This is a genomic window from Uliginosibacterium sp. TH139 (assembly GCF_002855595.1).
Taxonomy (GTDB): domain Bacteria; phylum Pseudomonadota; class Gammaproteobacteria; order Burkholderiales; family Rhodocyclaceae; genus Uliginosibacterium; species Uliginosibacterium aquaticum.
This window is the reverse complement of sequence record NZ_PKRR01000011.1, coordinates 1-57,671: the sequence shown is the minus strand read 5'-3', so window position 1 is coordinate 57,671 and position 57,671 is coordinate 1. Positions and strand designations below refer to the sequence as shown.

General features: G+C 61.3%; 49 protein-coding genes and 2 other RNA genes (1 of these 51 running past the window's edge). 9 read left to right on the top strand and 42 right to left on the bottom strand.

Annotation, left to right across the window (positions count from 1 at the left end):
- The 12 genes from murC to rnpB form a co-directional block, all read right to left on the bottom strand.
- On the bottom strand, positions 1 to 321 hold the 5' end (the start) of the coding sequence (gene murC / locus C0V76_RS18270) for a UDP-N-acetylmuramate--L-alanine ligase (RefSeq protein WP_101944340.1). It extends 1,074 nt beyond the left edge of the window; 321 of the gene's 1,395 nt are visible here — the first part of the coding sequence; the start codon lies at positions 319 to 321; its stop codon lies beyond the left edge, outside the window.
- A 226-nt stretch (positions 322 to 547) separates the two neighbouring features.
- Positions 548 to 1,609 (bottom strand): undecaprenyldiphospho-muramoylpentapeptide beta-N-acetylglucosaminyltransferase, encoded by a 1,062-nt coding sequence (murG, locus tag C0V76_RS18265; RefSeq protein WP_101944339.1) that lies wholly within the window; start codon positions 1,607 to 1,609, stop codon positions 548 to 550.
- Positions 1,610 to 1,614: 5 nt separating this feature from the next.
- On the bottom strand, positions 1,615 to 2,883 hold the full coding sequence (gene ftsW, locus C0V76_RS18260) for a putative lipid II flippase FtsW (RefSeq protein ID WP_101944338.1): 1,269 nt from the start codon (positions 2,881 to 2,883) through the stop codon (positions 1,615 to 1,617).
- Between the two features lie 5 nt (positions 2,884 to 2,888).
- Positions 2,889 to 4,274, bottom strand: a complete 1,386-nt coding sequence (gene murD / locus C0V76_RS18255) for a UDP-N-acetylmuramoyl-L-alanine--D-glutamate ligase (RefSeq protein WP_101944337.1) — start codon at positions 4,272 to 4,274, stop codon at positions 2,889 to 2,891.
- A gap of 1 nt (position 4,275) precedes the next feature.
- Entirely contained in the window at positions 4,276 to 5,364 is a 1,089-nt protein-coding gene (gene mraY, locus C0V76_RS18250; RefSeq protein WP_101944336.1) for a phospho-N-acetylmuramoyl-pentapeptide-transferase, read from the bottom strand.
- A 6-nt stretch (positions 5,365 to 5,370) separates the two neighbouring features.
- A complete protein-coding gene (murF, locus tag C0V76_RS18245; RefSeq protein ID WP_101944335.1) occupies positions 5,371 to 6,738 on the bottom strand; it encodes a UDP-N-acetylmuramoyl-tripeptide--D-alanyl-D-alanine ligase in 1,368 nt (455 codons plus the stop codon).
- The gene (locus C0V76_RS18240; RefSeq protein ID WP_101944334.1) at positions 6,735 to 8,237 is read right to left on the bottom strand and encodes a UDP-N-acetylmuramoyl-L-alanyl-D-glutamate--2,6-diaminopimelate ligase; all 1,503 of its coding nucleotides are present in this window, start codon (positions 8,235 to 8,237) and stop codon (positions 6,735 to 6,737) included. Before C0V76_RS18240 ends, murF begins: the two co-directional genes overlap by 4 nt.
- Entirely contained in the window at positions 8,234 to 9,976 is a 1,743-nt protein-coding gene (locus C0V76_RS18235) for a penicillin-binding protein 2 (protein WP_101944333.1), read from the bottom strand. Before C0V76_RS18235 ends, C0V76_RS18240 begins: the two co-directional genes overlap by 4 nt.
- Positions 9,973 to 10,251: a cell division protein FtsL gene (ftsL, locus tag C0V76_RS18230; protein WP_101944332.1), complete on the bottom strand. Its 279-nt coding sequence runs from the start codon at positions 10,249 to 10,251 to the stop codon at positions 9,973 to 9,975. The genes C0V76_RS18235 and ftsL overlap by 4 nt, the downstream gene beginning before the upstream one ends.
- Positions 10,248 to 11,198 carry a 16S rRNA (cytosine(1402)-N(4))-methyltransferase RsmH gene (rsmH, locus tag C0V76_RS18225; RefSeq protein ID WP_101944331.1) on the bottom strand — a complete coding sequence of 317 codons (951 nt, stop codon included), beginning with the start codon at positions 11,196 to 11,198 and terminating at the stop codon, positions 10,248 to 10,250. The genes ftsL and rsmH overlap by 4 nt, the downstream gene beginning before the upstream one ends.
- Positions 11,195 to 11,647 (bottom strand): division/cell wall cluster transcriptional repressor MraZ, encoded by a 453-nt coding sequence (gene mraZ / locus C0V76_RS18220; protein ID WP_101944330.1) that lies wholly within the window; start codon positions 11,645 to 11,647, stop codon positions 11,195 to 11,197. Before mraZ ends, rsmH begins: the two co-directional genes overlap by 4 nt.
- A gap of 307 nt (positions 11,648 to 11,954) precedes the next feature.
- Positions 11,955 to 12,371, bottom strand: an RNA gene (rnpB, locus tag C0V76_RS18215) — RNase P RNA component class A.
- A 115-nt stretch (positions 12,372 to 12,486) separates the two neighbouring features.
- On the opposite strand from rnpB, the gene C0V76_RS18210 reads away from it, so the two are divergent.
- On the top strand, positions 12,487 to 13,707 hold the full coding sequence (locus C0V76_RS18210; protein WP_101944329.1) for an HD-GYP domain-containing protein: 1,221 nt from the start codon (positions 12,487 to 12,489) through the stop codon (positions 13,705 to 13,707).
- Positions 13,708 to 13,710: 3 nt separating this feature from the next.
- Here C0V76_RS18210 and C0V76_RS18205 read toward each other — a convergent pair whose 3' ends face one another.
- The 5 genes from C0V76_RS18205 to C0V76_RS18185 all read right to left on the bottom strand — a co-directional run bounded on the left by C0V76_RS18205 (position 13,711) and on the right by C0V76_RS18185 (position 19,685).
- Positions 13,711 to 14,217: a YgjV family protein gene (locus C0V76_RS18205; protein ID WP_101944328.1), complete on the bottom strand. Its 507-nt coding sequence runs from the start codon at positions 14,215 to 14,217 to the stop codon at positions 13,711 to 13,713.
- Between the two features lie 237 nt (positions 14,218 to 14,454).
- Positions 14,455 to 14,874, bottom strand: coding sequence for a hypothetical protein (locus C0V76_RS18200; RefSeq protein WP_101944327.1), 420 nt, complete (start codon positions 14,872 to 14,874; stop codon positions 14,455 to 14,457).
- A gap of 10 nt (positions 14,875 to 14,884) precedes the next feature.
- Entirely contained in the window at positions 14,885 to 15,919 is a 1,035-nt protein-coding gene (gene pyrC, locus C0V76_RS18195) for a dihydroorotase (RefSeq protein ID WP_101944326.1), read from the bottom strand.
- Between the two features lie 114 nt (positions 15,920 to 16,033).
- Positions 16,034 to 17,971 carry an Ig-like domain-containing protein gene (locus C0V76_RS18190; protein ID WP_254048300.1) on the bottom strand — a complete coding sequence of 646 codons (1,938 nt, stop codon included), beginning with the start codon at positions 17,969 to 17,971 and terminating at the stop codon, positions 16,034 to 16,036.
- A gap of 253 nt (positions 17,972 to 18,224) precedes the next feature.
- Complete coding sequence (locus tag C0V76_RS18185) at positions 18,225 to 19,685, bottom strand: NAD-dependent succinate-semialdehyde dehydrogenase (protein WP_101944325.1); 1,461 nt, start codon at positions 19,683 to 19,685, stop codon at positions 18,225 to 18,227.
- Positions 19,686 to 19,913: 228 nt separating this feature from the next.
- Between C0V76_RS18185 and C0V76_RS18180 the strand changes: the two genes are divergently transcribed.
- Entirely contained in the window at positions 19,914 to 21,827 is a 1,914-nt protein-coding gene (locus tag C0V76_RS18180) for a GGDEF domain-containing protein (RefSeq protein WP_101944324.1), read from the top strand.
- Between the two features lie 194 nt (positions 21,828 to 22,021).
- Positions 22,022 to 23,281: an OFA family MFS transporter gene (locus C0V76_RS18175; protein ID WP_101944323.1), complete on the top strand. Its 1,260-nt coding sequence runs from the start codon at positions 22,022 to 22,024 to the stop codon at positions 23,279 to 23,281.
- A 72-nt stretch (positions 23,282 to 23,353) separates the two neighbouring features.
- On the opposite strand, the gene C0V76_RS18170 is transcribed toward C0V76_RS18175, so the two are convergent.
- The 17 genes from C0V76_RS18170 to petA all read right to left on the bottom strand — a co-directional run bounded on the left by C0V76_RS18170 (position 23,354) and on the right by petA (position 44,811).
- The gene (locus C0V76_RS18170; protein ID WP_101944322.1) at positions 23,354 to 24,391 is read right to left on the bottom strand and encodes a chemotaxis response regulator protein-glutamate methylesterase; all 1,038 of its coding nucleotides are present in this window, start codon (positions 24,389 to 24,391) and stop codon (positions 23,354 to 23,356) included.
- 20 nt (positions 24,392 to 24,411) lie between these two features.
- Positions 24,412 to 25,005, bottom strand: coding sequence for a chemoreceptor glutamine deamidase CheD (cheD, locus tag C0V76_RS18165; RefSeq protein ID WP_101944377.1), 594 nt, complete (start codon positions 25,003 to 25,005; stop codon positions 24,412 to 24,414).
- The gene (locus C0V76_RS18160) at positions 24,998 to 25,864 is read right to left on the bottom strand and encodes a protein-glutamate O-methyltransferase CheR (protein WP_254048298.1); all 867 of its coding nucleotides are present in this window, start codon (positions 25,862 to 25,864) and stop codon (positions 24,998 to 25,000) included. Before C0V76_RS18160 ends, cheD begins: the two co-directional genes overlap by 8 nt.
- 82 nt (positions 25,865 to 25,946) lie before the next feature.
- The gene (locus C0V76_RS20405) at positions 25,947 to 29,180 is read right to left on the bottom strand and encodes a methyl-accepting chemotaxis protein (RefSeq protein WP_305798477.1); all 3,234 of its coding nucleotides are present in this window, start codon (positions 29,178 to 29,180) and stop codon (positions 25,947 to 25,949) included.
- A gap of 54 nt (positions 29,181 to 29,234) precedes the next feature.
- Positions 29,235 to 29,708, bottom strand: a complete 474-nt coding sequence (locus C0V76_RS18150) for a chemotaxis protein CheW (protein ID WP_101944320.1) — start codon at positions 29,706 to 29,708, stop codon at positions 29,235 to 29,237.
- 19 nt (positions 29,709 to 29,727) lie between these two features.
- A complete protein-coding gene (locus C0V76_RS18145) occupies positions 29,728 to 31,605 on the bottom strand; it encodes a chemotaxis protein CheA (RefSeq protein ID WP_101944319.1) in 1,878 nt (625 codons plus the stop codon).
- A 22-nt stretch (positions 31,606 to 31,627) separates the two neighbouring features.
- Positions 31,628 to 31,993 (bottom strand): response regulator, encoded by a 366-nt coding sequence (locus tag C0V76_RS18140; protein WP_101944318.1) that lies wholly within the window; start codon positions 31,991 to 31,993, stop codon positions 31,628 to 31,630.
- 119 nt (positions 31,994 to 32,112) lie between these two features.
- Positions 32,113 to 33,843 carry a fused response regulator/phosphatase gene (locus C0V76_RS18135; RefSeq protein ID WP_158239282.1) on the bottom strand — a complete coding sequence of 577 codons (1,731 nt, stop codon included), beginning with the start codon at positions 33,841 to 33,843 and terminating at the stop codon, positions 32,113 to 32,115.
- 170 nt (positions 33,844 to 34,013) lie between these two features.
- Entirely contained in the window at positions 34,014 to 35,204 is a 1,191-nt protein-coding gene (locus tag C0V76_RS18130; protein WP_101944316.1) for a methyl-accepting chemotaxis protein, read from the bottom strand.
- A 163-nt stretch (positions 35,205 to 35,367) separates the two neighbouring features.
- Positions 35,368 to 36,096, bottom strand: a complete 729-nt coding sequence (locus C0V76_RS18125) for a DsbC family protein (protein ID WP_101944315.1) — start codon at positions 36,094 to 36,096, stop codon at positions 35,368 to 35,370.
- Positions 36,097 to 36,115: 19 nt separating this feature from the next.
- Positions 36,116 to 37,288 (bottom strand): UbiH/UbiF family hydroxylase, encoded by a 1,173-nt coding sequence (locus C0V76_RS18120; RefSeq protein ID WP_101944314.1) that lies wholly within the window; start codon positions 37,286 to 37,288, stop codon positions 36,116 to 36,118.
- A 63-nt stretch (positions 37,289 to 37,351) separates the two neighbouring features.
- On the bottom strand, positions 37,352 to 40,384 hold the full coding sequence (locus C0V76_RS18115) for an EAL domain-containing protein (RefSeq protein WP_158239281.1): 3,033 nt from the start codon (positions 40,382 to 40,384) through the stop codon (positions 37,352 to 37,354).
- A 236-nt stretch (positions 40,385 to 40,620) separates the two neighbouring features.
- Positions 40,621 to 41,103 carry a ClpXP protease specificity-enhancing factor gene (locus tag C0V76_RS18110; protein ID WP_101944312.1) on the bottom strand — a complete coding sequence of 161 codons (483 nt, stop codon included), beginning with the start codon at positions 41,101 to 41,103 and terminating at the stop codon, positions 40,621 to 40,623.
- Between the two features lie 208 nt (positions 41,104 to 41,311).
- Entirely contained in the window at positions 41,312 to 41,911 is a 600-nt protein-coding gene (locus C0V76_RS18105) for a glutathione S-transferase N-terminal domain-containing protein (RefSeq protein ID WP_101944375.1), read from the bottom strand.
- A 103-nt stretch (positions 41,912 to 42,014) separates the two neighbouring features.
- Positions 42,015 to 42,773, bottom strand: coding sequence for a cytochrome c1 (locus C0V76_RS18100; protein ID WP_101944311.1), 759 nt, complete (start codon positions 42,771 to 42,773; stop codon positions 42,015 to 42,017).
- The gene (locus C0V76_RS18095) at positions 42,770 to 44,173 is read right to left on the bottom strand and encodes a cytochrome bc complex cytochrome b subunit (protein ID WP_254048297.1); all 1,404 of its coding nucleotides are present in this window, start codon (positions 44,171 to 44,173) and stop codon (positions 42,770 to 42,772) included. Before C0V76_RS18095 ends, C0V76_RS18100 begins: the two co-directional genes overlap by 4 nt.
- Positions 44,174 to 44,175: 2 nt before the next feature.
- A complete protein-coding gene (gene petA, locus C0V76_RS18090; protein WP_101944310.1) occupies positions 44,176 to 44,811 on the bottom strand; it encodes a ubiquinol-cytochrome c reductase iron-sulfur subunit in 636 nt (211 codons plus the stop codon).
- 275 nt (positions 44,812 to 45,086) lie between these two features.
- On the opposite strand from petA, the gene C0V76_RS18085 reads away from it, so the two are divergent.
- Together C0V76_RS18085 and C0V76_RS18080 are read left to right on the top strand one after the other, a co-directional pair.
- On the top strand, positions 45,087 to 45,863 hold the full coding sequence (locus C0V76_RS18085; protein WP_101944309.1) for an HAD-IIA family hydrolase: 777 nt from the start codon (positions 45,087 to 45,089) through the stop codon (positions 45,861 to 45,863).
- Between the two features lie 157 nt (positions 45,864 to 46,020).
- Positions 46,021 to 46,521, top strand: a complete 501-nt coding sequence (locus C0V76_RS18080) for a MaoC/PaaZ C-terminal domain-containing protein (protein ID WP_101944308.1) — start codon at positions 46,021 to 46,023, stop codon at positions 46,519 to 46,521.
- A gap of 6 nt (positions 46,522 to 46,527) precedes the next feature.
- Here the strand turns inward: C0V76_RS18080 and C0V76_RS18075 are convergent, their stop codons facing one another.
- The 5 genes from C0V76_RS18075 to ffs all read right to left on the bottom strand — a co-directional run bounded on the left by C0V76_RS18075 (position 46,528) and on the right by ffs (position 50,826).
- Positions 46,528 to 47,130 carry a DUF2059 domain-containing protein gene (locus tag C0V76_RS18075; RefSeq protein ID WP_101944307.1) on the bottom strand — a complete coding sequence of 201 codons (603 nt, stop codon included), beginning with the start codon at positions 47,128 to 47,130 and terminating at the stop codon, positions 46,528 to 46,530.
- 13 nt (positions 47,131 to 47,143) lie between these two features.
- Positions 47,144 to 47,731 (bottom strand): recombination mediator RecR, encoded by a 588-nt coding sequence (recR, locus tag C0V76_RS18070; RefSeq protein ID WP_101944306.1) that lies wholly within the window; start codon positions 47,729 to 47,731, stop codon positions 47,144 to 47,146.
- A gap of 39 nt (positions 47,732 to 47,770) precedes the next feature.
- Positions 47,771 to 48,094: a YbaB/EbfC family nucleoid-associated protein gene (locus tag C0V76_RS18065; protein WP_101944305.1), complete on the bottom strand. Its 324-nt coding sequence runs from the start codon at positions 48,092 to 48,094 to the stop codon at positions 47,771 to 47,773.
- The gene (gene dnaX, locus C0V76_RS18060) at positions 48,091 to 49,797 is read right to left on the bottom strand and encodes a DNA polymerase III subunit gamma/tau (RefSeq protein WP_101944304.1); all 1,707 of its coding nucleotides are present in this window, start codon (positions 49,795 to 49,797) and stop codon (positions 48,091 to 48,093) included. Before dnaX ends, C0V76_RS18065 begins: the two co-directional genes overlap by 4 nt.
- Before the next feature lie 931 nt (positions 49,798 to 50,728).
- Positions 50,729 to 50,826: signal recognition particle sRNA small type (gene ffs / locus C0V76_RS18055), an RNA gene on the bottom strand.
- A gap of 286 nt (positions 50,827 to 51,112) precedes the next feature.
- Between ffs and C0V76_RS18050 the strand changes: the two genes are divergently transcribed.
- The 4 genes from C0V76_RS18050 to C0V76_RS18040 all read left to right on the top strand — a co-directional run bounded on the left by C0V76_RS18050 (position 51,113) and on the right by C0V76_RS18040 (position 55,394).
- The gene (locus C0V76_RS18050) at positions 51,113 to 52,006 is read left to right on the top strand and encodes an ABC transporter substrate-binding protein (RefSeq protein WP_101944303.1); all 894 of its coding nucleotides are present in this window, start codon (positions 51,113 to 51,115) and stop codon (positions 52,004 to 52,006) included.
- A gap of 21 nt (positions 52,007 to 52,027) precedes the next feature.
- Positions 52,028 to 53,566, top strand: coding sequence for a methyl-accepting chemotaxis protein (locus C0V76_RS18045; RefSeq protein ID WP_101944302.1), 1,539 nt, complete (start codon positions 52,028 to 52,030; stop codon positions 53,564 to 53,566).
- 116 nt (positions 53,567 to 53,682) lie between these two features.
- Positions 53,683 to 53,892: a hypothetical protein gene (locus tag C0V76_RS19965; RefSeq protein WP_158239280.1), complete on the top strand. Its 210-nt coding sequence runs from the start codon at positions 53,683 to 53,685 to the stop codon at positions 53,890 to 53,892.
- Positions 53,868 to 55,394 carry a DEAD/DEAH box helicase gene (locus C0V76_RS18040; protein WP_101944301.1) on the top strand — a complete coding sequence of 509 codons (1,527 nt, stop codon included), beginning with the start codon at positions 53,868 to 53,870 and terminating at the stop codon, positions 55,392 to 55,394. Before C0V76_RS19965 ends, C0V76_RS18040 begins: the two co-directional genes overlap by 25 nt.
- Positions 55,395 to 55,506: 112 nt before the next feature.
- Here C0V76_RS18040 and fliW read toward each other — a convergent pair whose 3' ends face one another.
- From fliW to C0V76_RS20305, 3 genes are all read right to left on the bottom strand, one after another.
- Positions 55,507 to 55,950, bottom strand: a complete 444-nt coding sequence (gene fliW / locus C0V76_RS18035) for a flagellar assembly protein FliW (RefSeq protein ID WP_101944300.1) — start codon at positions 55,948 to 55,950, stop codon at positions 55,507 to 55,509.
- A 159-nt stretch (positions 55,951 to 56,109) separates the two neighbouring features.
- A complete protein-coding gene (locus C0V76_RS18030) occupies positions 56,110 to 56,871 on the bottom strand; it encodes an SPOR domain-containing protein (RefSeq protein WP_158239279.1) in 762 nt (253 codons plus the stop codon).
- Complete coding sequence (locus tag C0V76_RS20305; RefSeq protein ID WP_254048296.1) at positions 56,858 to 57,442, bottom strand: DUF2802 domain-containing protein; 585 nt, start codon at positions 57,440 to 57,442, stop codon at positions 56,858 to 56,860. The genes C0V76_RS18030 and C0V76_RS20305 overlap by 14 nt, the downstream gene beginning before the upstream one ends.
- Positions 57,443 to 57,671: the final 229 nt, after the last annotated feature.

Below are 57,671 nucleotides of genomic sequence, written 5' to 3'. Positions count from 1 at the left end.
TCCCTGCTTGATGCGCATCAGCTCGGCCAGCATCTGGGCGCGTGGCACAACCGGGATCTGCCGGCTGCGCGCGCAGATCACCTCGGGATTGTCGCTCTTCACTGCCGTAGACACGACAATCGCATGGGCGTCCGCCACATTTTCGGCGGCATGGCCAATGCTGACCTTGACGCCGCAAGACTGCAGACGTCGTGTCGCGGCACTCGGCGCGAGATCCGAACCGCTGACCTGATAGCCGAGATTGGCCAGCACCTCGGCTATGCCGCTCATGCCGGCACCGCCGATACCTACAAAATGGATGCGTTTGATCTTGTGTTTCATGCGCGCACTCCGGTGCGGGCACGGGAAATCCGGGTCATGGAGCTGCCTGTGGGAATAGCGAAGGAAGGGACGCGCTCGCGCGCGTAATGAGGGGCGCAGTGTCGCAAATTTCGAGCCTCAAGACACCTCTTGACGCAGCCACCGACTGGCTCTCTCCCTCGGCCAGTCTGGCTTTGCAGCGAAAACACGATTTCCACCCTGCCAGAGAGGTGCGCGTCCCGCGGGCTCAATGCTGATACAGATGTGCACACAGCTCTGCTACCTCGGCCGCAGCTTGCGGGCGCGCACAAGAACGCGCAGCCCGGGCCATTTCAAGCAAACGCTCACGGCTGACCCGCGCCAGCCAGCCGGCCAACCCTTGCGCCGTCAGTTCGGACTGCGGCATCAGGATCGCAGCATCCCGCTCGGAAAGAAAACGGGCGTTGCCGGTCTGATGGTCATCCACCGCATGCGGGAATGGCACCAACACGCTGGCCACCCCTGCTGCGGCAAGTTCCGCCACGGTCAGCGCGCCGGAGCGGCAAATCACCAGATCGGCCTCAGCATAACGCTGGGCCATGTTGTCGATGAAGGGCAGCAATTCCCCCTCGACGCCCGCCACAGCATACGCAGCGCGCAAGGCCTCAATCTGACTTGCGCCGGACTGGTGCGTAATCAGCGGACGCTCACCCGGCGGCAACAAGCCCAACGCTTGCGGCACGACCGTGTTGAGCGCCTGGGCGCCCAGCGACCCACCAACCACCAGAATCCGCAGCGGCCCGGTGCGCCCGGAAAAGCGCAAAGTAGGCTCGGCGATTGCAGCGATCTCAGCACGCACCGGATTGCCAAGCCAGTGCCCCCCCCGGATCACATCAGGAAAACCACTCGCCACTCGATCGGCAACACTGGCCAGCACGCGATTAGCCAGCCCCGCCACCGAATTCTGCTCATGTACGACCAAAGGCTTGCCCAGCAGAGCCGCCATCATTCCGCCAGGGAAACTCACATAGCCGCCCATGCCCAGCACCACATCCGGCTTCACCCGTCGAATGGCCTGCAGGGCTTGCCAGAAACCACGTAGCAGATTCAGTGGGAGCAGTAGCTTCGCCAGCAGCCCCTTGCCCCGCAGGGCACCGAACCGGATCCAGGCCAGTTCATATCCGCGCTGCGGCACGAGTTTGCCTTCCATGCGGTCTTCATTCCCCATCCAGGCAATCTGCCAACCGCGCGCGCGCAGCGCTTCGGCCACCGCGATGCCTGGATAGATATGGCCGCCAGTCCCCCCAGCCATCACCAGCAATTTCGGCATGCGACTCATGGCGCCATCCCTTCACGTGAGGGGCTGGCTACACGGTGCGCAGCGGCCATGTCGAAACTGCCAAGACCGCTGGCGCGAGGCGGCTGACGATTTTCCCAATCAATACGCAAGAGGATGGCCAGCGCAAGGCAGTTAGCAAGGATGCCGGAGCCGCCAAAGCTCATCAGCGGCAGAGTGAGGCCCTTGGTCGGCAGCACCCCCATGTTTACGCCCATGTTGATAAAGGATTGCACGCCGATCCACAAACCAATGCCTTGCGCGACCAGGCCCGCAAAATGATGCTCAAGCTGATGGGCGCGGCGGGCAATTGCAAAGGCGCGCTGCACGAGGATCGCGAACAGGGTGATGACCACCAGCACACCCGCGAAGCCAAGCTCCTCGGCAATCACTGCGAGCAGGAAATCGGTATGCGCCTCGGGCAGATAGAAGAGCTTTTCGACGCTACCCCCCAGGCCCACGCCCAGCCACTCGCCACGCCCGAAAGCAATCAGCGCATGAGAGAGCTGATAACCGCTGCCGAGGGCATCCTTCCAGGGATCAGAGAAGCCAAACAGGCGCTCTCGCCGATAGGGTGAGAGCCAGATCAGCAACACAAAACTGATCAGCGCCAGCACCAGCAGCAAGGCAAAGATGCGTGCGTTCAGGCCACCGAGAAACAGGACGCCGAAGGCAATGCAGCTGATCACCACGAAGGCGCCGAAGTCTGGCTCACGCAGAAGCAAAGCCCCCACCATCACGATCATGCCGAACATCGGCAGGAAGGCGCGCTTGAAACTCTTCATGTCCGGCAGCTTGCGCGCCGTGTAATCCGCCGCATACAGCGCGACCGCAAGCTTCATCAGCTCGGACGGCTGGATATTGGCAAAGCCCATCGGAATCCAGCGCCGCGCACCATTCACCTCGCGGCCGATGTGCGGAATCAGCACCAGAATCAACCCCAGCAACCCTACACCGGCCAGCCAGGGCGCCAGCTTCTGCAGGCTGCGCACCGGCACCTGAAAGGCGATGGCCCCCGCTACCAGGCCCATGACCAGAAAGATCGAATGGCGCAGCAAGAAGAAGTGCGCCTGGTGCCCGGACAGGCGACTGCCCTCGGCAAACGCAATCGATGAGGAATACACCATCACCAGGCCGAACAACAGCAACAAGGCCGAGGACCAGAACAGCAACGGATCGAGCTCGCCCGCCGGACGCACAACGCCACCGAGCCGGTTCTCGCCCAGGCCGCGCTCGCCAAAGAGACCGAAGCCGGCACGCAGACTCATGCTCCTCATGGCTTCACCCCCGGCAAAGCCAGTGTCGCCGTGATGAAGACCTCAGCACGATGCGCATAGTTGCGGAACATGTCGAGGCTGGCGCAAGCCGGCGAGAGCAGCACGGCATCGCCGGCCGCCGCTTTGGCATTTGCCACCCGCACCGCCTCCTCCATGCTTGCCGCATGCACATAGTCAGCACCGCTGGCGCGCGTTTCCTCCTCCAGGCGGGTCGCGTCGCGACCGATCAAAACCACCGCGCGCGCGTGCTGACGCAAGGCCTCAGTGAGCGGCGAGAAATCCTGGCCCTTGCCGTCTCCGCCGGCAATCAGCACCACCTTGCGTCCCAAGCCCTGCAGTGCCGCCAGGGTGGCGCCTACATTGGTTCCCTTGGAGTCGTCGTAGAACACCACACCATCTTCACGCCCGGCTACCCGCTCAACCCGGTGCGATAACCCCTTGAAGCTCTGCACGGTCAGTAGCAACGGTGCCAAAGGCAGATCGATGGCCACGCAAAGCGCCAGCGCGGCCAGCACATTGGCAAGATTGTGATCCCCCGCCAGGGGAACGTCAGCCGCCGGCATCAGCGGCTCTTGCCCTCTCGCCAGCCAGCGCTCGCCAGCATGCTTGATGACGCCAAAGTCCTCGCCTGCCGGAGGCTGGCCCAGTCCGAAACTAATCTGACGATGGCCATCGCGCAACATGCGGCTGGCCCAGTGATCCTCGCGATTCACCACCTGTACCGCATGACCGTTGAAGACGCCGGCCTTGCTTGCGGCATAAGCTGCCATGGCGCCATGGCGATCGAGGTGATCATCCGTGACATTCAGCACCGCCGCCGCATCGGCATTCAGCGCAGCGGTGGTTTCCAGCTGGAAGCTGGAGAGCTCCAGCACCCACACCTCGGGCAACTTGCCAGCGTCGAGGCGGCGCATGAGCTCGTCCAGCGCGGCGGGCGAAATATTGCCGGCTACCGCGGTCTCGCGCCCTGCTGCCCGAGCGAGCTCGCCCACCAGCGTGGTGGTGGTGGTCTTGCCATTGGTACCGGTAATAGCAATCAGCTTGCAGCGCTGCCGCTCCCCGAGGGCTGCGAGTGCCGCGATGAAGAGCTCGATCTCACCCGTGATCGTGATGCCGCGTGCACGCGCGGCCAGCACCAGCGGCTCATTGACCGACAGGCCCGGGCTCAACGCGAGGCAATCGATGCCTTCGAGCAGGCTCTCCACAAATGGCGCACAGAGGATTTCAGCTTGCGGACAATCACAGCGCAGCGCATCGACGCCAGGCGGTGTAGCGCGCGAATCAGCTACCCGCACACGGGCACCACAGCGCACGAGCCAGCGTGCCATCGCCAGCCCGGATTCGCCCAGCCCCAGTACGAGATAGTTACCCTGCAGTTTCATCTCAGCGCAGTTTCAGGGTTGAAAGGCCAAACAACACAAGCATCAGGGTGATGATCCAGAAACGCACCACGACCTGGGTTTCCTTCCAGCCACTCAGCTCGTAGTGGTGATGCAGTGGTGCCATGCGGAAGATGCGCTTGCCGCCGCTCCACTTGAAGTAGGCCACCTGCAACATCACTGACAGCGTCTCGGCGACGAACAGGCCGCCCATGATGAAGAGCACGATTTCCTGACGCACGATCACGGCCACCGTGCCCAGCGCAGCGCCGAGCGCCAGTGCGCCGACGTCGCCCATGAAAACATCGGCCGGGTAGGCGTTGAACCACAGGAAGCCCAGGCCAGCTCCGGCCATCGCGCCACAGAACACCGCCAGCTCACCCGCGCCCTGGATATAGGGCACGCCGAGATAGGCAGAGAAACCTTTGTGACCCGCCACATAAGCGAAAATCGCCAGCGCGGCAGCCACCATCACGGTCGGCATGATGGCCAGGCCATCGAGACCGTCGGTGAGATTCACCGCGTGGCTGGTGCCATTGATCACGAAATAGGTCAGCGCGATGAAACCGAAAATGCCCAGCGGGTAGGCCACCGACTTGAAGAAGGGCACGATCAGCTCGGTATGGGCTGGCGTTTCGGCGTTGTAAGCGAGAAACACGGCGGCCCCCAGTGCGATCGCTGAGGTCCAGAAATACTTCCAGCGGCTCGCCAGTCCTTTCGGATCGCGATGCACTACCTTGCGCCAGTCATCTACCCAGCCCACCGCGCCAAAGCCCAGCGTCACCACCAGCACGACCCAGATGTACTTGTTCGAAAGATCACCCCACAACAAGGTGGTGATGCCGATCGCAATCAGGATCAGGGCGCCGCCCATGGTTGGCGTACCCGCCTTGGTCAGATGGCTCTTGGGGCCATCATCACGCACGGCTTGGCCGATTTTCTTGGCCGCCAGCCAGCGGATCAGCGGCGGGCCGAAAATGAAGGAAATCAGCAGTGCAGTCAGTGCCGCCAACATCGTGCGCAGCGTGATGTAGCCGAACACATTGAAAGCACGGATATCCTGCCCGAGCCAGAGCGCAAGTTTGAGTAGCATCCCTTGTCAGTCCTTTTCTCGAGGCGAACACAGCGCCTCGACCACACGTTCCATGCGCATGAAGCGCGAACCCTTCACCAGCACCACCACGTCGGGCGCCAGCAGCGGTCGCAGAGCCGCAGCCAGTTCGTCAACGCTCGTGAAATGCTCTGCCCCCGGGCCGAAATTATTGGCCGCTAGCGCGCTCTGCTCGCCCAGGGCGAACAGGCGATCCACACCGGCACTCTTGGCATAGCCGCCAATCTCATCGTGATACTGGGCACTCATCTCGCCGATTTCACCCATATCGCCGAGCACCAGGAATTTGCCCCCGGGCGTAGCCGCTAATACGTCGATGCCGGCACGCACCGAGTCCGGATTGGCGTTGTAGGTGTCGTCCAGCAAGATCGCGCCGGCCGGTGCATCCTTGCGCTGCAGACGGCCTTTGGCCCCAGTGAAGCAGGAGAGGCCGCGCACGCAGGCATCCAGTGGTGCGCCAGCGGCAAGGCAAGCCGCGATCGCGCCCAGCGCATTTCTCACGTTATGCACACCGGGTACCGGCAATTCAAAACTCGCCTCCCCTTGCGGGGTTTGCAGCTTCAACAGACTGCCGAAGGCACGCGCTTCGAGACTAGCGGTCACGTCGCAGGGCTGCGTCAGCCCAAAACCCAGCACCTTCGCTGCGCCGTGCTGCTCAAGCCAGTAAGCGGCGTGCTCATCATCGGCATTGATGATAGCCACCCCTTCCGGGCTCAGCGCCTCGAAGATCTGCCCTTTCTCTTCGGCCACCGCGAGCAGCCCCCCCATACCCGCCAGATGTGCGCGCTGGGCGTTGGTCACGATCGCCACGCTCGGCTTCGCCAGCCCGGCCAGATAGGCGATCTCGCCCGGGTGGTTCATGCCCATTTCGATCACGGCCGCCCGATGGCTGGCTGAAAGGCGCAACAACATCTGCGGCAAGCCGATGTCATTATTCAGGTTGCCTTCGGTCGCCAGCACGGCGTCCCCGCCAAGCCAGGCACGCAGAATCGCGGCGCACATTTCCTTGACCGTGGTCTTGCCGTTGCTGCCGGTCACACCAATCAGCGGAAGCACAAACTTGTTACGCCAGTGCGCCGCCAAGGCACCTAACGCAAGGCGGGTATCAGCCACCCGCAGCAGCGGCAGCCCCGCCGGTGCCACCAGATCGCTACGTTCATCGACGAGTGCTGCCACCGCCCCCTGCGCGGCGGCCTGAGCGAGAAAATCGTGGGCGTCGAAACGCTCGCCACGCAACGCAATGAAGAGTTCCCCCCCCAGATCTGCGCGGGTATCCGTGCTGACGGCCGAGAACAGCGGATCGCCACCGCTGCAACGGCCACCGGTAGCAAGAGCTGCTTCCTGCAGATGCATCATGCGCGTGCCTCCCGTGACCAGGCAGTCAGGGCTGCACTGGCATGCTCCGCGTCGCTGAAATGGTGTTTTTTACCGGCCACTTCCTGATAGTCCTCATGCCCCTTGCCGGCAATCAGGATCACGTCATTGGCATGCGCCGCCATCACCGCGCTGCGGATGGCTTCAGCTCGATCACTGATGCATTGCGCCTGTGGCGCGCCCTCGGCAACCTGGCGGATGATGGTGTGCGGATCCTCGCTGCGCGGGTTGTCGCTGGTAATGACGACCTTCATGGCAAGGCGGGCGGCCACCTCGCCCATCAGGGCGCGCTTGCCAGGATCACGATCACCGCCACAACCGAACACACAGCACAGTTGGCCCTGCCGTGAATCCACAGTGTGGGCCAGCGCATGGAGCGCCTGCTCCAGTGCATCAGGCGTATGGGCGTAATCCACCACCACCAGCGGTTCGCCAATGCCGCCCAGGGTCTGCATGCGGCCCTCCGGGGGTGTGAGCTCACGGCTGGCCGCAATGGCCTGCTCGAAACTGTAACCGGAGTGCAGCAGAACTCCGATCACCGCCAGCAGATTGGAGACATTGAATTGGCCGACCAAGCCCACGCTCATCTCGGCGCGCTGGCCATCGTAGCTCACGGTAAAACGCATTCCCGTCTGCGTGGTGCGCAGTTTTTCTGCTACCAGCATGTGCTGTGCGGGCGCGGCACTGGTGTTGTCCGGAATCACGCTATAGCCGGTCACCTGAACAACGCCGGCGGCGGCCAGCCGGCGCGCCAGCATCACCCCCATCAGATCATCAAAGTTCAGGATCGCGGCCTTGAGGCCAGGCATGTCGAAAAGCTTGGCCTTGGCGGCCGCATAGGCCTCCATGGTGTGGTGGTAGTCGAGATGATCACGGGTCAGGTTCGTGAAGACCGCCACATCCATGCGACAGCCTGCCACCCGCCCCTGATCAAGACCGATCGACGAGACCTCCATGGCAATCGCCTCAGCCCCTTCGGAACGGAAACGAGCCAGGTCTTCCTGCAGCACGATGGCATCCGGGGTAGTGTTGCCGGTCTGTACCAGACGCCCGGGAAAACCCGAGCCCAGTGTGCCAATCACCGCACACTTGCGCCCCAGCCCGCCCATTGCGCGGGCAATCCACTGCGAGACCGAAGTCTTGCCGTTGGTGCCACTCACGCCCACCATCCACAGGGCTTCGGAGGGTCTTCCGAAAACCTCGTCGGCAATGTCGCTAGCCATGTGGCGCAGACGATCAACGGGCAGATTGGGGACGGCAATGGCCGGATCCCATTCGAAATTTTCACGCTCCCACAGCACCGCTGCGGCGCCACGCTCAACAGCAGCGGCGATGTATTGGCGACCATCTCTGGCATGCCCGGGATACGCCAGGAACACATCACCAGGCTGGATCTTGCGCGAGTCGGCACTCACCCGTTTCGGCTGGCAACCGCTGGCTGCAAGCAGGGCCATGATGGCGCCGGCCAGAGGACTGGTCACATGGCCTCCCGGCTCTTGCCGAGTTGCTGCTGCGCCACCTGCTGCGGCGTGATCGGCGCATCCGGACGCACCCCGAGCGTACGCAAGGCACCAGCGGAAATCTGCGAGAACACAGGTGCTGCCACATCGCCACCGTAGTGACCACCCACACTCGGCTCGTCAATCGCCACCGCCACGATCAGACGAGGCTCGGAAGCCGGCACCAGACCGACGAAGGACGCCAGGTATTTCTTGGTATAGCGGCCGTTTTCAAGCTTGTACGCAGTACCGGTCTTGCCCGCAGCGCGGTAGCCTGGCACAGCCGCAAGTGGAGCAGTGCCACCAGATTGGGTGACGCTTTCCATCATGGCTCGCACCTGTCTTGCCACCTCAGGGCTGAATACTCGCTGTCCATGAAGTGGAGGAGCATCCACCCGGGTCAGGGAGAGCGGAATCAGCTCGCCATCGCGCGCGAAAGCCATGTAACCGTGCGCCAGTTGCATCAGCGTTACCGATACGCCATGACCATAGGCCATGGTGGCCTGCTCGATCGGGCGCCAGCTTTTCCAGGGCCGCAAGCGGCCGCCCACCTCACCGGGAAAACCCAGCTTGAGCGGCTTGCCAAAGCCCAGATCGTCGTACAGCTCCCACATGTGCTGCGCCGGAAAGGCCAAGGCCATGCGCGCCGAGCCGATATTCGAGGACTTCTGGATGACCTGGGCCACACTCAGCATGCCATGCGAATGTGAATCGCTGATCGTGGCGCCATCAATGGTCATCTTGCCGCCGAGCGTATCGATCATGGTATCGGCGCGGAAGCGATTGGATTCGAGTGCCATTGCGGCCACAAAAGGCTTCATCGTCGAACCCGGCTCGAAGCTGTCCGTCATCACCCGATTGCGCAGCTGCTCGCCCGAGAGTTTCACCCGATTGTTCGGGTTGTAGGTCGGGTTGTTCACCAGCGCCAGCACTTCGCCGGTCCTGGCATCCAGCACCACGGCGGAGCCGGCTTTGGCCTTGTGTTGTTGCACAGCCTGCTTGAGCGCGCTATAGGCCAGATACTGGATCTTGGCGTCGATGGCCAGCTGCAGGTTGCCGCCATCCTGAGGACGACGGATGGTTTCCACGTCTTCCACGATCTGGCCGCGACGGTCCTTGATCACCCGGCGCGAGCCCGGCTTGCCGGTCAGCATGTCATTGAAGGCCAGCTCCACGCCCTCCTGCCCACGGTCATCCACGTTGGTGAAGCCCACCAGATGTGCGGCCATCTCTCCAGTCGGGTAATAGCGACGGTACTCGTCCTGCGCCTGCACGCCGGGCAGCTTGAGTGCCATCACACGGTCGGCCACGTCTGGTGCTACGGCGCGCGACAGGAACACGTAGTCCTTGCCGCTGGCGAGTTTGCGATTGATGTCCGTCAGGTTCAGATCAAGGATCTTGCCGAGCTGAGCCACCTCGCCCGCGCCCAGCTGCGCCATGTCAGGAATAACTGCAATGGATTTGACCGGGGTACTAGTGGCCAGGGTATCGCCATTGCGATCCACCACCTTGCCGCGGTTGGCAGAGAGCTCCAGCGTACGGGCGTAACGCGACTCACCCTTGCGCTGCAGAAACTCCTTATTCACCCCTTGCAGATACATGGCACGTGCGCCGAGCACCACCGAGCCGCTGAGCAGGGCGATCAGCACCAAACGGGCTCGCCACTCTGGCAGACGCTTCGATAGCAAGGGGTTGTGATTGAAACTGTGTGTGTGCTTCATCCGCGCCCGCCTCCTGCCGGGTCCAGCGTGATCTCGGCATCCCTGACGGGAGCCTGCATGCGCAAGGTGCTACGGGCGAAGCGCTCGACGGTAGGCAATGCGGCTACAGCCTGCTGCTCGATATCGAGCTGAGTCCATTCCACTTCAAGATTGCGAGTGCGCACCTGCTCGCGCTCGATGGCGGTGACCAGCTTGCGCGAGCTGTGCTGCGAGGCCACTACACCGAGCGAACTGGCCACGACAGCAATCATCAGGAACGCGGTAAAACGGATCATCCCGCGTACTCCCAAGCCGACGCGCTGCGCGCAGCCACCCGCATGATGGCGCTGCGCGAACGTGGATTGGCGGCCACTTCCGCCTTCGAAGGTTTGATCGCATCGCCAACCAGCAACAAGGGCGGCTGCGGACGTTCGGCTTCGCGAATCGGCAAGCCTTTCGGCAGCGCAGGCGGCTTCGCGTGATCGCGCATGAAGCGCTTCACGATGCGGTCTTCCAGCGAATGGAAGGCAATCACCACCAGTCTCCCCTCAGTTTTCAAGCGTGACACCGCCTGCGGCAGGATCAGCGACAGCTCTTCAAGTTCGCGGTTGACGCAAATCCGTAGAGCCTGGAAGGTGCGCGTCGCCGGGTGCTGCCCCGGCTCGCGCGTGCGGACGGTCGCCGCAACGATCTCGGCAAGCTGTCCTGTGGTAGCAACATTGCCCCCCTGCCTAGCAGCGTCAATCGCCTTTGCAATCGCGTAAGCAAACCGCTCATCTCCGTACTCCCTCAATACATTGGAGATCTCGGCCACGCTCGCGCGGGCCAGCCACTCCGCTGCGGTTTCACCCCGCGTCGGATCCATGCGCATGTCCAGCGGCGCATCAAACCTGAAACTCATGCCCCGGCTCGCGTCATCCAGTTGCGGTGACGACACCCCCAGGTCCATCAACACCCCATCCACCGCCCCGACCCCCAGCGCATCCAGCTCCCCGGCAAAGGCCGAGAAAGGCTCATGCACCAGCGTCAGACGCGGATCATTCAGCGCCCTGCCCGCCTCGATGGCGCGCGGATCTCGATCAAACGCAATCAGCCGCCCTGCCGCCCCCAGTGCAGCCAGAATTCGCCCGCTGTGCCCGCCCCGTCCGAAGGTTGCATCCACGTACACCCCGTCCGGGCGGATCGCCAATGCCTCAACCGCCTCATTCAGAAGGACGGTGATGTGACTGAACTCGCCGCTCACAGCACGAGGTTTTCAAATCCGGGCGGCAACTCGCCGCTCGCGAACTGCGCAGCCGCCTCGGCCTGCTTCTGCTGCCAGACGGCTTCCGACCACAACTCGAAATGGGTACCCAGCCCCATCAGGCGAACCTGCTTGTCCAGCTGAGCCCAGGCCCGCAACTCGGGCGCTACCAGCACCCGGCCGCTGGCATCCATGGATTCATCCAGCGCATTGCCGACCAGCAGGCGGCGCAGGTTGGCTGCGGCCACATTCATGCTCGGAATAGCCAGGATCTGGTCGCGAATCGGCTCCCAGTCCGGCGCCGGATAAACCAGCAGACAACCATGCGGATGCGTGGTGAGGACCAGGTTGCCGCCACAGCGCGCCATCAGCGCGTCACGATGCCGCGCCGGAACGCCTAAGCGACCCTTCGCATCGAGACTGAGCACTGAAGCACCCTGGAAAGACATCCATCCCCCTCATTGACCCCGGAACAGGGAGCAGGCCGGCGCACAAGCCAAGCGCCACATCAACCCACTTTTATCCCTTTTATCCCACTTCGCTCCACTCTAGTTGGAAAGAAAAGCGCGGTCAAGCTCGCTCGCCAGGGAAAAGCGGCGCGCGAACAAGGACTTGCGGACAGGCGGCGGGTGCGGCGGCCGGCAGCGCCAAACGGAGGACAACAAGCCTCAGGGCAGCAAACAAGCCAAGGCCTTGGCAGACAAGAACAAAAGGAGAGGGGCTGCGCAAAGGGTGCGTTGCGCGAGGAGAAACGGAGGGGGAAGTTCGTCGATAAGCCGGGTTCTGTCGCGCCGGCTTGCGCCGACGGGGCAGTCATTCCTCTGGGCGACACGTTACCGTGCCGCTCTAGCAGCCTACCCGGGGGCTCTGCGGGCCACATCAACGCCCCCCTATTTGGCCTTGCCCCGGATGGGGTTTACCTAGCCAGCCCTGTTACCAGGAACTGCGGTGGGCTCTTACCCCGCACTGCTTGCGCAATGCGCCAAACCTCGCTCACGCTCGGCTTGACACCATTTCAACCTTGCCTGATCTCCTTGCGGAGCCATCGGCGGTATGTTTTCTGTTGCACTTTCCGTCGCCTCACGGCGCCCGGCCGTTAGCCGGCATCCTGCCCTGCGGGGCCCGGACTTTCCTCCATGCGCCGAAGCACACAGCGACTGCCTGACGAACTTCCCGCCGTGATTATACGGGGCGGGGCGGCAAACGCCGGATTTTCCGGGACTTCATTTCCGCTCCGCCGAGCCGTTAGTACGAGGAGCACAGAAAATTCCGCACAAGGTCAGTCGGCATGATCAAGAAAATTCCAAGCCAGGAACTCCGAGTCGGCATGTTCATCCACGAACTGGATTGCGACTGGCTGAGCCATCCGTTCCTGAAGAACCAGTTCAAGCTCGCCAGCGACGCTCAGATCGAGAAGGTGCTCGACTCGGGTATCCACTATGTCTATATCGACACCGATAAAGGCCTTGATGTACCAGATGCGCCAACCGAGGAAGAGGTACGGGACAGCCTGCAGGAAGAGTTGATCGCGCTGGTAACGGCCGAGCAGCCCGTGATCATCCACGCCACGCGCGATGAGGAAATCCAGCGCGCCTACGCCATCAAGGGGCGCGCCCAGGCGCTGGTGCGCAACGTGATGGCAGATGCCCGCCTGGGCCGCGCAGTAGAGGTCGAGCAGGTCGATCACGTGGTGGAGAACATTACCGAGTCCATCCTGCGCAACAGCGGCGCCATCCTCGGTCTGCTCACCATCAAGAACAAGGACGACTACACCTTCCTGCACTGCGTGAGCGTGTGCGCCCTGCTCGTGGCCTTCTGCCGCACCATGAACCTGGACGCCGAAACCACCCGCCTCGCCGGCATGGGCGGCCTGCTGCACGACACCGGCAAGGCACTGGTGCCCGATGAGGTGCTGAACAAGCCAGGCAAACTCACGGACGAGGAGTTCGAACTCATCAAGCGCCACCCGCGTGACGGCTACGAAATCCTGCTCAAATCGCCCGAAATCGGCCCGATCCCGCTGGACATCACCCTGCATCATCATGAGCGCATGGACGGCAACGGCTATCCGGACAAGCTCAAACCCGAACAGATCCCCCAACTGGTTCGTATGTCTTCGATCGTAGATGTGTATGACGCAATCACGGCGGATCGCTGTTACCACCGCGGCATTACGGCCACCGACGCACTGCGCAAGCTGCACGAATGGAGTGCCTTCCACTTCGATCCGAAACTGGTCCAGGCCTTCATCCGCTGTGTCGGTATCTATCCGGTGGGCGCCTTGGTCAAGCTTGAATCAGGCCGTCTCGGTGTGGTGCTGGAGCAGAACGACACCAACCTGCTGCAGCCCCGCCTGAAGGTCATTTTCAACGCCAAGACCGGCCACCGCGTCGAACCTTACGATCTGGATCTGTCGCGCCCGATGGGCTGTGGCGGCGCCGACCGCATCGTCGGTCACGAAGACCCGGCCAAGTGGAAGCTCGACACCCAGCCTTTCATCTCGTCCTGAATCTCAGGCAGGTGGCTGCTCGCGGCGCAGGCGCCAGATCGTCGAACAGCTGATCGCGGTAATCATGAGCTCCATCGCCGTACCGCCGATCGAGCCCATCAGGATGTTATTGACCAGCCACAGCAGGGTCGCGCCGAGCATGCCGTAGCGCAGTTGCAGCCCGCTGAAGCGGAACATCGAAATGGTGGCCACCGCAGCAGCCAGCAGCGGGAATACATTCCAGGCGCTCTTCACCACGAAGAAGGCCAGCACGAAGTTGGCTGTCAACAGCACGCCCGCCACCCACAGGGAGCGGGTGCGCATCGACAATAGATTGCGCGCAATCGACAGTAGCATGCCTGCCGTGGCGGCCACGTTACCCATGAGGATGAAGTGCACAGCGTAAACAAAGTTCTGCAGGGTCAGCCACTTGCGGAACTGATGATCGTGCTTGCGGGAGAAACTAACCATGCCCAGCACAAAAGTGGCATAGCCGAAGAGCTGCGGCAGGGAGAAAGCGTCGGCGGGCAAAGCGTGAAACCCGGTTGGAGTAAGCCGGAAGTTTCCGCTGCTCACCTGCAAGAGGCAATCCGCGTCACCACGTAGGCCAGAGCGGAAGATGCGAAGCCGACTAACCGCCTCCACTCACCACGAAAGGAATACGGGGCCGGGCCTGGCAGCCCCCCCGGTGCGCGGGAAATGGTCGGCAGCAGGCGCCTGTCGGCCGCAAGCCGAATGGATCACAAAGACGGCGCAGGGAGCCGCCCCTCAGGGCACGGCCGGCTCGAAGACCAGAGCCCCTTCTTTCTTGACGAAACTGCCGACCAGCCTGCCGGGTGGGCTGGTCGGCCGGTCCTCCGGCTTGAAGGTCTGGACCACGCACTGCTCGGTTCCCAGTGCATACCAGGCCTTGCCCTGCTGAGCGGCATACAGGCGTGGCGCAACTTCGTATAGATCAAGCTTGGCCATCCCAGTGCCGGTCGCTGCAATGTCGTAACGACGTTGACACTCGGGAAAACGTGCAATGACGAAGCGCTGATGCACCTCACCGAACCAGGGCAGATTCTGCTCGCGCACCAGGCTGATCGAATGGTTCTTGCTCTCGTCGATCGAATAAGAGGCCGCATTGTTCTCGCAGCCCGTCAGCAACATCGCGGCAGGCAACAACAGGAAGGACAGCCTCTTCATCCTAATCTCCTCACACCAGACGCCAGGCCACCGTCTCGCCCGCACGCAGCGGCACCAGCGGATCGCCCGGCAAATAATCCATCGTCGCCGGCACACTCCAAGCTTCTCTGGCCAGCGTGATCGTGTCGGCATTTCTCGGCAGGCCATACCAGTCCGGCCCGTTAAAACTCGCAAACGCCTCCAACCTGTCCAGCGCCCCGGCAGACTCGAAAGCTTCGGCATACAACTCGATGCCAGCATGCTCGGTATAGCAACCGGCACAGCCACAAGCGGCTTCCTTGGTGCTCTTGGCGTGCGGTGCAGAATCCGTGCCGAGGAAGAATCGCGGGTTGTCCGAAATCGCCGCCTCAAGCAGCGCCTGACGATGCACTTCGCGCTTGAGTACCGGCAGGCAATAGTGATGCGGGCGGATACCGCCGGCAAAGATTGCGTTGCGGTTCATCAGCAGGTGGTGGGCCGTGATCGTGGCGGCCACATGCTCACCGGCGCTGCTCACATACTGCGCCGCCTCGCGCGTCGTGATGTGTTCGAACACCGTGCGCAGACGCGGGAAGCGTTGCGCCAGCGGAGCCAGCACGCGGTCAATAAAAACAGACTCGCGATCAAAAACATCCACGTCACCATGGGTCACCTCGCCATGCACACAGAGAGCCAGACCGAGTTCTTCCATGCGCTCGAGCACGCCGGTGACTTTCTCGATCGACGTCACCCCGGCATCCGAATTGGTCGTGGCGCCGGCCGGGTACAGCTTCACCGCATGGATGAAGCCGGAGGCTTTGGCGCGCGTGATCTCTTCGGGTGAGGTGTTGTCTGTCAGGTACAACGTCATCAGAGGCTCGAACTTGAGCCCGGCCGGTACGGCGGCGAGGATGCGTGCGCGGTAGGCGGCCGCCTGCTCCACGGTGGTGACCGGCGGGCGCAGGTTGGGCATGATGATGGCGCGGCCGAAGCGCTGCGCGGCATCCGCCACGGTGACGTGCAAGGAAGCACCATCGCGCAAGTGCAGGTGCCAATCGTCAGGGCGGGTAAGCGTGATTTTTTGCATGCAGTTCTTTCCGGGGCGAGAAACGTTCCGGCGCATTTTAGCCGGCGATGGCGAGCCTCCAAAGAAAAACGGCCGGGTTCCCCCGGCCGTGCCTGCCTGAATACCAAAGCTTGATTACGGCTCCGGGGCCCAACCTGCGTTGCCATTCCACTGCGCAAAAACATTTTTGCGAGTAGTCAAGCCTGAGAGATCAGCCGTCGTGCTGGCAAACACCTTGCCAGTTGAAGCGTAGGTTGTAAGACGGCCACTCAGATCAAGTGCAGTGCCGCTCAGATTGGTAATGCCACTTTCGCGGTAGCCAGTAGTGCTGCTGGCTGCAAGCGGGGGCTCATTGGAAGCCAGCCAGCCGACCGTTGCGATATGGCCATCCATCTTGGTGTTGATATAGGCCACGTTATTGCAGCCATAGTTAGCGTTAGCCAACGACCCTGTCGTGGTGGCCGTGCTGCAGTAGCCACTCGAGAAATTGCTTGCCTGCCTCGACAGATAGGTTGCGCCATCCGGCACTCCGGCTTCACGGGTCAGCGAGCTGTTGAGCACAACAATGCCCGGGAAGCCATACGCCATGCGCGACTCGGTCACATATCCACCCAGTGTGGTATTGGTTGTATCAACCACCGTGCGCAGTTCGCTCTCTTCCAATAGGATGGCATACGCAGCGCCCCATACGAAGTCCACATCACCCTTGATCAACGACTGGTAGAACCATGCCCAGCCCTTGGTCTGGATCGTGTCCTGAGTGCTATAGAAGTTCATATACGTAGCAATCAGACGCCCACCAGACAGTGACCCACTGTTGAAGTAGATCGTTTCTGCCTGGTTGTTGTTGCCAATCGTAATCGTGTTGCCCTCCCAAGCGTTCTTCACATGGGTGTTCTGCAGGGTGAAGTTGGTGAGCTTGAGCAAATCAGCCCCCTCGACCAGCAGTACGGAACGACCACCGTTCAGACGCGTCCGGTTGCCACCCGTTGCAGCATAGGTCAGCGTTCCATATGCAGAAGCATTCACGCTACCACCAGTACCCGGGTTGTACTGGTCAAAGTTTTCGGAGCGCACCAGCACTCCTGCACGGCTCTCGCCCTGAATAACCAGATTATTAATATTGCGGACAAACAGTTCGCCGTCATAAGTACCGTTCTTCACCAGGATGCTCTTGGCGACGCTGATGTCGGTACAACTGCTATCGCTGCCAGCACTGCCACACTTGCTGGTGACCCAGTTGATTGCACCCTGCACGGTCCGAAAATCGGCCGTAGTACCGTCATCGTCGACCGTCACGTTACTGGATGAGGTCGGCGCAGTACGTGTGGTGAAGCTCCATGTTGTCTTGTCTGAAATCCCGCCGAAGGCGGAGCCTTTGTAGGTACCACTCAGCACACCATTCTCGATCTGCACGTAGTACGCAGTGGACGGGCTTAACACGCCATCATGGAGTCGAATTGTCGCGGTCTTGCCAGAGATTGAGACTGGGCGATAGAAGATCCAGCGCCATTGTGTCAGCGCAGTCCCCGCACCGTAGCCAAGCCTGTCGATCTCTGTATTGGCCGTCGGAATAGCCGTCTGGGTGTTGTTGGCGGTCAGCGTAGCTGCGGTGTATTGAGGGGCAATAGTGCTACCGGTAGAAAACACGTTCAGACTAATCGTATCCACCAGCGTGTCATCACTTGCTTTGTAGACCTTGATCAGACCGCTGCCCCCTAGCGAGGGAACGGTGTCGAAAGTGATCTGCAAGCGCGTGTCCACATGGATGGAGCTGGCGCCTGCAGCAGGCACCAGCGCAGCGCTGGAGCTGGAGCTGGAGCTGGCTGCCGTGCTGCTGGCTGCAACCGAACTAGCGGCCGTGGAACTAGCGGCGCTGGCGGCTGCAGAACTGATGGCGCTCGTAGCGCTGGCAGCTGCCGAGCTTCTGGCGCTGCTGGTGGCCGCCGAGCTGGCGCTGCTGCTTGCTGCAGTGCTGCTGGAAGAATCGCTGCTGCCACCGCCGCCGCACGCGGCCAAGCCTGCGGCCATCAGCACAGCCAGCAGGCTGCTGATATTCCTTGTTACTGCCATCTTGTATCTCCTTCACTTCCATTTTTATGGTGCGGCTGCCGCTCGTTGCCGACAAACCTGTCAGGCATGTTCTGACATGCCCACGCGGCATTTATGTGACCGCGACCATGGAAGTGTTACCGATATCAGAATTCCTTTGCAACCGGTAACAACATCAAAGACACAAAATTCTCCAAGACCTGTGACGAAATAGTCACGCCGCCGCAACGAAACCCAAAACGCTGCGTCGCAGCAAGTTCAACCTCCGGCTTACTCAGCCCTGGCCGCCAAAACACAGATACTTGAGCTCAAGGTACTCATCGAGGCCATAGCGCGAGCCTTCCCTGCCAAGACCGGACTGCTTGACGCCCCCGAAGGGCACCGCCTCATTGGTAATCAACCCGGTATTGATGCCCACCATGCCGCACTCCAGCGCCTCGGCCACCCGCCAGCAGCGCGCCTGATCGCGGCTGTAAAAGTAGGCCGCCAGACCATACTCGGTGGCGTTGGCCATCTCCAGCAAGGCACGCTCGCTCTGGAAGCGGAACAATGCTGCCACCGGACCAAAGGTTTCTTCTTGCGCGATGCGCATGGCCTGGGTGACCTCGACCAGCACCGTCGGCTCGAAAAAGCCGTGCCCAAGCGCGTGACGCGTACCGCCCTGAACCAGTTGAGCTCCCTGCGCCAACGCATCAGCCACATGCACCTCAACTTTATGCACGGCGCGCTGATCGATCAGCGGCCCCAAGCTCACGCCCTCCTCCAGCCCGTTGCCCACGCGCAACTTGCGCACAGCATCGGCCAGCTTGCGAGCGAAGGTTTCATAGACGCCGTCCTGCACGTAAATGCGGTTGGCGCACACGCAGGTCTGACCACTATTACGAAACTTGGACGCGATGCAGCCCTCCACGGCGGCGTCCAGATCGGCATCCTCGAACACGATGAACGGTGCATTGCCGCCCAGCTCCAGCGACACGCGCTTGACCGTATTCGCACACTGGGCGAGCAGCTTGCGCCCGACAGCGGTCGAGCCGGTAAAACTCAGCTTGGCCACTTGCGGGCTGGCGGTGAGGGCTTCGCCAATGGCCGCAGCATCGCCGGTCACGACATTCAGCACTCCGGCCGGCACGCCGGCCTCGACGGCCAGCGCGGCTAGTGCCAGGGCCGAGAAAGGCGTTTGCGGCGCGGGCTTGAGGACCACAGCACAGCCCGCCGCAAGCGCTGGTGCCGCCTTGCGCGTGATCATCGCATTCGGGAAGTTCCAGGGCGTGATTGCCGCCACCACGCCCACAGGCTGACGGATCACCACCAGACGCTTGTCCGCCTGCGGTGAGGGAATCACATCGCCATAGCTGCGCTTGGCCTCTTCGGCAAACCACTCGATGAAACTTGCACCATAGGCAATCTCACCCCGGGCCTCGGCTAGCGGACGGCCTTGCTCAAGGGTAAGCAGGCGAGCCAAGTCCTCCTGGTGCTGCAGGACCAGTTCGAACCAGCGCCGCAGCACGCGCGCGCGCTCGTGGCCCGTTCGCCTGGCCCAGGCCTTCTGGGCTTCGACGGCAGCCGCGATGGCACGCCGCGCTTCCTCGGCGCCCATGTGCGGCACGTGCCCCAGCAAATCGCCGCTGGCCGGGTTGTAAATCGGCTGCAGCATGCCCGAATCCGCCTGACACCAAAGGCCACCAATCAGGGCTTGCTGGCGGAACAGAAAAGGCTTTGACAGCGACAAGGGCATGGAGACTCCCGAAGAGTGCGGAACAGGCTAAGTTCTGGGCTACAACCGGCTGCGAGGCAGCTGACCGAAGTGTAGCCTCGCAAGGCGCAACGCAAACAAACGGCAACCCGGTGTGACAGACTGCCAAGCGCATTTTTAACAGTTTTGTTATTTTCTCAATTCAAGATCAGGCTCGATATCTGTGCAGGCCGCCGCCGGCATTCAGGGCTTATCCACACGAGACACGCCATGCTCCATTTCCGCAGCTTTGCCCTGCCTGCAGTTGCCAGTCTGCTCACTCTGGTGTTTACCGGCTTTGCCTGGCACCAGCTGCACGGCGACTATCTGGCCCGCCGCGAAGCCACGTTCAGCCATCTTGCCAATGAAACGCAAAGCCTGCTCCAGCAGCAGCTTGATCGGAGCGCCCACCTGCTGCGCAGCGCCCAGGCCCACTACGCCAGCGGCAACGGCAACACCCTGGCAAGCTTTCTCGCCCCGCAACTGCCAACAGCCGGCCTCAACGGGCTCGAGAGCCTCAGCATCAGCCCGCTGGTGACCCTTGAGCAGCGTGACAATTTTCTCATCAGCCAGCGCCAGAAAACCGGCAGCAGTTTCGATATCAGCCCCGCCGGCGAGCGCCCGCTCTACGCCCCGGTCAGCCTCGCCCTAAACGCTCAGGGCGCCCGTCTCACACAGCTCGGCCAGGATCTGTTTGCCGACCCTGAGCAGCAACGCATCCTGACCCTAGCCCGCGATGCCGGCAGCCCCAGCCTCTCGGGGAGCCTCACCCTCCGGGCGGACGGCAGCGAGTTCAAGCCCGGCTTCATCATCGCCAGCCCCCTATTTACTCCGGGCGAGCCTGCGCTCAGCGTTGCGGAGCGCCGCACCCATCTGCAGGCCTGGCTGGTCGCAGCCTTCTCGATGCGCGAATGGCTGCATGAAACGCTTGGCCAGAAGGCCGACGATCTCGAACTGCTGATCACCGACGGAGCTCAGGACAGTGCCGAAACCCGCCTCTCCCCAGCCTCGGGCAGCAGCGCTCCGGTAGCTGTCGCTCCGGATCTGAGCTACAGCGGCGAACTGCGCCTTGGCGAGCGTATCTGGCCGCTGCACATCCACGCCCTGCCCGCCTTCAACAGCCATATCGGGGGTGATCCAGCCAAGCCGGTTGCCTTGCTCGGCGTCGTGCTGGCGGCCCTGCTGTTCTATCTCTGCATGCACTTGTCGGCGGGCAAGCGTCGCAGCAGCAATGAGGTCGAGCGCCTTCAGGACGCATTGCAGGAAGCCGAAGAACGCTGGCGCTTCGCCCTCGAAGGCTCCGGCGACGGGGTATGGGACTGGGATCTGAAGAGCGGCCAGATCAGCTTCTCGCCGCGCTGCGACGAAATCCTCGGCGTATCCGCCGGGCAAGCCGCCAAAGCCATCATCCACCCGGAGGACGAAAGTCAGGAACGCGCTGCCATGCAGGCCTGCCTGGATGGCAAGAGCAGTCAGTATCTCAGCGAGCACCGCATGCAGGGCGAAGACGGCCAGTGGCACTGGGTGGCCGCGCGCGGCATGGTCGTAGCGCGCACTTTTACCGGTGCGGCCGCACGCATGATCGGCACCATGAGCGACATCACCGAACGCAAGACGGCCAGCGAACGCCTGCAAGGCATGGCTCAGGTCGACGCGCAGACCGGCCTGCCCAATCGCACCCTGTTCTTCGATCGCCTTCAGCAGGCCCTGCGCATGGCCAAACGCAAACGCGAAACCCTCGCCCTGCTGTGCGTGGATGTGGACAACTTCAAGAGCGTGAATGAGAACTTCGGTCAGGCCGTGGGCAACAAGCTGCTGCGCGAGATTGCCGAGCGCCTCAGCTGCACCATACGCGACTCAGACACCGTCTCCCACTTCGGCTCAGACGACTTCACCCTGCTGCTGTCCACCCTCGCCAGCGATGAGGATGCCCACCTCGTCACCCACAAGCTGCACGCTGCCCTGAGCCAGGATTTCGTGATCAACAATCGCCACATCAGCATCACCGTGAGCATCGGCGCAGCCCTCTTCCCGCAGCATGCACGCAGTGCGGAAACCCTGCTCAACAGCGCCCAGCGCGCCATGCAACAAGCCCGCAAGGCGGGCGGCAATACGGTGTGCTTCAGCCTCACCGGAAAATCCTGAGCGCCGCCCAAATACCGGAGCCGGCACGCTCGCTGGCCCTGCAGCGCATCAATACGCAGCCGTTTGTTGAACAGAAATATTAATGAGTCCATTAAATTAGCTTTTAGCCAGTTTGATTGCCATCAAACTGCGGCCCACCCGCCTGGATGAGACTTTGCTCGCTGCATTTGCAGAATTCATTTCAGAGGTATCCCATGAAGAACCGGTGGCTCATCGCACTGGCCGCAGTCGGCATCCATATTTGCATCGGCTCGGCCTACTCCTGGAGCGTGTTCTCCAAACCCCTGCAAGCGGCCTTCGGTTGGAGCCTGAAGGAGGCCAACCTGACCTTTGGCATCGCGATCTTCTTCCTCGGCATGTCGGCCGCGGTGATGGGCCACTTCGTCGAGAAGCGCGGCCCGCGCGTGTCAGGCACCGTCTCCGCAATCCTCTGGGGCGTAGGCCTGCTCGGCGCCGGGGTGGCCACCAAGATCGGCAACCTGTGGCTGCTCTACCTCTGCTACGGCGTGATCGGCGGCATGGGCCTGGGCACCGGTTATGTCACACCTGTCTCGACGCTGGTGAAGTGGTTCCCGGACCGTCGCGGTCTGGCCACCGGTATGGCCATCATGGGCTTCGGTTTCGCCTCGATGATCGCCGCACCGATCATGGCCAAGCTGATCGAGAACGTGGGCGTCTCCACCACCTTCTTCATCATGGGCTCGGTGTACCTGGTCGTGATGATCGCCTCAGCCCGCTACCTTGAGCCGCCGCCCAAGGACTGGAAGCCTGCTGGCTGGAGCGGCGCAGTGGCCGGCAAGAAGATCAAGGAAGATCTTTCCAACATCACCGCCAACGAAGCGGTGCGCACCAAGCCCTTCTACGGCCTGTGGATCATGATGTTCATCAACATCACCTGCGGCATCGCAGTGATCTCGGTGGCGTCGCCCCTAGCGCAGGAGGTGACCGGCATGAGCGCCATCGCTGCGGGCGCAATCGTCGGCCTGATCGGCGTGTTCAACGGTCTGGGCCGTATTGGCTGGGCCTCGGCCTCCGACTATCTGGGCCGCCCGAACACCTACATCGCCTTTTTCGCCTTCCAGATCCTGGCCTTCTGGCTGCTGCCAACCCTGTCCGCCGTGCTGATCTTCCAGGTGGTGCTGTACGCGATCATGAGCTGCTACGGTGGGGGCTTCTCCACCCTGCCGGCCTACATCGGCGATCTCTTCGGCACCAAGCAAATCTCGGCCATCCACGGCTACGTGCTGACAGCCTGGGCCATGGCCGGCATGATCGGCTCGAGCTTCGCGTCCTTCCTGCGCGAGCAGACGGGCAGCTACGCCGCGATGATGCAGGTATTTGCGGGTGTCTTTGCCTTCGCCCTGATCGTGTCGATCGCGATGAAGGTCTACGTCAACCGCGCCCACGCCAGGAAAGCCGCCAGCTCCGGAGCATTGGCTCCGCAGAAAGCCTGACACCGTTCAGTGCCACGGAAAGCCCGCTGCGCGCGGGCTTTCTGCTTTTCAAGCCTCCTTCCCGACACCCCATCAGCGCGCCATCGCGCCAAAGCGCGCCAGCACGTGCTCAGCAACCTTGCCTAGATCCAGCACCGCATCAGCGGCGCCGAGCTGGATGGCTTCGCGCGGCATGCCAAACACCACACAGCTGGCTTCATCCTGCGCCACCGTATAGACGCCCTTCTGCTTCAGAGCCAGCATGCCCTGGGCACCATCCTTGCCCATGCCGGTGAGCAGCACCGCTACCGCGTTGGCGCCCACATTAGGCACAGCGGAATGGAACAGCTTGTCCACCGAAGGTCGGTGCAGACTCATCGGTTCGTCGTCGTTCAGTTCGGTGAGGTAGAACGCACCGCTGCGCTTGAGTACCAGATGGCGCCCACCGGGAGCGATGTAGGCGTGGCCGGGCACGATGCGCTCACCGCTCTGCGCTTCCTTCACGGTGATCCGGCACAGACCATCCAGGCGTTTGGCAAAAGAGGCCGTGAAGCCGGCCGGCATGTGCTGCACGATCACGATCGGCGGGCAGCTGGGTGGCATGTCGAGAAGCACATCCTTGATCGCCTCAGTGCCCCCAGTTGAAGCCCCAAGCAGGATCAGCTTCTCGCTGGCGCCCTTGATGCTGGAAGGCACCACCAGCGGCACATGCGGCCCGGCCGAGCGCTTGCGCACCTGGCTACGCGCCGCGGCGCGGATCTTGGCAACAATTTCCTGTGCATACTCTTCGAGGCCTTCAGCCACGCCGAGTTTGGGCTTGGTCACGAAATCAACCGCCCCCAATTCCAGCGCACGCAGCGTAACGTCGGCCCCGCGCTCGGTCAGGCTGGAGACCATCACCACCGGCATGGGGCGCAGACGCATGAGTTTTTCGAGGAACTCCAGCCCATCCATGCGCGGCATTTCCACATCCAGCGTGAGCACGTCCGGGTTCAGCTCCTTGATCCTGTCGCGCGCGATCAATGGATCGGCGGCCTGGCCAACTACCACGATATCGGCTTCGCGGGAGAGAATGGCCGTCAGAATCTGCCGCACCAGGGCAGAGTCATCGACGATGAGTACCTTGATCATGCTGTCGTATCTCCGTCGCTTCAGAACAGGTCCACGCTGCCCTCGACCTTGAGCTTGTCGAGCATGGTTTCGTATTCGAGCTCGCGCTGGGCAATCGTGTCGTTATGCAGGGCCCTGAGTTTCTTGACCAGTACCCGCCCCTCCGCCGGAAAGAAATATACCTTGCGCGGATAGATGCCAAGAATGTCGCTGGCCTGCAGGCGGATCCCTTCGTTTTCAATATAACGCATGGCAAACGAGGCATTTCGGGCTCCCACGTCGGTATGCGTCAAACCATCCAGAACATGACCCGCACCAAAGACCTTGGCTTCCAGGCGGTTACGCGCTGCGCCTGCCTTGATCAGATTGTTGATAAGAATCTCCATGGCATAGGCGCCATAACGAGCGGACTCGCTGAGCACGCCCCCCTCGTGACTGTCAGGCAGCATGAAATGATTCATGCCGCCAACATGAGCGACGCGATCATAGAGACAGACCGACACACAGGACCCAAGCACGGTAACGATGACCACCGGGCGGCCGGTCACGTAATACTCCCCGGGCAGGATCTTGATCGCTTCGATATTGAAGCGGCGATCGTGATAACGGTTAGGCGCCGAACCGTAGTCAGCCATGGCGAGCATCTTCGAGCACACGGTAGGCCGTGCGGCCGATCGACTCAAAGACCCGTCGGTCAACATGCGGACTCTCTGAGTGGCCGATGAAGAGCAACCCACCGGGCTTGATGTACCGGGAAAGATGCTCGATCAGGGTGGCCTGGGTCGACTTGTCGAAGTAGATCAGCACATTGCGCAGGAACACCACATCAAACTTGTGACGCATTGGCCAGGATTCGGCGAGCAGATTCAGGCGTTTGAAGGCAATCATGCTGCGCAGACGCTCCACTACCCTCACCTGGCCTGCATGCGCCCCCTGGCCCCGCTGGAAATAGTGCGCGCACAGCTCGGCGGGCAGGCTGTCGATGCGCTCGGCCGGGTAGATGCCGGCACGCCCCTTGTCGAGCACGCTGGTATCAATGTCAGTAGCCAGAATCTTCACCTCGTCGCTCGCCCGGTGCAGGTTCTGCGCAACGGTGATGGCGATGGAGTAGGCCTCCTCCCCCGTGGAAGCAGCTGCACTCCACACGCGCAGTGGACCGTGCCCGGCATGTTGGCGAAGGTGCTCGGCGAGCATCTCGAAGTGGTGTTTCTCGCGGAAGAAGGCGGTGAGGTTGGTGGTGAGCGCATTGGTGAAATGCTCCCATTCCGGTGCCTGTGGCTCATCCAGCTGATCCAGATAGTGGGCAAAGGAGCGTATGCCCAGGGCACGCAGGCGGCGCGCCAGGCGGCCGTAGACCAGATCCTGTTTGCTGGCCGACAGTGAGATCCCGGCGCGCGCATAGATCAGCGCGCAGACGCGCTGGAAATCCGGCTCGGTGAACGTGAATTCGCGCTCGCTGAAGAGCAGGTCTGCGGAGTTTTCGGCTGTCGTCACGCTCGTCATGCCAGCCGGCACGCCGGCCCTCCCGTTTGCATGGGCTGGTAGCGTGCCCACAGCAGGCACGCTACCGCTTCAGTCAGAACTCGCTCCAGTCATCGTCACCCTCAGCAGTCACCGGTTTGCCGGCCGCAACCGGCGCAGCCTTGCGTGCCACAGGTACGCGCAGCGGCTTCTTGGGCTTGGGCAAAGCCGGAGCCGGACGGGCCGCGGCAGGGGCGGCTTCGGCAGCATCTGCCGCGAGCGCCACATCATCCAGGCGGAAGCGCCGAACGATCTCCAGCATGGTGGCGGCCTGGCCAGAGAGGGCTTCGGCCGAGGCCGCCGCTTCCTCAACGAGCGCCGCATTCTGCTGGGTGGTTTCATCCATCTGGATCACAGCGGTGCTGACCTGCTCGATGCCGTTGCTCTGCTCCAGGGACGCCGCCGAGATCTCGTTCATGATGTCGGTGACGCGCTTGATCGAAGTCACGACCTCTTCCATGGTCTTGCCCGCGGTCTCAACCAGACGGTTGCCGTCCTCCACCTTCTCGACCGAGTTGCTGATCAGGCCCTTGATCTCCTTGGCGGCAGCGGCTGAACGCTGTGCCAGATTCCGCACTTCGCCCGCCACCACGGCAAACCCCCGCCCCTGTTCGCCGGCCCGTGCCGCTTCAACCGCCGCGTTGAGCGCAAGAATATTGGTCTGGAAGGCGATGCCGTCGATCACACCGATGATGTCCACGATCTTGCGCGCGCTCTCGTTGATCTCGCCCATGGTGGTCACCACGCGGCCCACTACATCACCACCCCGGCTGGCGACTTCGGATGCCCCCTCGGCCAGCTTGTTGGCCTGGCGGGCGTTCTGCGCATTCTGCTTCACGGTGGAGGTGAGCTCCTCCATGCTCGAAGCGGTTTCCTCCAGCGAGGCGGCCTGCTCTTCGGTGCGTGAGGAGAGGTCCGTATTGCCGCTGGCGATCTCGCCTGCAGCGGTATGGATGGTTTCCGAGGCCTCGCGAATATGCCGCAGCATCTGCTCGAGGCTGCGCACGGTTTCGTTGGTGTAGTTCTTCAGGTCCGCAAAAGTCCCCTGATAGTCGGCACTGATCTTCTCGGTGAGATCACCTTTGGCCAGCGCACCAAGCACGCGGGCGATATCCCGGAGGCCGGCATCCGAAGTGGCCACAACCTTGTTGATCCCCTCCGCCAGCACCTTGAAGAAGCCCTGCTTGTTGCCCTCATCGATCCGCCGCGAGAAGTCACCGGCAGCGGCGGCAGAAACGATGTCGCTGACCTCCTGCTCCACCGCCACTTCAACCGTGCGATCCACCCATTCCACCACGCTGCCCAGACGCTCGCCGCGTTCGTTGATGACCGGGTTGGCCGTGAGCAGGAAGGTGCGCCCGCCAATCTTGGCCGTGGCCTGGTAAGTACTGGTAAAGGTAGCCAGGAGGCGCGCTTGGTGCTCCGGGTTCTTGTGGAACACATCGATCCTCTTGCCCTGCAGATGATCAACATCGAACTGTGGCAGGTCTTTGCGAATGTCATTCTGCGCCGCACGCATCATCGTCTGCACCGAAGGATTCATGTAGATGATGTTGCGATCGTTGTCGGCGATCATCACATTGGTCGCCACACTGTCGAGGCCGATCTTCAGGCGCAGGGATTCCTCGGCACGCTCGCGGGCGTCATTCAGATCGAAACCCAGCTTGGTCTGCATGGACTTGAGTCCATGCATGAGCTGGCCGATCTCGTCCTGAGTGTCGGCCTGAACCTGACCTTTGAAGTTGCCGCCAGAAATCTCACGAAAACGTTCGATCGCAATCTGCAGCGCGCTGCAAGTGTTGCGTACAAACCAGAAGGCGATAACTACGCCCACCAGAAAGATACCGAGCGTGAGGCCAATCAACCTCAAGGCATCGCGTTGCAGGCGCGCCGAGCGCGCCACCAGCAATTCGTCCAGCGTCGCCGTAGCCTTGTCGTAGAAACCAAACGTAGCATCCACGGCTTGTGTGCCCGCAGCAAAGAAATCCGGTCCGTTAATCTCTGGTTTGGCGGGCCCGATCAGCTTCTGCTCGGAAAGCGTCAAGAAGCGCGTAGAACTCTCACTGATCGCGGCGACCAGCTGCCCGAAACCCGAATGGAGTGAGGGCGTATCACGCACAGCCAGGGCCATGGAATGCTCAAGCTCTTCGATATGCTGCTCGGCTGAGCTCAGCTGCCGGATCAAGATGTTCCGGGTATCCGAATCCAGCGCGCCGCGTGCCAGTGCCTGAGCCCCTTGCCCCCGCGCAAACGCAAAATGCTCGGCCGCATCCATGGCATTGAGTACAGCTGCATTCATGACATGGAAAGTAGTGGCATCCGAGTCCAGCTCCAGATTGGAGTCATTGGCAACTTTGCTCATCAGCTCAAGCAATTTCTCGATCAGTGCCGTGTGGCGCGTAAAGCTCTGCTCGGCGCTCAACTTGCTGCTATCCGCAAGCAAGCTCGCCCATTCCGCGCGCAAGGCGGGCCAGGCTTCACTGGCGCCTAACTGTGGCCGCTCTCGCACCTGCTCATCAAGGGCGTTGATCTGCGCCGCAAGTCGTGTCTCCACAGCGGTCAGTTGGCGTCGGGCATCGGCATTGCCGGCAATCGCCAGGCCATTCAGGCCGCGGTGTTTCTGCAGCTCGGGCAGCACCTGACGCAACTCACCATGCAGCGCAAGGCCCGCCCGCTCAAGATGAATGACATCAATCCCCTCCTTGAGATTCATGCACAGCAAGCCAAGCGCCATCAGCAACGGAACGAAGAGCAGCAGGCCGATCAGGGCAAACTTGGTCCGCAACTGCACGCCTTCATGCAACCTGCGCACGAAATTCAAGCGCTGCCACAGGCCGGTCTTGACGACCCGGCCTTCGCGGATCGCCACATTCCTGGCCCGCCCCTCGCGCATCGCGCGATACAGCACATCAGCCTCTTCCACGCGCTGGCGCGAGGGTTTGACGCGCACCGAGAGATAACCCACCACTTGCCCGCTCTCAAAAACCGGCGTGGCATTGGCCTCGACCCAATAGAAGTCACCATTCTTGCAACGGTTCTTGACCAGCCCCACCCAGGGCTTGCCAGCCTTGAGCGTTTTCCAGAAGTCTTCAAAGGCTGCCGGCGGCATGTCCGGGTGACGCACCATGTTGTGCGGTTTGCCGATCAGCTCCTCTTCGGTGAAGCCGGAGATTTTGATGAAATCCCGGTTCACAAAAGTGATATGGCCTTTGAGGTCCGTTTTCGAAACGATGAGCGTGTCATCCTCGTACTGGACTTCGTGATCGGTGACTGGCAGGTTCACTTTCATGGTGCGGCCCTCGGGTCTGTCTCTAGATACGTGGGAAAGGGGTCGGGTATAGCGTCAGGCAACAGCCGCTTCGACCAGGCCCATCTCGGGGCTGGCCATGAGCGTTTCGATATCCAGCAGAATGATCATGCGTTCGCCCACCGAAGCCAGCCCAGTGAGGTATTCGGTGGCCACAACGGCGGCCATTGGCGGTACCGGCCGGATATCGGCGGCGGGCAGATTCATCACCTCGGACACGCCATCCACCACCATGCCCACCACCCGCCCACCGGCAAGATTGAGCACGATGACCACGGTGAACTCGTTGTAGCTGGGCTCGCCGAGTTCAAACTTGATGCGCATGTCCACCACCGGCACGATGGTGCCGCGCAGATTGATTACGCCCTTGATGAAGGGGGGCGCATTCACGATCGAGGTGACGGCGTCGTAACCCCGGATCTCCTGGACCTTGAGGATGTCGACCGCGTATTCCTCGGTGCCCAGCGAGAAGCTGAGATATTCGACGGCGCTACTGACAGGTGCATTCATGCCGGCTCCTTGCTGCGTTTCAGGCGGCCTGCGCCGTATGGCTGGCGTGGACGATATCGGCCACATCAAGGATCAGGGCCACACGCCCATCGCCCATCACGGTGGCTCCGGAAACTCCCGGCACGCGCCGGTAATTCGACTCGAGGCTCTTGATCACCACCTGGTGCTGGCCCAGCAGATCGTCCACCTGCAGGGCGGCCTTGTGCTCACCGGCCTGCACCAGCAGCAGGATGCGGGTAGCGGGGTCATGCACACCGCGTAGCCCCAGCACATCGAAAAGCGGGATCAGGGGCAGGTAATCGCCACGCACATGCACCACCTCGCCCTTGCCGGCCACGCGGCGAATATCGCCCGGCCCCGGCTGAAGGGATTCGAGGATGTAAGTGAGCGGGATAATGAACACTTCCTGCCCCACCGCCACCGACATGCCATCGAGGATGGCCAGGGTGAGGGGCAGGCGGATGATGAAGCTGGCGCCCTGGCCGGCCACCGAGCTGATCTCGATGCGCCCCCCAAGATCGGCGATGTTGCGCTTGACCACATCCATCCCGACGCCACGCCCGGAAACGTCCGTGACCTCAGCTGCGGTGGAGAAGCCGGGGGCGAAAATCATCTGCCAGACATCGGCATCGGCCATCGCCTCATTCACCGGCAAACCGTTTTCCAGCGCCTTGGCGAGGATGCGCTCACGGTTGAGGCCAGCACCATCATCGCTGACCTCGACCACGATATTGCCCCCCTGTTGCGAGGCGCGCAGCACTACCGTGCCGCGCTCCGGCTTGCCGGCCGCGCGGCGCTTTTCGGGAGACTCGATGCCGTGATCAATGCTGTTGCGTACCAGATGGGTGAGCGGATCGACGAGCTTCTCGATCAGACCACGATCAAGTTCGGTGCCTTCGCCCTGGATCACGAGTTCGACCCCCTTACCCAGCTTGTGCGAAAGATCGCGCACCACGCGCGGAAAACGGTTGAACACGAAGCTGATCGGCAGCATGCGGATCGACATGACGGCCTCCTGCAGATCGCGCGTGTTGCGCTCAAGCAGGTTCAGTGAATTCTGCAGACGCTCAGCGACCGGGCCTTCAACATGCTGGCCGGTTTCGGCCAGCATGGCCTGGGTGATGACCAGCTCGCCAACCAGATTGATGAGCTGATCGACTCGCTCCACACTGACCCGAATCGAAGCTGCATCAGGCGCCGGCTTGCCGGCCTCGCGCGCAGGTGCGGCCGCTTTGACCGCTTCGGCAGGTGCTACGACCGCCGTCAGCGGCTTTTCCGGCATGGGTTCAAAGAAGCCAAAGCCTTCATCCACAGCAGTTGGAGCGGGAGCGGCATCTAGCGGGGCAAACAGGCCGAAGCCGTCAATGGCGTCCTCTACCAGCTCCGGGGCAGGCGGGGAGACAAAGAAACCGAAGCCCTCATCGGCCGCGGTGAGCGGCGCAGCAAACAGCCCGAAAGAGCCGTCGTCGCTCTCCAGCGCAGTAGCAGGGGGAGTGGCCGTCGCACACGCTCCTATTCCGAGCTGCTCAAAACGCTGCAGCATGCTCTGATATTCGGCCTCGTCCGGCTCGCAACTGTCGCGGCAGCACTGCAGCAGCAGGCGCAGGTAGTCCACGGCCTGCAGCAACTCGTCAGCAATGGCCTCAGTCATCCTCGCCTTGCCGGAGCGGATCAGGTCCAGATGGGATTCAAGAACGTGGGTCAGGCCGGAGAGGCGGGTAAAGCCGAAAATGCCGGCGCCGCCCTTGATGGAATGGGCTGCGCGGAAAACACTGTCGAGCTCATCCGCGGTGGGGGCTGCCGTGTCCATGTGCAGGAGCAGGCGCTCCATGTCCGCCAGATGGTCGGTAGCCTCCTCGAAGAAGGTCTGGAAAAACTGGGCAAGATCGATGGACATGGGCGGGGCCTCGCCGCAGCGCTCAGACCAGCACCTTGGAGACGACCTGAAGCAGCTTCTGCGGGTCAAACGGCTTCACCAGCCAGCCCGTAGCCCCCGCCTCACGGCCCTTGTTTTTCATGTCGTCGCCGGCCTCGGTGGTCAGCATCAGGATCGGTGTGCTCTTGTAGCTGGGCAGGCCGCGCAGACTGCGGATCAGCGTCAGACCATCCATGACCGGCATGTTCTGATCAGTAAACACCAGATCAAAACCCTTCACTTTGGCTTTTTCCAGCGCGGCCTGACCATCACCAGCCTCTTCCGTCTCGAAGCCTGCGCTCTTGAGCGTGAAGCTCACCATCTGGCGGATCGACACAGAGTCATCCACGATCAGGATTTTCTTGCCCATCGAAATCTCCCTGGCAGCATGTATTACGGCTCGTCAGGGCTTTAACGGTGGCAGTGCGCTCTTTTGAAATGGCATAAAGGGCAGCGGATAGCAGACTTCTGCCTCAGAAAACCCCGCACTCAGAGCTCGTACTCGGCCTCTGCATGGTTTCCAATCCCGAGATAGCGGACCTTCCGACACAAGGTCCGCAGCAGCTTCAGACCCCGTCCAGCCTGCTCCAGACTGAGCGACATCAAGCCTCCGGCGCCCTGATTGGCCTCGTTCAGGGTTTGCAGTACATCGCAGCGCGCGCACACCCCGTGGCAAAACCCCCGCCCGGAATCCTCGATCAACACCCGAATCACCCCCCGCCCATCTTCCTTGCGGTAGTCCAGCCGCACGTCGACAAAGCCTTCCACCAGCTCATCGAGTTTCTGCTGGCGCAGCAGGTAGTAATCCATAAAGCCCTCGGCGGTATTCTTCAAGCATGCGTTCAAACTCAATACGCCGTGCTCCAGCGCGTTGTTGAAGAGCTCAGTGACCACCACGTAGAGTTGCTGGCGATGATGTGCGGAGATCCCAAAGGCGGTGAGCTGCCCCATCACTAGCGGCACTGGGTCAATCCTTGCCAGGTTGGCACCTTCCAGGCGCAGACTCCAGTTCCAGGCGTTAGCAGGCAACTCGCATACGGCCTGCCCATCATCATCAATCCGCGCGCAGGCAAACAGAGCCTTTTCGCAAGGGATAGCCACCAAGCTGATGTCGTCCTGCTGCTCGGTACCGGCCACAAAGTCTGTCAGCGTGGCGCGCACGCTGTTGAATGCCTCGCTTGGCGAGCAAGCGTCCAGAACGCCTTCCAAACGTTCCTCACCAAACGGCTCACCGGCGGCATTGCAGGCTTCGGTTACGCCATCGCTGCATAACAGGAAGACATCGCCGGAAGCCAGCAGCAGAAGCTCGGGCTCACAGCCGGGAATGAATCCGGCAAGGGCTGCAAGTGGTGGATGCTGCGAGGCAATCTGGCGACGCGAGCCATCGGTGCGGCACAGATAGAGATCCGGCAAGCCGCTGTTCCACACCATCGCCGTCTGCAGATCCGCTTCGATACGCAGTGCTGCCGCAGCGAGAAACATGCCTGTAGGCAACAGACGATGCAAACTCAAGTTGATCTCGGCGAGCACCTCACTCAGCGAGAAGCCTTTGGCTGTCATGGTGCGAAAGGTCTCCGCTGCGGGCAGCGCGCCCAGCGCGGCGGCTAGGCCATGGCCGGTGAAATCCCCCATCAACACGGAGAGTCCGCCAGCAGGCGTATACGCGCTGATGAAAAGATCTCCGTTGAAAGTACTGGCAGACTTCAGCCAGCTCTGGATTGGCGGACTCGCCACATTGCGCGCCATCACAGCCCCACTGAGGATACGTTCGGCAATTTGCTGCTCGTACTGCATGCGCGCATGCAGATCCGCTAGTTCCGCACGCTGCAGGCGCCCGCTCTCATAGAGATCCCGAATTCGTTCTATGGCCGCTATCTTGGATTTCAGGATCGAGAAATTGACGGGTTTGGAGAGGAAGTCATCGCCACCGGCGGCCACGCATTCAGCCAGCGCCTCCTCCTCAGACAAACCAGTGAGAAAGATGATCGGCACGAAACGCTCACCGGCGCTACGCTTCATCGCACGCGCCACTTCGTAGCCGTAAAAGTCCGGCAGGATTACGTCAAGAAATACGATATCCGGAGCCTCAAGCGCGAACTGCTCAAGCGCCTCCTTGCCATCTGCCGCCGTCACTACCCGATAGTGCTCGCGTTCAAGCCTGGCCTTGAGGATCAAACGCCCGGTCGACTCGTCATCAACGACCAACGCAGTATTACGCACGGATGCCACAAGCTCCGGCATACCTCAGCCCTCGCAGCGACACAACGGCATCTCCCGCGCGCGGCAGCAGGCGAACGAACACACGCCGGGGATGAAGCGCGTGACAGGCCTGTTTTCCAGTCCGCCTCCAGAGGTAAATCCCATGTGCGTGAGCCTCCCTGCAAAGGTGATCAGAAAAGCTGCACGCTGCCAGCATCCATCGAAGTCTGGCTGACGATGCCACGCCCGACCTTTTCACCGTGCGTTTCGCGAAAACGCTGCATCAGTACCAGCAGCTCCTCCGGGTCTGCAGACTGTGCAGCCGCCTGCTGCAATTCGCTGGCCAGCTGGCGCAACAATTCGCCCCTCAGGCGAGCGTCGTCGAGGGCCTGGCGGACGATGTCCTCGAACTGCAGGGAGCGGATCGAATCCCCCACCGCCTGCTCGATGTGCTGAGCCACACCGCCCATATCAGCAGCGTGATCGGTAAATTCGTGATTGATTTTCTCGACGCTATTGAGCAAGTCCTGCACCTGTGCCTTGGCACCGATGCACTCGTTGATGTCGCGCGAGGCCATGCCGGCAACGGTTTCGCGCACCCGGTCGATGGACTCCTTGGCGCCGATCACGCGCTCACGGATGCGAGCGTTGATGGTCTCGGAGATCTGCGCCAGCTTGCGCACTTCGTCGGCCACCACACCGAACCCCTTGCCGGCCTCACCTGCACGAGCCGCTTCGATGCTAGCGTTCAGCGCTAACAGATTAGTCTTCTTAGCCAAGCCCTGCACTTCATCCACGGCCGCGAAGATGGCCTCGGTCTGCTCGACCATGTCGTCGATGTTGCGCACCGTGGTAAGGCTCTGCACGCTCACCTGAACCAGCAGATCCACAAAGTCGCTCATCATCTTGCCAACATCCTGAGCAAAGTTACGCACATTCGCGCCCTTGGCTTCATCCGTGTTCTCCGCACGGTCCAGCACTGCGCGCACAATGCCTTGCTGCACGCCAGACTGCGTGGCAATCGCTTGCAGGCCACCAGTCAGCAAGGCGACTGAGTCGCGCAACAAGGCCTGGGTGCGGGCTATTTCTTCATCGATAGCGAAAAGCTCCGCACCAACCGTGCGGTTCAGCCCGCTACAAAAATCAGCCATCCCCGGTGTGCCTCTAGCCACGATTTGCGCCTCGTGCGATTCGGCGGCACGCACACTGCCGTACACCGCCAGCCAGCCAGCCACCACGGCCGCAAATATCAGCAGCACAGGCCACAGCCAGCCCGTGCCAAGGAAAAGCAACGCCAGCCCGTAGCCCAAACAGGCACCAGTCAGCAGCGTCAGCCCAGCACGCCATCGCACAGCATTCCTTACATGAAAATCTGCGGCCATGAAGCCTCCGGCAGCCCTGAGTCCAGTGTTCCGCAGGCTTAACGACGCGGGCTACAGCGAACTTTAAGGCCCTGCCCTTGGGGGCGTCGGCGACACGAAGACCCGTGGTCAACGCAAGAGAGGCGCCGCAGCGCCTCTCCTTGAACTCAAGAAACAGCAGGGCTTACTTCTTCACACGGGCTTCGGCTTCGCTGATCTGGCGATCCAGATCGGCCAGCTGCACGTAGCCGCCGATGCGGCTACCATCGGCCAGGAACATCGTCGGCGTACCAGTGATGCGGTATTTGCGCGCCATTTCGGCGTTCTTCTGCACCGGGGTGTCGCACTTGGCCTCGGCGGCCATCTTGCCGTCCACCATCCAGTCGTTCCAGGCCTTGTCGCGATCCGCCGCACACCAGATGTTGCGGGCCTTGTCGCCAGAATCCGGCGACAGGATCGGAATCATGAACACGTAGATGGTGGTGTCTTTCAGCTCACGCATATCCTTGGCGAGCTTCTTGCAGTAGCCACAGTTCGGGTCTTCGAAGGTAATCAGGGTACGCTTGCCAGTCCCGCGCACCTGCTTCACCGCCTGCTTGAGCGGCAGCTCGGCAACGTTCACGCGCGACAACTCGGCCTCGCGCTCGGCGGTGATGTTCTTCTTGTTCTTCAGGTCGATCAGCTGACCGCTCACCAAAAAGGCGCCCTTGCCGTCGACATAGACCAGATCACCATTACTCAGCACCACTTCGTACAGATCGCCATAAGGCACTTTCTGCAGGCTGGTCACCGAGCCTTCCTGACGCAGGATGCCGCCCACCGCTTTGCGAACTTCAGCCTCGCCAGCCAGTACAGGCAGGCTCACGGCCAGGGTGCAGGCGGCCAGCAGGGCGCGCCGGAAGGTGTTCTTCATGTCTTCTCCAATCATTCGACTACAGTAATCCCGCCGCGTAGCGCGCCAGCGCGCTACGCAAGGGTGGAATAGCTCCGGCCAGATTCATGCCGGCATTACGCAACAGGGCCAGCGGTGCAAACGCAGGCTTGAACAGACGCTGCAGACCGTCGGTCATCTCACGCACCAGCAGGGTCTCCTCTGCGCGCGCGCGCTGATAGCGACGCAACACCGCAAGCTCCCCGCAATCACGAAAAGCCGGCAAAGCCAGCAACTGATCAGCCAACTCACGCGCATCCTGGAACCCCAGGTTGATGCCATGCCCGGACAAGGGATGCACAGCGTGCGCGGCATCACCGATCAGGGCAAGGCGCGGCGCAACAATCGCATCCAGCTTCATCAGACGCAAGGGAAAACCGGCGGGCGGTGCCAGCAACTCAAGTCGCCCGAGGCGGCCTTCGCCCGCCTGCGCCACCCGGCTGGCAAAAGCTTCCGGACTCAGCGCCAGCAACTCCTGCGCATGGGCTTCGGGAGTGGACCAGACAATCGAGATGCGGTTCCCGGGCAGCGGCAGATACGCCAACACCCCGTCACGCCGGAACCACTGGAAGGCGGTGCCGAAATGAGGCTCTGCGCAGGTGAAGTTCGCCACCACCCCAAGCTCACCATAGGGCCGCAGCTCGGCCGGAATGGCGGCCTGGTCACGTACCCAGGAATTCACGCCATCGGCGCCCACCACCAGACCGGCGCTGATCTCGCGTCCATCGGCAAGACGCAGCCGGGCCACGTCGTCGTCAAAGACCAGGGATTCAGGCTGTGCCGGGCAGATCAATTCGATATTCGGCTGGCGGCGGGCGGTTTCCCACAACTCGCGCGCCATTGCGCTGCTCTCGACGATCCAGGCCAGCGCCTGCAACCCGCACTCGTAGGCCGAGAACACCAGCTGGCCGCCTGCATCCCCCGCCACGGCCATACGCTCGACCGGCGCAATACGCTGTGCATCCAGATGTGCCCAAGCTCCGCAGCGCTGCAGGAACTCCACATTGGCCGGGCTGATCGCGTAGATACGCGCATCCCAGTCGGCCGGCCATTCCGGGCGCTGCCGCTCGAGCAAGCCGATGCGGTAGCGGCTGCCGCGCAGGGCACAGGCGAGGCTGGCGCCAGACAGGCCGGCGCCGACGATGAGGATGTCGAAATGGGTGGAAGCACTCATGCTGGAAACCGGCAGCCGGCCACAAGGAGCAGGGATTCTGCCACGGATCGGAGATGGCGAGACTCAGGCCAAGCGCTGGAGGGGCATGACCCTCGGGCTGCTGCCCACAAAACCGCGCTCGACCATGTCGATGAATACATCGCCGGTCACCGGCGGGCAGAAGTAGTAGCCCTGCGCCTCACGGCAGCCTTCCTGCATCAGGAACTCGACCTGCGGGCGCGATTCTGCGCCTTCCGCAATCACATCGAGCTTGAGGCTACGGCCAAGCTGAATGATCGCGCGCACAATGGCCGCATCGTCCGGGTCATCAACCATATCGCGCACAAAGCCCTGATCGATCTTGAGACGATCAACCTCAAAACGCTTGAGGTAGGACAGCGAGGAGTAGCCGGTGCCAAAGTCGTCAATCGACAGGCGCACGCCGAGGCCCTTGAGGCGCTGCACGGTTTCCAGCACATCCTCGGCATGCTCCATGAGCAGGGACTCGGTCAGCTCCAGCTCGAGACATTCGGCAGGCAGGCCCGTCTCTGCCAGGGCATCACGCACATTGGCAACGATGTCGTCACGACGGAACTGCAGCGCCGAGATGTTCACCCCCACCACCACGTCGCGAATGCCGCGCGAGTACCAGCCTCGCGCCAGGCTGCAGGCCTCGCGCAGCACCCAGCGCCCGATCGGTACGATCAGGCCGGACTCCTCGGCGATCGGAATAAAGCGCCCCGGCGGCACAAAGCCCAGCGCCGCAGACTCCCAGCGCAGCAAGGCCTCGGCGCCAACGATGGCTCCACTGGCCAGATCCACCTGGGGCTGGAAGTGCAGTACCAGTTCGCGACGCTCCAGCGCGCCACGCAACTGGCTCTCCACCTGCAAGCGCTCCAGCGCATTGGCATTCATCGTCTCGGTGAAGAAGCGGTAAGTGTTCCTCCCGCTTTCCTTGGCGTGATACATGGCCGTATCGGCGTTCTTCATCAGCACATCGGCCTGGCGCCCATCATCCGGGAACACCGCGATGCCAATCGAGAATGATGTCCCCAGAACATGCCCATCGACCTCGAAAGGCTCCGCCAGACGACGCAGGATCTTCTCCGCAATCCGCGCCGGCACCTCGGCATCAGCCACCTCGGGCAACACGATGATGAACTCGTCGCCGCCCTGACGGCAGATCGTGTCGGTGTCCCGCACGCAATGCTGCAGCCGCTCAGCCACCGCCTGCAACAAGCGATCGCCGGCCAGGTGGCCGAGCGAGTCATTAATGGTCTTGAAGCGATCCAGATCCAGGAAAAGCAGCGCAGCCACACTGCCCAAGCGCTCAGCACGCACCAGCGCCTGCTCGAGACGATCCTGGAACAAGGTCCGGTTGGGCAAGGCTGTGAGCGGATCATGGTGGGCCAGGAAGGCGATCCGCGCTTCGTTGGCCTTACGCTCGGTGATATCGGAAAACACCGCCACGAAGTTGCTGATGGCATTGCTGCGATCACGCACAGCGCTGATCGACAGCCACTCCGGAAACTCGCTGCCATCGCGCCGACGCTGCCAGATCTCTCCTTGCCAGCTACCCTTGCTGGCAGCCTCACGCCAGATCGAATCGTATTGCACCAGGCCCTGCCTGGATGACGAAAGCATCGCCGGGGTCTGCCCGGTCACCACGCTGGAGGGAAAACCGGTCAGATCGGTGAAGGCCTTGTTGACCGACAGGATGCGGCGCTGCGCATCGGTGATCATGATCGCCTCGACGCTGTTGTCGAACACGGTGGCCGCCAGGCGCAATTCTTCTTCAGCACGGCGCTGCGCGGTCACATCGTTAATCGTCAGCACCACCGGGTGCAGACCGGTGTGGACATCGCGTGCCAGCGGCTCGGCCTTGGCCAACATCCAGCCGCGCGTACCATCGCGGCGATCGATGCCCACCACCGCGGAAGCCGGCCGGCCAAGGTGCATGGCACGTGCGCCCGGCAACTCCTCCACCGGGCAGGGGCTGCCATCCTCACGCACGAAGCTGTAGCCCTCGGGCTCGAGCAAGGGCGGAAAACCTTCCTCCGGCATCAGGCCGTACAGGCGCCGTGCGGCCGCGTTGGCGATGATCACGCCACCACGCGCGTCACGCAGGATCACGCCTTCGCGCATCGCCACCAGAATACTGCGCAGCCGACCTTCACTCTCTCGCAACTCGCGCTCGGCGATCTTGCGCGCCGTGATGTCCTCGATCACCTCCATAAACTGACCGCTGCCGCGCCGTGAGCGCACCAGGGACATGGTGAGATTCACCCACACCATGTCACCGCTGCGCCGCAGCATGCGTTTCTCAATCGAGAACTTTTCCGCGGTGTCTAGCACCAGCGCGTCGAGCAGGCGGTCATTGGCCTCCACATCGTCAGGGTGCGTCAGCTCACGAAAATCGCGCAGCAACAACTCGCTCCCGGAGTAGCCGGTAATCTCGCAATAGCGCTGATTAACACGCATGTAGCGGCCGGACACCGCGCACAGCCCAACCCCCACCGCAGCCTGCTCGAAGGTGCTGCGAAAGCGCGCTTCGCTGTCCTCCAGCTCAGCTTCCGACGCCTTGTGCGCGGTAATGTCGACGAAAATCCCGCGCATGCCCGTCACATGCCCCTTATGAGCCTCGATCGGAGTACGCAGGTCACGCACAAAGACTTCGCGTCCGTCAGCACGGATCAAGCGGTACTCGCACTCGCGCTGAGCCGAGCGCAGCAGCATGTCGCGCAGAAAGGAGAGTGCCTGCTGGCTGTCTTCTGGGTGCAGGCGGGCACGCCAGAAACCGGATTTTTTCCAGTCCTCCAACGGAAAGCCGAGCAGACGCGCGCCAGGCGCGGAGACATAGGTGAACGCGTCCGAACCCGCGTCATACTCCCAAGCGACCACGCTGGTGCCTTCGATGATCAGGCGGAAACGCTCTTCGGAGAGCTGCAGCTCACGCGTGCGGCGCGACAGGGCCCGAAGCTGGCGTCGATAGAGCAGCGCAGCGGCGAGCAGAAAGAGGGTTGCGAAACCTGCGGCCCAGACCAACACCTTGCCTTCCGGCAAATGGAGGCCGCTCTGCGCCAGCGCCTGAGGCGCGCACAGCAGCAAGCCAAGCACCAGCAGCGCCTGCTTTCGCCTCTGCGTTGTCTGGCTCCTGTGCCGCAAGGCCCGCTCCCCGTGTGATGTTCTTGTCGACAGCGCCCCGAGCTGCCCCCTTGCCCTCCGCAAAACTCCCTTCAAGACAAGGAATTAGCGCGGGACAAAGCAGCCCGGATTGTCGCATCAAGCGCCTGGCAAGCAAGGAGGAAAGGCGAAGACAGTGGCGCGCGTACCACAGCCAGCCCGCGGGCCGGCTACTTGATACGACGCAGATGGCTGCCCTTGCTGGCGGGCGGTGGCACCGGCGGCTCATCGTCCGGCTCAGACGCGCTTGCAGCAGTGGCCGGCAGGTGCTCGACAGACTCTTCCTCCGGCGCCTCCACCACACCACCCAACTCCATGCCGGAGCCACTGATGGCCCCAGGCTGAAAAGCCATGCCTTGACCGTTTTCACGGGCATAGATGGCCAGCACCTGGGAGATCGGTACGTAAATGGTTTCAACCTTGCCCGAGAAGCGAGCCTGGCAGCTCACCGCCTCAGCGTCGATGAGCAGCTTGTTGGTCGCGTAAGGCGCAATGTTGAGCACGATCTGACCGTCGCGCACGTGTTGCAGCGGCACCAGAGTCCGCTCATCCACCAGCACCACGACATAGGGCGTGAGGCTGTTGTCGACGCACCAGTCAAAGATGGCACGAATCAGATAGGACTTGGTGGACGAAGACTGGGATGTACTCATGATGCAGGCCTTGAAAGCAATTCGGGCGCGACCCGGAGGAGTCGCGCCCGAACATGATCTCACGAGTTCAGAGAAGATAGCTCTTGCTCGGTAAATGCCCATCGACCATCGCGAGCGGAGCCGGGTTTGAGAGGAGAAACGCTGCCATATGTGAATACGGCGAGCTTCGCAGTCTCAAAATCGGCCCGCACAGCAGGCCGATGGACGTTTACCGACGCATGGCGCGTTCGGAGGGCGTCAGCGCGTCGATGAAGCCCTGGCGGGTAAAGATCCGCTCGGCGTACTTCATCAGGGGCGCAGCCGTTTTCGGCAGCTCGATGCCGTAGTGCTCAAGGCGCCACAGCAGCGGTGCCACCGCCACATCCAGCATCGAGAACTCGTCGCCGAGCATGTACTTCTGCTTGGCGAACAAAGGCACGAGCTGCATCAGCTGATCACGCACATGGCCACGGGCCTTGTCGGCAGCAGCCTTCTGGTTCTTCTCCAGCGCCTCGATATGCGAGAAAAGCTCGTTCTCAAGCGTATGCAGGATCTGACGCGCCTTGGCACGCATGATCGGATCCGGCGGCATCAGCTGCGGGTGCGGGAAGCGCTCGTCAATGTACTCATTGATGATGTTCGACTCATACAGGATGAGGTCGCGGTCCACCAGCACCGGCACGCGGTTATAGGGATTGATTGCGGCGATGTCTTCAGGCTTGTTGAAGAGATCAACGTCCACCACCTGGAAATCCATGCCCTTTTCGTACAGCACGATCCGGCAACGGTGGCTGAAGGGGTCCGTTGTACCGGAATACAAATTCATCATTGCGGAATTACTCCAGGAATATTCAGTGTCACGAACCACACGACGCGCCTGCTGCGCTTCGCTGTCGCGACCAGCCAACACCATCATTTCGGTTGCACACCTGTTAATGCACGTCTTTCCAGAATGCCTTCTTGAGCATCCAGGAAAGGACGGCCAGAACACCCAGTACGGCGAGCACGGCCCAGCCGAGCTGGCGACGCGTCTCCTGTGCCGGCTCACCCATCCAGGTGAGGAAGGACACGAGATTCGCCACCTCTTCGTCGTACTCCTCCTTCGTCAAGAGGCCGGGCTGAACCAGTTCCAGCCCTTCCAGATGCTTGACCTTGTTGCCATGGCCATCATCTTTCTCGACGAAGCGCGCTTCCTGCACCCCCTGCAGATTCCAGAGGGCGTGCGGCATCCCCACTCCGGGGAAGATCACGTTGTTCCAGCCGGTCGGACGCGAGTCGTCGCGGTAGAACTGACGCAGATAGGTATACAGCCAATCGGCCCCACTGCCATCACCCGAGGCGCGAGCACGGGCGATCACCGAGAGATCGGGCGGCGCGGCGCCAAACCAGCGCTTGGCGTCGTCACTGCGGATGGCGACCTTCATCTGCTCACCGATCTTGTCGGCGGTGAACATCAGATTATCCTTGATCTGCTGCTCGGTCAGGCCGATCTGGGTCAAACGGTTGTAGCGCAGGGCGCTCGCACCGTGACAGTTCAGACAGTAGTTGACGAAGGTCTTTGCGCCACTTTGCAGCGACGCATTATCGAAGCGCAGCGGCGCACGGTCCAGTTGCACACCACCTGAGGCCTGGGCCAGCGCGGCCGTGAGGGCCAGCGCGGCAATGGCCAGAGTCTTGTTGAACAGGCTCATTTCGAGGTCACCCTTTCCGGTTCAGCTTTGGTCTTGTCGAGGCGTGAGTACCAGGGCATGAAAGCGAAGAACGCCAGGTACAGCCAGGAGCAGATCTGCGAGACGAGGTTGCCGATCGGCGACGGCGGCTGCACGCCGAGATACCCGAGGATCACAAAGCAGACTACCCAGACTGCAAGGATGCTTTTGTACAGGCCACCCTTGTAGCGGATCGACTTGACCGGGCTCTGGTCCAGCCAGGGCAGCAGGCCGATCACCATCACCGAGCCGCCCATCAGCACAACGCCCCATACCTTGGCCTCGATCAGCACGAAAGCACCGAGCGCGCCAAGCGTCACTACCGCCGCGACGGCCTTCACGGGCTTGCACTTCGAGGTCAGGATGGCCAAGCCACCGGTAATCGCCACCAAGGCGCCAAGAGCCCACATGAAATCCGAAGTGGTGGCACGCAGGATCGAGTAGAAGGGCGTGAAATACCACACCGGGGCAATGTGCGGCGGCGTCTTGAGCGGATCAGCCGGGAAGAAGTTGTTGTACTCGAGGAAGTAACCACCGCCCTCGGGAGCAAAGAAAATGATGGTCGCAAAGACGATCAGGAACACGCACACCCCGAAGATATCCTTCACCGTGTAGTACGGATGAAAGGGGATGCCATCAAGAGGAATGCCGTTGGCGTCCTTGTGCTTCTTGATCTCGACACCGTCCGGGTTGTTCGAGCCGACTTCATGCAGCGCGACCAGGTGAGCCGCCACCAGCCCCAGCAGGACCAGCGGAATAGCGATCACATGAAAGGCGAAGAAGCGGTTCAGCGTCGCGTCAGACACCACGAAGTCGCCACGGATGAAGATTGACAAGTCCGGCCCGATCACAGGAATCGCCGCGAACAGGTTCACGATCACCTGCGCGCCCCAGAAGGACATTTGGCCCCAAGGCAGCAGATAGCCAAAGAATGCTTCAGCCATCAGACACAGGAAGATGGCGATGCCGAAGAGCCAGATCAGTTCACGCGGCTTGCGGTAGGAGCCGTAGAGCAAGCCACGGAACATGTGCAGATACACCACCACGAAGAACATCGAGGCGCCCGTGGAGTGCATGTAACGGATGATCCAGCCACCCGGCACGTCGCGCATGATGTACTCGACGCTGGCAAACGCCACCGGAATGCCGGCGCTGTTCAGCGAAGCGTCCGGCTTGTAATGCATGACCAGGAAAATGCCGGTCACGATCTGCAGCACCAGCACCAGCAGCGCCAGCGAGCCGAAGAAGTACCAGAAGTTAAAGTTCTTGGGCGCATAGTACTCGGACAGATGCGTCTTATAAGTGGAGGTCAGCGGAAAGCGATCATCCACCCAGCCCAGCAGTTGTTGGCCCTTTTCGGCCAGCATCTTGGAATCAATCATCCTCAGGCTCCCTTGGAGTCTTCGCCGATCAGCAGGCGTGTTTCACTCAGATAGGTGTGCGGCGGGATCACCAGATTCGTCGGCGCCGGCATGGCCTTGAACACACGCCCGGCCAGATCGAACTGCGAACCATGGCAGGGGCACAGGAAGCCGCCCTTCCACTCCGCTCCCATACCGCTCTCGGCACCTGCCTTGAGCTTGTCGGAGGGCGAACAGCCCAGATGGGTACAAATACCGATACAGACAAAATACTCGGGGTTGATCGCGCGCTCGATGCCCTTGACATAGGCCGGCTGCTGCGCAGCCTGCGACTCGGGATCAACCAGTTTGTCCGCCCCCTCCTTCAGTGCAGCCAACATTTCGGGCGTGCGGCGCAGCACCCACACCGGCTTGCCCTGCCACTCGACGGTCATCTTTTCACCGGGCTGCAGCTTGGAGAGATCGACCTCAACCGGTGCTCCGGCCGCTTTGGCACGCTCGGACGGCGTAAAGCTCGCCACGAAAGGTACGGCCACTCCGGCTGCCGCCACCGCACCGACACCGGCCGTAGCGGCCAGCAGGGTGCGTCGGGACGAATCCAGACTGCACGCACAGAACGATGCTCCGCCAGCGGATGCATCTAGTTTGTGATCGCTCATTGCAAACCCCGAGTGATTGTGATTCAGAAAACTGGGCGATTATAGCCAAGACGGCAGGAGGGATTAAAGCCCGCGCTCCAATCTATTCTTAAAAACACATAATAATCATAAACCTGCAAAGCAAATAAACCCTAACGTCATTCAACCCAAAAAGCGCAAAAAGCTCAATTCGGGCAATCCTTGATCTGCTTTGCGCGTGCGCAGCCCGCTCTCTGTGCATCTACGGCATACTTCCGGCATGTGTTTTTGACCTCCCCTGTAACAGGAAAACAAATATGGCCAAGTGCATCATCTCGGACATGGATGGCGTGATCTACCGTGGCAAACAATTGATCCCCGGCGCCAAGGATTTCGTCACCCGCCTGCTTGAGAGCAAGACCCCCTTTCTGTTTCTGACCAACAACGCCGAACAAACTCCGCTGGACCTCAAGCTGAAGTTGGCCAGCCTCGGTATCGACGGACTCACCGAAGCCAATTTCATCACTGCGGCCATGGCCACAGCGATGTTCCTGAAGAACCAGAATCAGAAACAGCACGCCACGGCCTATGTCCTCGGTGGAGGCGGCCTGATCAACGAGCTCTACAACGTTGGTTTCTCGATCTCGGAATCGAATCCGGACTATGTGGTGGTCGCCAAGTCCTCCACGCTCAGTTACGAACAACTCAAGAAGGCGGTGCGCCTGATTGACCAGGGCGCCAAGTTCATCGGCACCAACCCGGACATGATCGACCCGGTCGAGGGTGGCCTGGAACCAGCCGCTGGCACCATCTTGGCCGCCATTTCGGCAGCCACGGGCAAGAAACCGTACATCGTCGGCAAGCCCAACTCCTTGATGATGATGCTGGCCGCCCGCAAGCTCGGAGCCCATCCGGAAGACTGCGTGATGGTGGGAGACCGCATGGATACCGACATCGTCGGCGGTATGGAAGCCGGCATGAGCACGGTACTGGTCCTCTCAGGCGTGACCACGCCGACGCTGATGGCTGAGTTCCCGTACAAGCCCGACTACGTTCTCAACAACGTCGGCGAAATCGATCTGGCAGCCCTCTGATCGCGGCGCCCGGCCAGCACTGGCCGGGCCGCCTGCCCCGACAGCCACTCCGTAGCCGCTCAGTCCCGGCCTAAAATTGCTGCACCGCACACATCGAGCGGCCTGGCCAACCAGCACAACGGACTGCGGCAATCTTCTTGAAAGAACGGGGCAAAGCATGAGCAACGCGATCGAAAACCGCACCTACGACGAAATCTCCATCGGTGATTCAGCCAGCCTCGCACGCACCATCACCGAGGCAGACATCCAGCTCTTCGCCGCCCTCTCTGGAGACATCAATCCGGCCCACCTGGACCACGAATACGCTCAGGGAAGCATGTTCGGCGGCGTAATCGCGCACGGCATATTCAGCGGCGCTCTGGTCTCCACGGTGCTGGGAGTGCAGCTGCCGGGCCCCGGCACCATCTACCTAGGCCAGACGCTGCGCTTTGCCCGACCGGTCAAGCCGGGCGACCGACTCACCGTCACGGTCACCGCGCGCGAAAAATTCGATGACAAAAAACGCGTGGTTTTCGACTGCGTCTGCATCAACCAGGATGGCAAGGCAGTCGTGAAGGGCGAAGCCGAGGTGCTGGCGCCAACAGAAAAAGTCCGCCGCCCGGCTATGCCGGTCCCGCCGGTGACGCTTGACGGCGCGCGCTTCAGCCCCACCCCCTGATACGCGTCAGCGCCCGGTTTTAGGGTTCACGCCCTCAAAGGCAGGAGCGGCCGGGCGGGAACTGGCGGGCGGCTGTGTTTTGACTGGCACGGGGGTGCGCATGGCCAAAGCCGCCTGCTCATATTCCTGATTGAAGTCCTGCCCGATGCGCTGAAACTCCGGCAGCGTGTTCTGGATCTGCGAGCGCAGCAACTGCCCAACAGCATCCGCAATCTTCCCCCCTTGCCGGAGCGCTTTCTGCCCGCTCGCGCTGCGATAGAAACCGAGCAGGTCCCGCACTTCTCCCTCGCTGTAATTCTCGAGGTAAATCTGGGCGATGGGATCCTTGAACCGGCTCCAGTCCAGCGCTGCGTCCAGAGCAGCATTGGCTCGCTGCGAGAAACGCTCGACAGCGGCACGCTGGGCTTCGTTCAGCTGATCCTCTTTCTTGCCGGCCAGGGCCTTGTCAATCACCTCAATGGCCTGCGCATCCAGTTGCTTGCGCCAGGTCGTCACCGCCCCGTCGGCCCGCAGAACCATCATCAGTTCATCCACGGCCTTGCGATGGCTTGCAGCATCCGCCCATACGCATACCGGCCAAAACAGCAACAACATCAAGCCACGCTTCATTCGATCATTCCTTTTACCAGCCTCGCCGTTCGACGAAGGCCTGCGCCACCGTCCCCAGGTCGGTATGCTCGAGCTCGCCCCCAACCGGCACGCCACGTGCAATGCGGCTCACCCGCAGCCCCCTCGCACGCAGCATCTCGCCGAGATAATGGGCCGTCGCCTCACCCTCGTTGGTGAAATTGGTGGCCAGGATCACTTCCTGGACAATCCCGTCTGTCGCACGTTCGACCAGTTTGTCGAACTTCAGCTCACGCGGACCAATGCCATCCAGCGGCGAGAGTTTGCCCATCAAAACGTAGTACAAACCCCGATACGCCAGCGTGGACTCCATCACCATCAAATCCGATGGCATCTCCACCACGCATAGCTGGCTCGCATCCCGCTGCTGGCTAAGGCAGCGTTCGCACACATCGGCCTCGGTGAAGTTATTGCAGCGCGCGCAATGGCGCACTTCGGCCAAGGCTGCAGCGAGCGTTCCTGCCAGGCGTGCGGCGCCCTCGCGATCGCGCTGCAGCAGGTGATAGGCCATGCGCTGGGCCGACTTGGGCCCAACGCCGGGCAAGACCCGCAAAGCTTCGGTAAGGGAGTCCAGAAGAGGCATGGGAGAGTCGGGGCAAGCGCGCTTGTCCCCGCCTGTGTTTCAGAACGGAAGCTTGAAGCCCGGCGGCATGCCCATGCCAGAGGTGAAACCCGCCATTTTTTCGCTGCTGACGGCCTCGGCCTTGGCTGCGGCGTCATTCAGCGCAGTCACGATCAAGTCTTCAAGCATTTCGCGATCATCCATCACGGCTTCGTTGATCTGCACCCGCTTGACCTTGTTCTGGCAGTTCATCACCACTTTTACGGCACCGGCACCCGCAGAGCCTTCGACATCGATCTGGCCCAGCGCTTCCTGAGCCTTCTTCATGTTTTCCTGCATCTGCTGGGCCTGTTTCATCAGGCCAGCAAGGCCGCCTTTCATCATTCTGCTTCTCCTAAAGGTTTGACGGAGGATTCCACCAGCGTCGCATCGCAACGCTCAATGAGCTCCTGCACAAAGGGATCGGATTCCAGCGCAGCCACGGCATCGGCCTGGCGCGCCTGACGGATTTCTTGCTTGCGCTGAGCCGGCGTCTGGCTGCCCGGTTCAGCAACTTCGATGTTCACACGTAAGGGCCTGCCCTGCGTGGCGGACAAGGCTTCCTGCAATTTGCTCAGGTTTGACGGCATCGCCATCAGATGCCGATGCGCCGGCGCCAAACGCAGACGCAGCACACTCCCCTCCAGACCGAGGAACTCACAGTTCTGCGCCAACTCACGCACCATGCCACCCACGCCGCTCGCCTGGATCTGGGCCAGCCAGTCGGCAGCCCCCGCCAGCGCCACGGGCGCCGCAACAGCGGCCGGAACAGGCGGCGAAGGCGGAGCGGCAACCTGCGTCGGCGAAGCGGATTCGTCTTCCCATGGCGGTGGCGGCTCCTGTACAGACTGCGGCGCAGCAGCCACCGGACGCGCGGCAGGTACAACAGGCGTAGCCGCTGTCGCACCGGGGCGCAGAGCCGGAGTTGAGACCGGAGCGGTCGACGCACGCGCTGCGCTGCCAGGTGCTTCGGGCCGAAACGCGTGCAGACGCAGCAGGCTCATCGTAAAACCGGTGTACTCATCCGGCGCCAGAGCCAGTTCTTCCCGGCCATGAATCGTGATCTGGTAAGCCAGTTGCAAAAACTCAGCATCAAAGGCCGCCGCATAGGGCGCCAGACGCTCACGCTCGAAGTTATCTGCAATCGCCAGCGGGGCAAATTGAGCCAGTGCGACGCGATGCAACAGGGTCGCGAACTCCTGCAAGGCCGATTCAAAACTCAGGCTGCGCGCCTCCATGGCATCTGCCACGGCGATCAAGGCCCCAATATCCTGCGCCTGCAAGGCATCGAGCAATTCGAAGAGATGGTCTTCGCCGACCGTGCCGAGCATGTCGCGCACCCCCTCCTCTTCAACCTTGCCCGCACCATGCGCGATGGCTTGGTCAAGCAGCGATAGCGCGTCACGCATCGAACCATTAGCACCCTTGGCGATATGGCGCAGGGCACCAGACGCGAAAGACACAGCCTCCTGCCCAAGGATGTTCGATAGATGCTCGACGATGTGCGTCTGCGGCATCTGCTTGAGATTGAACTGCAAACAACGCGACAGGACCGTGACCGGAATTTTCTGCGGATCCGTCGTCGCAAGAATGAACTTCATATGCGCCGGCGGCTCTTCCAGCGTCTTCAGCATGGCGTTGAAGGCATGCCCGGTCAGCATATGCACTTCATCGATCATGTAGACCTTGTAGCGGCCGCGCGAGGGGGCATACGCCGCTTTTTCCAGCAAGGCCGCCATGTCATCCACCCCTCGGTTGGAGGCGGCATCCATCTCGACGTAATCAACGAAGCGCCCACTGTCGATTTCGGTGCAGGCGGCACACACGCCACAAGGGGTGGCCGTCACGCCCTGCTCGCAGTTAAGGCTCTTGGCCAGAATGCGCGAAATGGTGGTCTTGCCGACCCCGCGTGTCCCGGTAAAGAGATAGGCGTGGTGCAGGCGCCCCGTGGTGAGCGCGTGTGTCAGAGCGCGGACCACGTGCTCCTGCCCGACAAGGGTCTCGAAACTCCGGGGGCGCCACTTACGGGCAAGGACCTGATAACTCATGGGCGCGATTGTAGCCCGGATGCCCTCGCCGCTTCGCACCGATTTGTCCGCCTAAGGCCTTTGCATTAATGACGCAAAGCGCTCGTAACAGTCAAACCACAGGAATCCCCCTTCCCGCTGCAGCGCTCCGCGCAGGGGGAAGTTCATTTTGACTATTACCATATTTCGATTAATAAATTGGATTGAATAACAGCAATCCAATATCTTTAGACAATCAAAAGGAGCCTGCCATGTCCCAACACAAACAGTTCGCCAACCACCTGCTGGATCTCTGCATCAACGTGTTTGCAGGTCAGGCTGAGCACTATCAGCATTTAGTCCGCCTTTGAAGCCATATCTGGAGCACATGGGTGCTGAAGCGATACCACAGCCATGCTCTGACCCTATCAGTAGCTTGCACAGATTCAATTGGCGAGCCCACACCACGTAAATCAAGCTGAAATCAGCGGCACATCAGGAGCACATCATGCACAACACATTGTCAGCCAAGTTTGCACACCGCCTGCGCGAAGGCCTCGGTCTGGCCATCTTTGCCTTTGGCGCAGCGCTTCTCATCATCTGATCGCAGACGCGGCATACGCCTTCAAAGGCAGGTCGTCAGCGCCTCACGTGAGCAACAACCAAATTGAAAAGCCATGAGGAGCCCGCGATGAGTCCCAAAGCCCGGCACAGAGCGAGTAACCACCCCTTGTTCCAATTAGTGGCAACAGTTTTACTGGCTATCTGCGCCATGTGGCTGCTCAACGCATGGCTCGGGGAAGCCACAACACCAGTCTCGGCAAGTCAGAGGTATGAGCGACGTAATGCCATACAGCCTGCCACAACGCCAGCGCCGCCCCCTGTCGCACAAAGAGAGGCCTGACGCTTCCCTGCGCCAGCCTGCAAAAGCAAACGGGCTGTGTCGCAAGACACAGCCCGTTCATATATTAGAGGCGGCGAGCCTGACCCCCGGCACTTGCAGGGAATGGTTATGGCTGCTTCCTTCCGGACCTGACCAGGTTCCCACGCTGCAATGCGGGGAGACCCGCCGCGCGCCATTGTACCCCAGTTTTTCCATGTACCCGCGTTGCCGCAAAGGGGCCTGCCGCTCACAGAACAGCAGAGACTGCTGCTTCACCCTGAACGCAAGCTCATGCCCGCACAAGACGCTGCCCGCTCGGCCACTCAAGTTGCTAGGAGCTGCGCCGATAACCGGGAACACCTCGGCTGCTGACAATCTGTGCATCGCGCCTTAATGCATAAGCGCCCTCATGTATCCAGCGCTACGCGCAGCCTTGCAACGACCGTCACCGCAACAAGAGAGTAGGGGCCAAACATGATCAAGCTACTGCAGCGCATGATGGCAATCGGCCTGCTGACATGCAGCCTGAGCGCCCTGGCTACTGATCTGACCGTCATCTACAACAAGAACGAGCCGAAGAACTTCATCTCCTTACTCGAAGCTGCACTTGAACGCACCAAAAACGAGGGCGGTTTCAGCATCAAAGCCAGTGACACGACCTTCGGCACCGCCCGGGCAATTGACGAAATCGCCGACAACACGGGCAAGCTGCACATTCTGACCCGAGGCTCCAATATTGATGAGGAGAAGAAACTTCTTCCGGTCCGGGTTCCGCTGGACAAGGGCTTGCTCGGCTATCGCATCATGCTGGTACGCAAGCAGGATCTGCCGAAATTCGCTGCAATCCAGAGCGTCGATGAACTCAAGCGGCTAAGCGTCGGCCAAGGCTCCCGCTGGCCGGACACAAAAATCCTGGAGGCCGCGGGCTTCAAGGTGACCAAAGCCTATTACTCGGCCGGACTGCTGCGCATGCTCACCGAAGAGCGCTTTGACATGTTTGCCCGCGCCACCTGGGAAGCACCGGGAGGGCTTGCTGACGCCACCAAGCAAGGCATCACCGATCTGGCGATCGAGCCCACTCTGGCCGTCTATTACCCAATGCCACGCATCTTCATGGTGAGCCGCAAAGGAGAGGGCCCGACACTCGCCGCGCGCCTCGAACGCGGCCTGCGCGCCATGATCAAGGATGGCAGCTTCGACCGGATCTTCACCGAATCCTTCGGCCCCGCCCTGGAGGCAGCCCGCCTGCACGAGCGCAAGATTTTCCGGGTAGACAACAAGTTTCTCTCACCGGACACCCCATTTGAGGACAAGTCCCTGTGGCTGGACGTGAGCGTGCCCTACTCCGCCGGCGCCAAGAAACCCTGACCTTCCAGAAGGGAGCTCACCATGCCCAGTTTCGACCTGAACAGTGTCAGCAGCCGCCTGATCCTGCTGTTCCTTGTCATCATCACCACGCTGCTCGCTATCTCCGGTGGCATCAGCTACATCTCGACCAAACACAGTCTAGAGGCAGCACTCGAAGAGGATGCCAGCGATGCTATCGAGCGCATCCAGACCAACCTCTCGATGCCGCTATGGAATTTCGACAAACCTGTCATGGTCGCGACCCTCAAGGCCGAGCTGGGCGCCGAATTTCTGCAGTCGGTCAGCCTCAATACACCGAAAAACTGGAGCCTGCTCATCGGGCGCGACAAGGATGGCAAGCCGGACGAGCTCACAGAGCTTGTCGACAAACCGGAGTTGATGAGTAAGGAAGCGGAAGTCACCTATACCGAAGGCGACAAGACCCAGAGCATCGGCAAGTTTTCTCTGCGCTATTCACGTGCCGGTGTTGATCAGGCATTGCGCGACGAACTCGTTGGCGTCGTGTTGCAAATCGTGCTGCTCGATATCGCCTTGTTGATGGCCCTGACCGTAGCCTTGCGCACCACGGTGATTGGTCCGCTGCAAAGAATTCGCGACGCCTTGCGCAGCATTGCCGAGGGTGAGGCCGACCTCACCCGCCGCCTCGACGCCAGCGGCAATAAGGAGTTCGCTGAAGTGGCACACTGGTTCAATACCTTCGTTGCCCGCATTCAGACCGTGATCAAAGATGTGGCAGGTAGCGTGGGCGAACAAGGTTCGGCCGCACGCGAGCTGACCGCAGCGGCACAAAAAGTCAGTGCCGCCTCAGGCCATCAGTCCGAAGCGGTTCAGTCGACCGCAGCCGCTATTGAGGAAATGTCGGTTAGCGTCAGCCATATTGCAGAGAACACGCACAACGTTGAATCCGAAACCCGCAGCGCCGCCAGCACGGCCAGCAGTGGCGCGCACACAGCGCGCCAGGCCGCTGGAGAGATCCGCCAGATCGCCCAGGCCATCACTCAGGTCAGCGAAACCATGAGCGCGCTAGCCCGTCGCTCCGATGAAATCGGCAGCATCGTCAATGTCATCAAGGAGATTGCCGATCAGACCAACCTCCTTGCGCTGAACGCCGCCATTGAAGCGGCCCGCGCCGGCGAGCAAGGGCGCGGTTTCGCAGTGGTAGCCGATGAGGTGCGCAAGCTGGCGGAGCGCACGACTGTCGCCACCCAAGAAATCAACGCCAAGATTGAAGCCGTGCAGCGCGACACCTCGGACGCAGTGGTCGGCATTAACGATGCCAACCGCAAGGTCGAAGCAGGCGTACGTAGTGCCGGTGATGTAGCCGAAGCCCTGCAGCGCATTGAGGAGCAGTCCACGGAAACCGTTGGCCATATCTCTACAATCTCCACCTCGGTGCAAGAGCAAAGCAGTGCCAGCCAGGACATTGCCCGTCACATCGAGCGCATCGCCCATTCCAGCGAAGAAAATCAGGAGGTGGCAGAAACCACCAATCGGCTTGCAGCTCGTCTGTCAGATATCGCAGGCCGGCTGGATGCCACTGTTCGCCGCTTTACCGTCTGAGCTCCCTGCCGAAGACATGCCTCCGGCAAGAAAAAACGCTGTCGTAACAAATAATTGCGTGCAATCTGCGTTTTCTTGCTGTAGAGTGCGCAGCCTTCCACTGCGGCGTTTGTGCAGTGCGAAATCGTTTCATCGTCCCTGACCCCCTCTTCACGCATTTCCGCATTCTTCGGAAATATTGCGCGTTTGTTGTACTGGTTGGCGCCGATGTGTTTGCGCAGCTTGATCTGCGCCTGTTTGCGCCCAACCCCGTGCTGCTCTGGCAGCCACGGCTCTTCGCGCTTTTTCCGATAGGCAAGAAATGTCATTTGATTCCTTGGGTCTGAACCCCATCCTCGTTTCCGCTGTATCCCGCGCCGGCTACACCACGCCGACGTCCGTTCAGGCCGCCGCCATCCCGGCCGCACTTAGCGGAAGCGATCTGATGGTCTCCGCCGCCACCGGCAGCGGCAAAACCGCAGCCTTCATGCTTCCTGCCCTACAGCGCTTGGCCGAACCAGCTGCCGTGCGCAGCATCGGGCCGCGCGCAGTCATCCTCTGCCCGACGCGTGAGCTGGCTCAGCAAGTGGCCAAGGCTGCTATCACCTACAGCCGCACCATGAAACGGATCGCCGTCGTAACAGTTGTTGGCGGCATGCCCTACCCCGCCCAACTGAAGCTGCTGCGCCAGCCGGTGGACGTTCTCGTGGCTACCCCGGGGCGCCTGCTTGATTACATCAGTAGCGGTCGCATCGATTTTTCACGAACCGAAATGCTGGTTCTCGACGAAGCCGACCGAATGCTCGACATGGGCTTCATGGAAGATATCGAGAAAATCATTGCGGCATTGCCCGAGAGCCGTCAGACCCTGATGTTCTCCGCCACTTTTGGCGGTGAAGTCGGTCGTCTCGCCCAATCCATGCTCCGCGCCCCGCAACGGATCGAGCTCGCCAATCAGACCGATCGCCATGCCGATATCGAGCAGCGCGTGCATTGGGCCGATGACACCGCTCACAAGAACCGCCTACTCGATCATTTGCTCAAGGGTCATGACGTTACCCAGGCCATCGTTTTTGCCGCAACCAAGCGCGACGCAGAATGGCTCTCCGAAACGCTGGCCGACAAGGGCTTCGCTGCCGCCTCCCTGCATGGCGATATGCCGCAAGCCAAGCGCAATCGCACCCTCACCGGGCTGCGCCGTGGCGACATCAAGATCCTCGTGGCAACCGACGTAGCAGCCCGCGGCATCGACGTCCCCAACATCAGCCATGTGATCAATTACGGCATGCCGATGAAGCCGGAAGATTATGTTCACCGCATCGGCCGTACCGGTCGTGCCGGCCGTGCAGGCTTGGCCATTACCTTGGCTATTCCAGCCGAGCGCTTCAAAATTCGCGCCATCGAACGCTTTACCACTCAGCAGATTCCGGCAAGCGTCATCGAGGGGCTGGAACCGCGCTTCAAGCCCGAGCAACGTAGCGGCAATCGCCCGCATGGCGATCGTCCCCAACGCAGCATTAGTGATCGTCCGCGCAGCTTCGGGGATCGCAATCGCTCCAAGGATGCACCACGCAGCCGTGAAGAAGGCTCCAGCCCTGCGCGCAACTTCATCGACCCGGGTCGCTTTGAAGAGAGTGCTCGCCGCTTCAGCGAGCGCCCGGCAGCGGCCACTGCACCGGCAGCAAACCGTAAACCGGCTGGAGCAACGGCCGGTGCAAAGAACCGTCCGCTGTTCAATGGCGAACGTCACTTCGATGCTCGCCCTCGCAGCGAAAGTGGAAACTTCACTGATCGCCCTGCACGTGGCGAGTTACGCACAAGCGCGCCTGCTCGCAGCAGACCGCGCTAAGTAGCGCATCAGGGCATTGATTCTTCACCAAGGTGAAGAATCAATGCCCTGATCTAGTTTTAGGGAAATGCGGGGCAAACGCCGCCCCGCTGTTATCGGCTTTATCTCTTTCTCAGGCCGGCTTGAGGGTCACTTCACAGCCCAGCTTGGCAATGATCTTCTGCAGTCCGCGCATCGTCGCGCCATTGATAACCAATGGAGCCATCAGGTTCGCTTTGACGTGAGCATCGCCGGCACGACGCATCTGCTCCGGCTCTCCCTTGCGCAGGATAACCAGTACAGCCACATCCTCTGCACGCGTCGCGCCAAGCAAGTTCTGCTCTTCTTCACTCAGCTCAAACTCATAGTGAAGGCCAAGCAAGTCCGGGGTTGTCACTGCAAACGCAATTGCCGGATCATCCACACCTTGCAACACGGCAAAAGCCTCGCTGCTCTGCTCTACTTCAATGAATGTGTAGCGCTTGCAGGCCTCGAAGCCAGGCAAACCAAGTGGAAACTCAACCACCTTGTTGCTGGCGACCTCCAGGCTACCGAACTGCGGACTATCGATCTTCATGAGCCCCTCCTGACAAGAACTACGATGACTGGCTCAGTCCGGACTTGGCGGGCAAAGTCAGCAAAAAAGCTTGAGCCTACAAGACAGGCATGCCATCTTGCATACTCTAGTCGCCTTGTTCTACCCCAAAGCCCTGAAAAGAAATTGAAAAACGGCCCATCAAGGCCGTTTTGTGCTGGTCGGCAGCAACATACCGCCACCTATGCCCAACTTTTTCAAGCGATCCTGAGCCTTCACTGCCTCTTCCTTGCTTGAAAACGGTCCCACTTGCACCCGGGTCTCGAGCTGAGTGGGAATGCCTGCCTGTCGAAGTTTGTTGTGTAACTCTTCGGCATTCCCTGGATTACTGAACACCCCAACCTGCAAGATGAAGGGGCCAGCATCCCGTGTTTCGCTCAGGGCTGCGGATGACGTACGGACGGACTCTGTACGGCCGGCACTGGCCGCAGGCGTCAGCGTTGGTGCTTGGGGATGTGAATCGCGCCCAGCGCGTACGGACGAATGCACTGGCGTCGTGGCAGTAGCCAAAGGCTTGGTCGGCACATCGGAGCTTCCCTCTGGCACGACAGGGGTCTGGGAGGCCGCGGGGCTTGTCGCCGGAGCAGACATGCTTGCAAGAGTGGCCTGCGCAGCGTCAGGAGCCTCCCTTATCGCCCGCTTGAGCTCTTCCGGCATGCTTTCCGGCACAGCGGCAGGGGTGGTCGGAGCAGCGGAGACAGAAACACCAATCCGCGGCGCATTCAGTGCCGCGGCAACGGGGGCTGCCTCGCTAACCTCAGGTCGGTCTGACTTGCCTTCGAAGATCATCAAACCAGCCAGCAAAGCAACTATCAGCGCAACCACCAAAACAGCACGGGACACCAGTTTGTTGCGTCCTCGCGTCACCACGCCGTCATTGTCGAATTGCTCATGCTCTGTCATTGCCTTGCTCCCCCTTGGCATCTGAACTCAATGAACGCACCAATTGCGCTTCAGCGATTGAAATCCCGCAACGCTCAGCGATGGCATCGACATCATAGCCACGTTGCGCAAGAGCTACGGCTTCGCTGTACATCGGGGAAACCTGGCAGGCTGCACGCAACGCATGCAACTCATCCTGCAAGGTTTTAACCTGAGCTTGCAACTGGTCATGACTTAGGCGTAATTCATCCAGTAAGTGACGCGTCTGGCGCATCTCAAGCAAGGCATCAAAACCAAATTCAGTCGCATCAGGTTCTCCGAGGCGATTCAACCTTGGTTCGGTGCGTGGTATACCGGCATCAGTCTCAAAAGTGTTCGCAGGGCGCGAACCATCGAAATGAACGCTGGAAAATGAAAGCTCCGGATCCCCGCCGAGGATCTGGGAGTGAATCGTCTCCGGAGGGGTCGCTTCCTCGGAAAACGTAGGGGCCAAAGTACGTGGCTTACGCAATCGCAAGAGTCTGACGCACAGCCACACGAGATAGGCAGCCAACCCTCCCACCAACCAGAGAACGATTTCGCGAAACGTCAAATGCCGCCTCCGTTCAGCCCATAAAACGAGCTGTTTGATAAGTCCTGAGAAGATTCAAATCGCGGTACGCTGCCGACTGCGCTTGATGATACTGAGAATGCGAGTGTGTTGCCAAAGAGTTGGGAACATTGCTTTTTTTCCCCAAAAGCAAAACCCCCCTGCCTCGTGAGAGACAGGGGGGTTTTGGGTATGGGGTAGTCTGACGATGACCTACTTTCGCATGGGCGGA

Bases quoted from the DNA above. Each gene is read 5' to 3' on its own strand.
- C0V76_RS18095 (WP_254048297.1), bottom strand. From the start codon at position 44,173: ATGATTGATTCCAAGATGCTGGCCGAAAAGGGCCAACAACTGCTGGGC.
- C0V76_RS18080 (WP_101944308.1), top strand. From the start codon at position 46,021: ATGAGCAACGCGATCGAAAACCGCACCTACGACGAAATCTCCATCGGT.
- cheD (WP_101944377.1), bottom strand. From the start codon at position 25,005: ATGGCTGACTACGGTTCGGCGCCTAACCGTTATCACGATCGCCGCTTC.
- C0V76_RS18030 (WP_158239279.1), bottom strand. From the start codon at position 56,871: ATGACAGAGCATGAGCAATTCGACAATGACGGCGTGGTGACGCGAGGA.
- C0V76_RS20405 (WP_305798477.1), bottom strand. From the start codon at position 29,180: ATGAAAGTGAACCTGCCAGTCACCGATCACGAAGTCCAGTACGAGGAT.
- C0V76_RS18175 (WP_101944323.1), top strand. From the start codon at position 22,022: ATGAAGAACCGGTGGCTCATCGCACTGGCCGCAGTCGGCATCCATATT.
- petA (WP_101944310.1), bottom strand. From the start codon at position 44,811: ATGAGCGATCACAAACTAGATGCATCCGCTGGCGGAGCATCGTTCTGT.
- C0V76_RS18150 (WP_101944320.1), bottom strand. From the start codon at position 29,708: ATGAATGCACCTGTCAGTAGCGCCGTCGAATATCTCAGCTTCTCGCTG.
- C0V76_RS18125 (WP_101944315.1), bottom strand. From the start codon at position 36,096: ATGAAGAACACCTTCCGGCGCGCCCTGCTGGCCGCCTGCACCCTGGCC.
- murF (WP_101944335.1), bottom strand. From the start codon at position 6,738: ATGATGCATCTGCAGGAAGCAGCTCTTGCTACCGGTGGCCGTTGCAGC.
- C0V76_RS18085 (WP_101944309.1), top strand. From the start codon at position 45,087: ATGGCCAAGTGCATCATCTCGGACATGGATGGCGTGATCTACCGTGGC.
- C0V76_RS18065 (WP_101944305.1), bottom strand. From the start codon at position 48,094: ATGATGAAAGGCGGCCTTGCTGGCCTGATGAAACAGGCCCAGCAGATG.
- dnaX (WP_101944304.1), bottom strand. From the start codon at position 49,797: ATGAGTTATCAGGTCCTTGCCCGTAAGTGGCGCCCCCGGAGTTTCGAG.
- recR (WP_101944306.1), bottom strand. From the start codon at position 47,731: ATGCCTCTTCTGGACTCCCTTACCGAAGCTTTGCGGGTCTTGCCCGGC.
- C0V76_RS18105 (WP_101944375.1), bottom strand. From the start codon at position 41,911: ATGATGAATTTGTATTCCGGTACAACGGACCCCTTCAGCCACCGTTGC.
- C0V76_RS18100 (WP_101944311.1), bottom strand. From the start codon at position 42,773: ATGAGCCTGTTCAACAAGACTCTGGCCATTGCCGCGCTGGCCCTCACG.
- C0V76_RS18190 (WP_254048300.1), bottom strand. From the start codon at position 17,971: ATGGCAGTAACAAGGAATATCAGCAGCCTGCTGGCTGTGCTGATGGCC.
- C0V76_RS18110 (WP_101944312.1), bottom strand. From the start codon at position 41,103: ATGAGTACATCCCAGTCTTCGTCCACCAAGTCCTATCTGATTCGTGCC.
- C0V76_RS18140 (WP_101944318.1), bottom strand. From the start codon at position 31,993: ATGGGCAAGAAAATCCTGATCGTGGATGACTCTGTGTCGATCCGCCAG.
- C0V76_RS18185 (WP_101944325.1), bottom strand. From the start codon at position 19,685: ATGCCCTTGTCGCTGTCAAAGCCTTTTCTGTTCCGCCAGCAAGCCCTG.
- C0V76_RS18075 (WP_101944307.1), bottom strand. From the start codon at position 47,130: ATGAAGCGTGGCTTGATGTTGTTGCTGTTTTGGCCGGTATGCGTATGG.
- C0V76_RS18235 (WP_101944333.1), bottom strand. From the start codon at position 9,976: ATGAAGCACACACACAGTTTCAATCACAACCCCTTGCTATCGAAGCGT.
- C0V76_RS18050 (WP_101944303.1), top strand. From the start codon at position 51,113: ATGATCAAGCTACTGCAGCGCATGATGGCAATCGGCCTGCTGACATGC.
- fliW (WP_101944300.1), bottom strand. From the start codon at position 55,950: ATGAAGATCGATAGTCCGCAGTTCGGTAGCCTGGAGGTCGCCAGCAAC.
- C0V76_RS18120 (WP_101944314.1), bottom strand. From the start codon at position 37,288: ATGAGTGCTTCCACCCATTTCGACATCCTCATCGTCGGCGCCGGCCTG.
- C0V76_RS18200 (WP_101944327.1), bottom strand. From the start codon at position 14,874: ATGAAGAGGCTGTCCTTCCTGTTGTTGCCTGCCGCGATGTTGCTGACG.
- C0V76_RS18130 (WP_101944316.1), bottom strand. From the start codon at position 35,204: ATGGCCGCAGATTTTCATGTAAGGAATGCTGTGCGATGGCGTGCTGGG.
- C0V76_RS18145 (WP_101944319.1), bottom strand. From the start codon at position 31,605: ATGTCCATCGATCTTGCCCAGTTTTTCCAGACCTTCTTCGAGGAGGCT.
- C0V76_RS18040 (WP_101944301.1), top strand. From the start codon at position 53,868: ATGTCATTTGATTCCTTGGGTCTGAACCCCATCCTCGTTTCCGCTGTA.
- mraY (WP_101944336.1), bottom strand. From the start codon at position 5,364: ATGCTACTCAAACTTGCGCTCTGGCTCGGGCAGGATATCCGTGCTTTC.
- C0V76_RS18170 (WP_101944322.1), bottom strand. From the start codon at position 24,391: ATGATCAAGGTACTCATCGTCGATGACTCTGCCCTGGTGCGGCAGATT.
- pyrC (WP_101944326.1), bottom strand. From the start codon at position 15,919: ATGCAAAAAATCACGCTTACCCGCCCTGACGATTGGCACCTGCACTTG.
- murG (WP_101944339.1), bottom strand. From the start codon at position 1,609: ATGCCGAAATTGCTGGTGATGGCTGGGGGGACTGGCGGCCATATCTAT.
- C0V76_RS18045 (WP_101944302.1), top strand. From the start codon at position 52,028: ATGCCCAGTTTCGACCTGAACAGTGTCAGCAGCCGCCTGATCCTGCTG.
- murD (WP_101944337.1), bottom strand. From the start codon at position 4,274: ATGAAACTGCAGGGTAACTATCTCGTACTGGGGCTGGGCGAATCCGGG.
- C0V76_RS18180 (WP_101944324.1), top strand. From the start codon at position 19,914: ATGCTCCATTTCCGCAGCTTTGCCCTGCCTGCAGTTGCCAGTCTGCTC.
- ftsL (WP_101944332.1), bottom strand. From the start codon at position 10,251: ATGATCCGTTTTACCGCGTTCCTGATGATTGCTGTCGTGGCCAGTTCG.
- ftsW (WP_101944338.1), bottom strand. From the start codon at position 2,883: ATGAGTCTGCGTGCCGGCTTCGGTCTCTTTGGCGAGCGCGGCCTGGGC.
- mraZ (WP_101944330.1), bottom strand. From the start codon at position 11,647: ATGTCTTTCCAGGGTGCTTCAGTGCTCAGTCTCGATGCGAAGGGTCGC.
- C0V76_RS18210 (WP_101944329.1), top strand. From the start codon at position 12,487: ATGATCAAGAAAATTCCAAGCCAGGAACTCCGAGTCGGCATGTTCATC.